The organism is Desulfogranum japonicum DSM 18378 (genome assembly GCF_000429945.1).
GTDB lineage: Bacteria > Desulfobacterota > Desulfobulbia > Desulfobulbales > Desulfobulbaceae > Desulfogranum > Desulfogranum japonicum.
Map to the genome: position 1 here is coordinate 79,815 of NZ_KE386996.1, position 53,033 is coordinate 132,847.

At 46.3% G+C, this 53,033-nt stretch carries 38 protein-coding genes, 1 tRNA gene and 1 pseudogene; 13 read left to right on the forward strand and 27 right to left on the reverse strand.

The features are described from left to right. The 7 genes from G493_RS33775 to G493_RS32805 form a co-directional block, all read right to left on the reverse strand. Positions 1–320 (reverse strand): hypothetical protein (locus G493_RS33775; RefSeq protein WP_035275961.1); only part of this gene is annotated, 320 nt, incomplete at its 3' end. 343 nt (positions 321–663) lie between these two features. Further along, complete coding sequence (locus G493_RS0125675; protein WP_028582638.1) at positions 664–1,296, reverse strand: response regulator; 633 nt, start codon at positions 1,294–1,296, stop codon at positions 664–666. Then, positions 1,274–2,614, reverse strand: a complete 1,341-nt coding sequence (locus tag G493_RS32800) for a PAS domain-containing sensor histidine kinase (protein WP_051309966.1) — start codon at positions 2,612–2,614, stop codon at positions 1,274–1,276. The genes G493_RS0125675 and G493_RS32800 overlap by 23 nt, the downstream gene beginning before the upstream one ends. A 157-nt stretch (positions 2,615–2,771) precedes the next feature. Beyond that, entirely contained in the window at positions 2,772–4,883 is a 2,112-nt protein-coding gene (locus G493_RS31395; protein WP_205623764.1) for an LssY C-terminal domain-containing protein, read from the reverse strand. Between the two features lie 68 nt (positions 4,884–4,951). Then, on the reverse strand, positions 4,952–7,168 hold the full coding sequence (locus G493_RS0125690) for a glycosyltransferase (protein ID WP_028582640.1): 2,217 nt from the start codon (positions 7,166–7,168) through the stop codon (positions 4,952–4,954). Then, on the reverse strand, positions 7,165–8,229 hold the full coding sequence (locus G493_RS31400) for a lysylphosphatidylglycerol synthase transmembrane domain-containing protein (RefSeq protein ID WP_051309968.1): 1,065 nt from the start codon (positions 8,227–8,229) through the stop codon (positions 7,165–7,167). Before G493_RS31400 ends, G493_RS0125690 begins: the two co-directional genes overlap by 4 nt. Before the next feature lie 384 nt (positions 8,230–8,613). Further along, entirely contained in the window at positions 8,614–9,495 is an 882-nt protein-coding gene (locus tag G493_RS32805; protein ID WP_051309970.1) for a phosphatase PAP2 family protein, read from the reverse strand. Between the two features lie 196 nt (positions 9,496–9,691). On the opposite strand from G493_RS32805, the gene G493_RS0125710 reads away from it, so the two are divergent. Beyond that, positions 9,692–10,372, forward strand: coding sequence for a response regulator transcription factor (locus G493_RS0125710; protein WP_028582642.1), 681 nt, complete (start codon positions 9,692–9,694; stop codon positions 10,370–10,372). Beyond that, complete coding sequence (locus tag G493_RS31410; protein WP_051309972.1) at positions 10,369–11,838, forward strand: sensor histidine kinase; 1,470 nt, start codon at positions 10,369–10,371, stop codon at positions 11,836–11,838. Before G493_RS0125710 ends, G493_RS31410 begins: the two co-directional genes overlap by 4 nt. Positions 11,839–12,393: 555 nt before the next feature. Here G493_RS31410 and G493_RS0125725 read toward each other — a convergent pair. The 7 genes from G493_RS0125725 to G493_RS0125755 all read right to left on the reverse strand — a co-directional run bounded on the left by G493_RS0125725 (position 12,394) and on the right by G493_RS0125755 (position 20,080). Continuing rightward, positions 12,394–12,807: a response regulator gene (locus tag G493_RS0125725; RefSeq protein WP_051309974.1), complete on the reverse strand. Its 414-nt coding sequence runs from the start codon at positions 12,805–12,807 to the stop codon at positions 12,394–12,396. Next, complete coding sequence (locus G493_RS0125730) at positions 12,785–15,331, reverse strand: PEP/pyruvate-binding domain-containing protein (protein WP_028582645.1); 2,547 nt, start codon at positions 15,329–15,331, stop codon at positions 12,785–12,787. The genes G493_RS0125725 and G493_RS0125730 overlap by 23 nt, the downstream gene beginning before the upstream one ends. 66 nt (positions 15,332–15,397) lie before the next feature. Further along, positions 15,398–16,099 carry a hypothetical protein gene (locus G493_RS0125735; protein WP_028582646.1) on the reverse strand — a complete coding sequence of 234 codons (702 nt, stop codon included), beginning with the start codon at positions 16,097–16,099 and terminating at the stop codon, positions 15,398–15,400. After that, a complete protein-coding gene (locus tag G493_RS0125740) occupies positions 16,078–17,394 on the reverse strand; it encodes a sulfite exporter TauE/SafE family protein (RefSeq protein WP_028582647.1) in 1,317 nt (438 codons plus the stop codon). The genes G493_RS0125735 and G493_RS0125740 overlap by 22 nt, the downstream gene beginning before the upstream one ends. A gap of 64 nt (positions 17,395–17,458) precedes the next feature. Continuing rightward, on the reverse strand, positions 17,459–17,887 hold the full coding sequence (locus G493_RS0125745; protein ID WP_028582648.1) for a response regulator: 429 nt from the start codon (positions 17,885–17,887) through the stop codon (positions 17,459–17,461). Then, positions 17,884–19,557, reverse strand: coding sequence for a sensor histidine kinase (locus tag G493_RS0125750; RefSeq protein WP_028582649.1), 1,674 nt, complete (start codon positions 19,555–19,557; stop codon positions 17,884–17,886). Before G493_RS0125750 ends, G493_RS0125745 begins: the two co-directional genes overlap by 4 nt. Then, complete coding sequence (locus G493_RS0125755) at positions 19,550–20,080, reverse strand: helix-turn-helix domain-containing protein (RefSeq protein WP_028582650.1); 531 nt, start codon at positions 20,078–20,080, stop codon at positions 19,550–19,552. Before G493_RS0125755 ends, G493_RS0125750 begins: the two co-directional genes overlap by 8 nt. Positions 20,081–20,449: 369 nt before the next feature. Here G493_RS0125755 and G493_RS0125760 point away from each other — a divergent pair, with 369 nt between their 5' ends. The 3 genes from G493_RS0125760 (at position 20,450) to G493_RS0125770 (ending at position 23,538) form a co-directional block, all read left to right on the forward strand. Then, positions 20,450–21,664, forward strand: a complete 1,215-nt coding sequence (locus tag G493_RS0125760) for a sensor histidine kinase (RefSeq protein ID WP_028582651.1) — start codon at positions 20,450–20,452, stop codon at positions 21,662–21,664. Continuing rightward, entirely contained in the window at positions 21,661–23,067 is a 1,407-nt protein-coding gene (locus G493_RS0125765) for a sigma-54-dependent transcriptional regulator (RefSeq protein ID WP_051309976.1), read from the forward strand. Before G493_RS0125760 ends, G493_RS0125765 begins: the two co-directional genes overlap by 4 nt. Positions 23,068–23,316: 249 nt before the next feature. Then, positions 23,317–23,538 carry a Nif11-like leader peptide family natural product precursor gene (locus G493_RS0125770; RefSeq protein ID WP_028582653.1) on the forward strand — a complete coding sequence of 74 codons (222 nt, stop codon included), beginning with the start codon at positions 23,317–23,319 and terminating at the stop codon, positions 23,536–23,538. A gap of 282 nt (positions 23,539–23,820) precedes the next feature. Here the strand turns inward: G493_RS0125770 and G493_RS32810 are convergent, their stop codons facing one another. The 3 genes from G493_RS32810 to G493_RS0125785 form a co-directional block, all read right to left on the reverse strand. After that, positions 23,821–25,191 (reverse strand): HD domain-containing phosphohydrolase, encoded by a 1,371-nt coding sequence (locus G493_RS32810; RefSeq protein WP_051309978.1) that lies wholly within the window; start codon positions 25,189–25,191, stop codon positions 23,821–23,823. Between the two features lie 1,363 nt (positions 25,192–26,554). Then, on the reverse strand, positions 26,555–28,246 hold the full coding sequence (locus tag G493_RS31420) for a methyl-accepting chemotaxis protein (protein ID WP_051309980.1): 1,692 nt from the start codon (positions 28,244–28,246) through the stop codon (positions 26,555–26,557). A gap of 77 nt (positions 28,247–28,323) precedes the next feature. Next, positions 28,324–28,878 carry a PDC sensor domain-containing protein gene (locus tag G493_RS0125785; RefSeq protein WP_028582655.1) on the reverse strand — a complete coding sequence of 185 codons (555 nt, stop codon included), beginning with the start codon at positions 28,876–28,878 and terminating at the stop codon, positions 28,324–28,326. 648 nt (positions 28,879–29,526) lie between these two features. Between G493_RS0125785 and G493_RS0125800 the strand changes: the two genes are divergently transcribed. Further along, positions 29,527–31,269 (forward strand): cache domain-containing protein, encoded by a 1,743-nt coding sequence (locus G493_RS0125800; RefSeq protein ID WP_028582656.1) that lies wholly within the window; start codon positions 29,527–29,529, stop codon positions 31,267–31,269. A gap of 43 nt (positions 31,270–31,312) precedes the next feature. On the opposite strand, the gene G493_RS0125805 is transcribed toward G493_RS0125800, so the two are convergent. Then, entirely contained in the window at positions 31,313–32,191 is an 879-nt protein-coding gene (locus tag G493_RS0125805; RefSeq protein ID WP_028582657.1) for a PhzF family phenazine biosynthesis protein, read from the reverse strand. 550 nt (positions 32,192–32,741) lie between these two features. Here G493_RS0125805 and G493_RS0125810 point away from each other — a divergent pair. The 3 genes from G493_RS0125810 to G493_RS32815 all read left to right on the forward strand — a co-directional run bounded on the left by G493_RS0125810 (position 32,742) and on the right by G493_RS32815 (position 35,915). Beyond that, positions 32,742–32,815, forward strand: a tRNA-Asp gene (locus tag G493_RS0125810). Between the two features lie 591 nt (positions 32,816–33,406). After that, positions 33,407–34,489 carry a slipin family protein gene (locus G493_RS0125820; RefSeq protein ID WP_205623765.1) on the forward strand — a complete coding sequence of 361 codons (1,083 nt, stop codon included), beginning with the start codon at positions 33,407–33,409 and terminating at the stop codon, positions 34,487–34,489. Between the two features lie 82 nt (positions 34,490–34,571). Beyond that, complete coding sequence (locus tag G493_RS32815) at positions 34,572–35,915, forward strand: CCA tRNA nucleotidyltransferase (protein WP_051309982.1); 1,344 nt, start codon at positions 34,572–34,574, stop codon at positions 35,913–35,915. 203 nt (positions 35,916–36,118) lie between these two features. On the opposite strand, the gene rtcR is transcribed toward G493_RS32815, so the two are convergent. Continuing rightward, positions 36,119–37,729 (reverse strand): RNA repair transcriptional activator RtcR, encoded by a 1,611-nt coding sequence (rtcR, locus tag G493_RS0125830; protein WP_028582659.1) that lies wholly within the window; start codon positions 37,727–37,729, stop codon positions 36,119–36,121. Positions 37,730–38,142: 413 nt separating this feature from the next. Here rtcR and G493_RS0125835 point away from each other — a divergent pair, with 413 nt between their 5' ends. Continuing rightward, positions 38,143–39,333: an RtcB family protein gene (locus G493_RS0125835; RefSeq protein ID WP_028582660.1), complete on the forward strand. Its 1,191-nt coding sequence runs from the start codon at positions 38,143–38,145 to the stop codon at positions 39,331–39,333. Positions 39,334–39,337: 4 nt separating this feature from the next. Continuing rightward, entirely contained in the window at positions 39,338–40,393 is a 1,056-nt protein-coding gene (rtcA, locus tag G493_RS0125840) for an RNA 3'-terminal phosphate cyclase (protein WP_028582661.1), read from the forward strand. Between the two features lie 96 nt (positions 40,394–40,489). Here rtcA and G493_RS0125845 read toward each other — a convergent pair whose 3' ends face one another. The 7 genes from G493_RS0125845 to G493_RS0125880 form a co-directional block, all read right to left on the reverse strand. Next, a complete protein-coding gene (locus G493_RS0125845; protein ID WP_028582662.1) occupies positions 40,490–41,068 on the reverse strand; it encodes a rhodanese-like domain-containing protein in 579 nt (192 codons plus the stop codon). A gap of 227 nt (positions 41,069–41,295) precedes the next feature. Next, positions 41,296–43,296 (reverse strand): methyl-accepting chemotaxis protein, encoded by a 2,001-nt coding sequence (locus tag G493_RS0125850; RefSeq protein WP_028582663.1) that lies wholly within the window; start codon positions 43,294–43,296, stop codon positions 41,296–41,298. A gap of 751 nt (positions 43,297–44,047) precedes the next feature. After that, the gene (gene trpB / locus G493_RS0125860; protein WP_028582664.1) at positions 44,048–45,280 is read right to left on the reverse strand and encodes a tryptophan synthase subunit beta; all 1,233 of its coding nucleotides are present in this window, start codon (positions 45,278–45,280) and stop codon (positions 44,048–44,050) included. A gap of 587 nt (positions 45,281–45,867) precedes the next feature. After that, positions 45,868–46,746 (reverse strand): flagellar hook-associated protein FlgL, encoded by an 879-nt coding sequence (gene flgL, locus G493_RS0125865; protein WP_028582665.1) that lies wholly within the window; start codon positions 46,744–46,746, stop codon positions 45,868–45,870. A 35-nt stretch (positions 46,747–46,781) separates the two neighbouring features. Continuing rightward, entirely contained in the window at positions 46,782–48,173 is a 1,392-nt protein-coding gene (gene flgK, locus G493_RS0125870) for a flagellar hook-associated protein FlgK (RefSeq protein WP_028582666.1), read from the reverse strand. 2 nt (positions 48,174–48,175) lie between these two features. Continuing rightward, entirely contained in the window at positions 48,176–48,526 is a 351-nt protein-coding gene (locus tag G493_RS0125875; protein ID WP_028582667.1) for a hypothetical protein, read from the reverse strand. 18 nt (positions 48,527–48,544) lie between these two features. Further along, the gene (locus G493_RS0125880; protein WP_028582668.1) at positions 48,545–49,810 is read right to left on the reverse strand and encodes a flagellar hook protein FlgE; all 1,266 of its coding nucleotides are present in this window, start codon (positions 49,808–49,810) and stop codon (positions 48,545–48,547) included. Positions 49,811–50,766: 956 nt separating this feature from the next. On the opposite strand from G493_RS0125880, the gene G493_RS0125885 reads away from it, so the two are divergent. After that, positions 50,767–51,549 (forward strand): RMD1 family protein, encoded by a 783-nt coding sequence (locus G493_RS0125885; protein WP_028582669.1) that lies wholly within the window; start codon positions 50,767–50,769, stop codon positions 51,547–51,549. Positions 51,550–51,949: 400 nt separating this feature from the next. Next, positions 51,950–52,492: a GNAT family N-acetyltransferase gene (locus G493_RS0125890; RefSeq protein WP_028582670.1), complete on the forward strand. Its 543-nt coding sequence runs from the start codon at positions 51,950–51,952 to the stop codon at positions 52,490–52,492. A gap of 385 nt (positions 52,493–52,877) precedes the next feature. Here G493_RS0125890 and G493_RS34555 read toward each other — a convergent pair. Then, a pseudogene (locus G493_RS34555) lies at positions 52,878–53,033 on the reverse strand (ISNCY family transposase); the annotation flags it as partial.

Below are 53,033 nucleotides of genomic sequence, written 5' to 3' on the forward strand. Positions count from 1 at the left end.
TCACCACTTCTGTTGCCGTTTTGGCCGGTAATAAGAGGTGCACTATCCATTTGAATACTATCGAGGCATGATCCGTCTCTGTCCCTATCTGGTCCCGAACCATCCCTGTCGCCACTTCTGTTGCCGTTTTGCCCTGTGAGCAGAGGGGACGTTGTCGTCTCCATCTGAATAAATCTCTGGCATGATCCATCTCTGGGCCTGTCCGGTCCCGATCCATCCTGGTTACCACGTCGCTTTCCATTTCCGGCAGCTAAGCATAAGCTGGGGATAAGGCAGGCTGCCAAAATTGCAATAGCTGTTTGTGTAAATCTCTTTTTCACTGCGACCTCCATTCATTCAATGTTGATGTTTGTATCGTGTAAAAGAACTCTTTACTTGACGCTATCAATATATCGGAATGATTCAGAAAATCGTATCGGTCAGACCCTGTATTTTTTGTGGGACTACCGTGCACCGGTTTGTCGGTCTTTGTCCTACAAGACAAATACCAACAGGTGTCTGTCCATGAATGAGGATTTACGTTCGAGAGCAGGTAAACGAAAACTCCGAGGCATTTTCAAAATATCACCGCAGGCATTTCGCTGATATCGGAGCCTACGCTTGCCTCCGAGAATAACATTTTCTAGGATAATGCAGCTTATCGGGGGAAAGATAGGGCAGGCACTAACTGACCAGTTTTTGTTTTATAGCGTAATAGGTAAATTCGGCATTGGTTTTCATGTTCATCTTATGTAATGCACGACGTCGGTTGGTACTGATTGTTTTTACACTGAGTGACAGCTCTTCAGCAATTTCTGATACGGTCATGCCGGAAGCTATCATGAGCATAACCTGATACTCACGGTCCGATAATGATTGATGAGGATGCTCTGTATATTCATTTTCCAAATAGCCAGCCAGCTTTTCCGCCAATGCCAGGGAGATGTATCGTCCGCCTTGTGCTACTTTGCGTACGGCAGAAATGAGTTCATCTGGAGCGCTTTCCTTGGTCAGGTATCCTTTTGCCCCTGCCTTGAGGGCTCTGATGGCGTACTGTTCTTCAGGATACATACTGAGTATGAGTACAATACTGTCTGGAGAATGCCGCATGATTTCCTTGAGAACATCCAGGCCATTCATATCCGGCATGGAGATATCTAACAGTACCACATCAAAATATTGGCGCGAAACCAGTTGGAGTGCATCGTGTCCGTTTGCAGCTTCTGCAGTAACTGTAATGTCATTGGTTTCTGTTAAAATCTGCTGCAATCCGGCTCGCACAACGGCATGGTCGTCAATGATCAGTATTTTTGTCACGTTGAGTCCTCATACAGTGCTGTGATGGAATGGAAAGATATATGGTGGTACCCCTTTTCGCATTTTGTTCAATGATCAGTGCTCCATGAAGCAGAGCGGCCCGTTCGCGCATTCCACATAGCCCCAGGGATTGTGGAGAGTGTATCTGTTCCCGGCTGATCCCTCTGCCATTGTCTCGAATGGTCAGGGTGACAACATCTTCCTCACGGATGAGAAGAATTTCGACCTGTGTTGCTTCTGCGTGGCGTACAATATTGGTCAGGGCTTCCTGGAAGATTCGATAGACGATGATACGGCAGGCGTTATCCAGCATGATCTCTTCGGGAATACTGAGTATATCAATGGCGATGCCAAGCCTATCCCGTATGGTACTGGCATGCCACTCCATGGCAGCAAAAAGCCCGAGATCGTCCAGCAGTCTGGGGCGTAGGTCTGCAGATATTCTTTGTACTATCTGGAGAAGTTGGCTCAGTTGCTGGTCCATGGAGGATAATTTTTCATGGAAGTCCCGGCGCTCTTGCTCTATATGTCTGGAAATCCAGGCAATATCCATTTGCATGCCTGTAAGTGCCTGGCCTAACTCATCGTGAAGTTCTCTGGCAAGCCCCTGACGTTCATGCTCCCGTACTTTTTCCAGGTGGCAGGTCAAAGAACGCAGCTGTTTGTGCGATTGCTGTAGTTGTTTTTCGTTGCGTTTTCTCTCTGAAATATCTTTAAAATTTTCCACAATACCTGCAAGAGTGCCGTTGGCATCATGGAAAGGCGTTGCTGTGACAATGCAAGGTGTAGCCCTGTTATTACGACTGATTTTATCTGAATCATATTCAACTCGTTCAGCTCCATTCAGAATCTTTTTCATGGGGCATGCATCGGTATGACAGTTTGCCCCCCTGAAAATATCATAGCATTTTGCATGGAGGACATCCTCTGCCCGCTCACCGGTGAGTTTGAGAAAGGTATCGTTGACGCGTACAATGGAGAATGTTGGGTCAATTACCCGCATGCCATCTGCAGAGGTGTTGAAGATCTGGGTGAGTTCCGTATTGATTTCCTTGACTTTTTTTTCAGCTTCCCGCAGGGCTTTTACCAGATATTGTGCATACAAGGCAAAGCTGAGAAAAAGGAAAACTATGGTGACCCGCATCCATAATTCATGGGCATCAGGAAAAAAGATATGGCTGACAAAGTTAAGTTTTTGTTCATAAAAAATCTGGGAGTGAACAAAGGATTCCACCAGCCAGGAGAGCACGCTTAACAGAACACCTAAGGAAATCAGTTTGTTTGATTCCGTGGGGATGATGATGTGCGAACGTTTCATGTGTCAGAGCTCCGAAGGGTGATGAAAGTACCCTGTAAAGGTAATTATAATAAGTGATTTCTCCTATATGCCATATCTTCGGACGACAGCTTTCTGTATAGGTAAGGGGTAACGGCAAACTTTGCCTGTCCAAATCTGATCCACCTGAGAGTAGGTATTATTGCAATTGAATGATATACGTATCTCCATCGGTAAAAAAATGATCGCCTAGAAAATTTTTTTCTATTTGGGGAGGAACCAGTTTTATTTTCTGAGAAGATTCAATTTTTCCTGTGGCTTGAAGATCTTGATATAGCGACTCTCGATCTGCGTTTAAATCCGGAGAAATTGTGGGAATAATACCCCACTTTAAACCGTCGTTGCTATTCACTAATCCCAGATAGATGGTGTTGCCATTTTTCAATGCAAAGTTTGTGCGCCATAATTTGAGATGGTGTGCATTACTCAGCCAATTTGTTCCAGACACTTTTGCAAAACTCATATCCTGTGTTCTGGCATTGCAAAAAGCAGGTGACAGCGGCGCATGTGGATATGGTTTTTGTAATAGTAAAGCCTTAACAGCTTTGGTGAATGCCGGAAGTGTTGCCTTGTCGGTAGCAACCCAACCTGCCTGCTGCAGGGCTGTAAGCAACAGTTGATCTTTTCGAGCAAAGAAAATAATGTTTATGGGCTCCTGCCTATCACCAAGAATCGTTTCGGTATACTTTACTTGTTCATTTGTAAATACATCTGTAATGTGCGAGACAACTACTGTCTCCTGTAGAGGGACCGTGGCCGGGGGAGGGGTGTACTGAGTTGAAAAGACGATATAAAACAGGAGTGCAAAGGAAATGCAAACGAAAGAGAGTGGACCGGCTCCACGAGCAGGAGCCACAGCCTGAATATCATTTTTTGTATGGCTGAGCCATTCTGAAAATGAGACAGCAATAATCAGCCACATACTGCCTACAAGATAGCCGCTCCATACATCGCTGATATAGTGTTCCCCAAGGTATACTCTACTGAAACCTATGGCTATGATTATACAAACAGTACCAAAAAAGACATTGATTTTCGCATTCCAGCTGCGGACAACACGCATGAGAAGGTAGCCCATAAAACCATAGAAAGCGACTGCAATGGTTGCGTGGCCGCTAGGAAAAGAAAACGATTTTTCAGCATATACGGCCAGGGCAGGGCGTGCGCGGTGAAATGCCAGTTTTCCTAAAGAGGTAAATGTCTCACTGCCGCAAACAGATATTAAAAGGGCTGCAATATAAGGCTTCTTCCTCCACAACCAGAGAAGAGCCATTGAGACGATAATAAAAGTTATAATCACCTGGCTTTTGCCAAGCAGAGTTATCCAGGTAAAAAAGGTCGTCAAAGTTTCTGTACGTAACGCAGCAGCAAGATTTGCAATACGGATATCAGCAGCGATAATCGAATCTGTTGTTATCAGATCTTCTACAATCCCGGCAAACAATGTCAAAACATAGATAAAAGCAAAGGTAAATAGAGAGAGGGGAAGGCCAGAAAATTTTTCTGTATTAAGCCGTGCTTGTAAAAAAGCGATACAACGAGGATGCTTTTTTATCCATAGAGCGACGTGTTCATTCTGCGTGATAGCCTTTTGAATTGAATACCACAGGGAATGAGTAATGATCCAAAATTGCGTACCCTTTTTTGTAATTAGCCATTTGCAGGTGTAGAGGAGGATGCCGATGATGACAAGAAACGCAAAAAACAATCCTGCCCGAGATAACCACACTTCGGCAAGATTAAGTGATTGTGCAAATATATAGCCGGCAAGAACCCACTCAATCCCCCAGCCGGCAGCACCAAGAAAATTCCAGAGCATGAATGTCCGTTTGTTCATTTCCACGCTGCCGGCAATGAACGGGACAATTTCTTTGACACTTGGAACGAAACGACCAAAAAACACGCTCTTTGCCCCATGAGCATCCATGAAACTTTGCGCTTTTTTTACATAATCAGACTTGAGAAACCAGAAACCTTTTCCAATCCATTTAGCCCCATATTTCTTCCCAAGGTAGTAATTTATGTTGTCACCCAAAAGGGCACCTGCAACAGCAAACCAGATGAGTCCGACTGTGTCGAGATAGCCCCGTGAAGAAAGAGCGCCGAGAAAAAGAATAATTGTCGAACCGGGCAAAAAAAGGCCTATACCTAGAGTCGTCTCAATAAGCGCTGCAAAAAAGGCAACCCAGTAACCCAGAAAATGAATATGTTCTATGGATGGTGATATGAAATTGATTAGTTCTTGCAGCATAGTTTGCCCTTGTGAGAAATTCGATTTGAAAGAGTTTCCTCAAAGGAGACGTCGTGCCATGATTCCTTTTAGAATGTTTCTGCTTTTCCTAGGACAATAACCCGCCGATAGAGCTTTATTACCTGTTCGGCGATTTTTTCTTCTGCATAATCTGATGCAAAGACCATGCTATTTTCAGATAATTGAGACAGTTTTTTGCTGTCCAGTACAAGCGTAGCAACAGCTTTTGACCAACTTTCCGTACTTTCAGCAACCATCAGACCATTGTAGTCATTTCGGACTACATCGTGGACTCCGCTGGCACGTACAGCCACTACTGGACAGCCGGCTGCCATAGCCTCGATCAAGACCATGCCCTGGGTTTCTGATGTGGAGGCAAAGATAAAAAGATCTGCGGCAAGGTAACACAGGGCGACATCCTGAGGTTGCATATTCCCTGTGAAAATAATCTGTTGATCCAGGCCAAGCATGGAAACTTTTTCCTCGAGCCGTTTCCTTTCCGGGCCTTCTCCCACCAGTAAGCACTTGAACGGCACAGGGATAAGCTTTTTTACTTTTTCCAGGCCATCAATCAGGAAATCGAGATTTTTTTCCTTTGCCATCCGTGAGACACTGATCAAAAGGATTTCGTCTGTTGTGGTGTATTGATTCCGCAAGGCCTGAATCTGCTGAGGTGTCCAGCGGTTGTAGATTTCCATATCGATACCGGTGGGAATCGTTTCAATCAGGGCGCTCACCCCCAGATTGCGCAGGTATTCCTCGGTTGACGGGGTGGGAGTGATGATGGCGTCGCAGTGGTTGGCAAATCGTTTTATCAGCAGGTGAGCGGCCAGGTTCTTCAGAACCGTACCGCGAAAAGGCAGATAGTGCGTGTATCGCTCCAACCTGGTGTGGTAGGTGAAAACCAGCGGAAGTTTGCGTTTTTTTGCAAGGCGCATCCCTTTTTTACCAAGCCAGAATGGGTGATGCACATGCACCAGGTCGCATTCAAAATCGGTAAATTCTGTTTTGATTTTCGGGGAAAAAAGATTGGTAACAGGAAATCCTGCCAGGCGCAGATTAAACAATGTGGAGCATCTGGTTATGTTTGCATCTTCAGACATACTCCACGGAGCCGGATAAAAGGGCGCAAAAATTTTCACCTTATTTCCTGCCTGGAGCAATCCCCGGTAAAGGCGGTCTATGGAAAGGGGTACCCCTCCTATGAAAGGCAGATAATTATTGGTAAACATGGCCACTCGAAGGGGCATGTGTGAAAATGAGGTTTCATCGACACTGAAATCCCGGTACAGCCTTTCCTGATGCAGAATGAGGGAATAAAGTTTCAGCGCTATGAGGCTGATAATGCTCAATACCAGTAACGCGTTGAACAGACTCATATAGAACAGGGAATGCAGATACAGTTTTAAAGTTTCCAGTTTTTCACGGAGTGTTCCCAACCGTTCTGTGGCTTCAACGTTTTTAATAGTCGTTTGATCCGGTCCCACGTCGACGTTGATAATCTGATAAGGTTCCTGTCGATCAAAGTGCAATCCCCCCCCACCACCGGAAATAATGTAACGAACCCCTTGTTCAACCCGTTCATGAAAGGTGGGGTAACCAGCTGAAAAGACGGTGGTCACGTGGTAATAGGAGAACAACTGCCGTAATTCCATGCTCAGGTTTGCATCCAGCACATAGTGTGTTTCCTTCGGGTTAAAATCTGGCAAAGCAACAAGCGAATGATTCAAAAAAACAAACCTGTATTTGAACTGGCTGGCAGCTGTCAATTCATTTCTGAGCCAACGCATTTGCCATTTCCATGACGTTTTTCCAGTGGAATCCAGAAAAATAAAATAGGTGTTTTCGTGATGGAAAGAGAAGAAGTAGGGGCCAAAATGTCGGTAAAATTTTCCAGTCCCAAAATCTTCAAGCTCATTATGACCAGCTGACAAGACATAGGGAATGTCGAGTTTCCTGAGACCGCGATAGAGTAGGCGGTACTTGCTTTCTGCACCGTCAAACACAGCATTGCCAACAGATATCATGAAATCTGCGTTATTGTCTTCTATCAGTGGGGTGATGCGTTTTTCAAAAATTCGCATGGAATTTCTGATGTTGCCGACAACAGCGAATCGATACTCGCTTCTTCCTCGAAGCTTTGCCTCGATTCGGTCCATATTTTCAGCATTGAGGGCCTGATAATCAGCCTCACGAACAAAGAGATAGATCCGGTAGCCGACCAACAGAGCCATGAGCAGCAGAGTGAGAACCAGATAGAGGGTAAGTCGTTTTTTTCGGTTCATTGCTGGATTGCCTTGCCGCGTTGGAAAAGTTCCCTGTACATAAGCACAATGCCGATCACCACACCGATATAAATGGTTAAAACACGCCAGGAAAGGGTCAGGAGAGCGATATCCTGTTTTTGTACCAACTGAGCAAAAAGGAGTCCGTAGCCTCCTTCTGCAACACCTGTTGCTCCTGGTGTTGGCGCAAAATACATGAAAAAGGTCACCACTACCTGGAAGCCCAGTACGGTTACAATCGATGACTGGTATCCCAATGCCCTGATCAGCACAATGGAAAATGAGAAAAGGAAAAGCAGGAACAGTACCGTAAACAGTACCGAAAGGATCGCCCATTGGGGGCTGTTTCTGAAATATCGCTTAAACCCATTGGAGAAGAGGTCCAGTTCCAGGGAAATTTTTAAAAACCATTTTCTGAAACGAGGCTGGGAGAGCATTTTTATGCTGTTGAGCAGATACAGACTCCGGTACATCCAGCGTTTGAGAATGCGAATCCTGCATAATATGATCCAAAAAAACGCAAGGTACATACAGGAAACTCCGGTAACAGCATAGAGAATGCTTGGATGGAAAAACATACGGAATTGATTTGGGCCGATCCAAATGATGAGAGGGGTGAGGGTGAACAGGATCAGTGCGGCAAGAATGGTGCGGATCGAGGTGGCTGCAGTTGCTTCGCCAAGCGGTATGCCTTGCTGTTTCATGAAATAGACCTGGATTACACCGCCGCCTGTCGCAAGAGGCGTAACATTGGATATAAAGATATTAATGAAAACCAGTTTCATGATGTAGACAAACGCGATCCGGAAACCCATCGCCCGGATTACGCAATACAGCCGCAATCCGTCTGCAAGGAAATAGAGAATCAGAATAATTGCAAGTATACTGAGTACACCGGGGGATAGCAGGCTGGAAGGTATCTGCAGTCTTCCGGCAGAAAAGTAGTGATGAATACTATATAACGTGACGAAGGATAAGGCGAAAAACAGGATTGCCAGCCCGAAATAGCCGGTTGTTTTTCGTAGGATATATAATGGAATCTGCTGCAATCCTTTTATCATTACACATGTACCGTTAAGGAAAGGTGCTCACTGGCATAGCCATGACCCTGCCTTACAATGATTACTGAAAGAATATGTAACTGCTTACATGATGCGTGAGGTTTTCACAATCAGGCTGGCGCAGCATATTGGCCCATACGTAAGCCTGGCTGATCGCGGAAAGATCCTGGGCTCTGTGAGCAGTTACAAGAATATTTGAAAATATGCCCATGGTGGACAGAAAATAAAAGATAACCTTCATATTCCATTTTCTGTATTATTTCAGCAGGAAAAATTGTAAATAATTGTGTAACTCTTTGAATTGTCTTTTTTTTGCGAACATCTCCGGGAAACGTACTGTTGCAGAGATGTTCAAAAGAGCTGTTCTGGCTGGCAAAAGGATGCTTAGGGTATCTGCCTTGTTACCGGATATTTACAGGTCAGTGCAGGTTCGGATAGTTCGCGACCGCTACATGTGTGCTGCCTCGCATCTACGGCAGGATATGTTCGTGAGAAAGTCGGGTTAAGAAATGATATATTGAAATCGTCGAGACAATACCAGGAGAGGACTTCTGCTACGATATACACAAGGCCCCCGGCCCACACAATATCGCTGAGAAAATGAGCACCTTGCATGATTCTCGCTGCTCCAACGAGAAAGCCAAACAGCAATCCGGTATTGAGGGAAAAGAGTGCAATAGTTCGTGATTTTTTTCGAAAAATGAACCATGGCGCCATCATATAAAAAGCAATGGAGGCATGACCGGATGGAAAAGAGCTGTTTTTCTTTCCAGGTCCAGGAGTCCAGAATTGGACAAATTGGTATTCTCCTCCAAAGGTTTTCAACTCTTGCGGCCTTGGTCTTCCTACATGGTCCTTAAGTATTACATTTGTGATCAACCCCGGTCCCACTATCAAGAGCAGCACCAGGAACACCGCAGGTTTCCGGAATTTTTTTAAACAAGAAATGAATGTGCCCAATACACCGCAGACAAGCGCTGTGCCTCCCAGAATAAGTCCAGGGAGCGGGCCAACCGTATATAACGTACTCCAGGGTGGCTTACCCTGTCCGGGCCACTGATGATTCGGATTGAAAATCAGGTGTTCCAAAGCTAAATCAGCACCGGTCATGAGGATAATCAAGCTGATGCTGATGAGTAGCAGCATGACGGTAAAAATATGGTTGAACCTTGCTTGTACTGGCGCACGCAGAGAATCTGATGGTATTGGTGTGTTTGTTCTACTGTCTACAGGCGGGTAGTCTGGCGGAAACAGTTTTTGCATCATCTATCGCATTGTAAAAATAATTGTGTACAGATTAGGAAGGCGGGAAAAGTATCTGCATCCCTCATTGAAAAACTCTATAGCAGAAGAAAATGAAGAAACGATGAAGGGTAATGGGGGCAAAAGACAGTATCTTCATTATTCCTCCATTCTCATGTGGTATTGTTTCTTGATAATATTGGTAGAAGGAGAGACCACCATGAGAATTCTTGTAGTAGATGATGAGCCCGAGCTGGTAGAGCAGGTTCGACAGGCTCTGGTGAAACAGCAGTACACCGTTGATACAGCCCTGGATGGCGAAGAGGCTATGGACAGGGTATATGTTGACCCGTACGATTTGATCCTGCTTGATATCATGCTTCCTAAAAAGGACGGATTCGATGTTTTGCGGGAACTCCGTGAGGAGAAAAAGAAGACACCTGTGCTTATGTTAACAGCCATGGGAGATGTGGGGGACCGTATAAAAGGACTGGACCTGGGAGCGGACGATTATCTTGCTAAACCGTTTGCAATGGAAGAATTATTAGCCAGGGTGCGAGCCTTACTGCGCCGGAGCAACGAATTGGTTTCACCCCGGATTGAAGTGGAGACTGTCAGTCTGAATACTGCTACCAGAGAGGTGCATCAGTGCGGTGAACCGGTGGAATTAACGCCCAAGGAGTTTTCAATTCTTGAGTTCCTGTTTTACAATCTCAACCGTGCCATATCCCGTTATACCCTGGCAGAACATGTCTGGGGAGATGAATTTGATCCGGTTACCATGTCAAACAGCATAGATGTGCATATTAAAAACCTGAGAAAAAAACTTGGTCCCCATGGGGCTCAGATTATTCATACCGTACGTGGTGTCGGGTATATGGTTCGAGACGAGAGAGCATGAAAATCAGACATTGGATAACTCTTTGGATCAGCGGAGCAGGTTTGCTGGCTGGTCTTATCTTTTCCCTTGTCATTTTTTACGAGCTGGTGGAGCAACCATATGACATTTTAGATGAGGAACTGGATAGTCAGGTATACACACTTCTGGCAGCCCTGCATCCGGTGAAAAACGACCATGTCTCTCTCCAGACCCGAGCCGTGCTGGATGCCTTGGGCAGGTTGTACTGGCTGAAGATTTATAGCGAGCAGGGACACCTTCTCCATGCTTCATCCATGACCCGGCTTGTAGACCTTTCTCTCAGGGAAAAGAGTACAAGGTACAATATTGATGCAACTGTTCCTGTGGATATTGCGAATTTTGATCAGGGCGATACCGGTAAAGTCAGTTTTCGGGTCCATGTCGTATCCGTAGTTTTTGGTGGAACACAATATTTCGTACAGATTGCCAGGCCAATGGAGAAGCTTCAGGACGAAATCAGCGAGCTGATTATATCTATAATCATTGGCTTACTCCTGTTTATGCTTGTTCTGGTATCATTTGGTTATTTTGTGGCTGGAAAAATATTGGAGCCAATTCGTACTATCAATGGCTTAGCCAGAGAAATCAATGAACGTACACTGGAAAAAAGAATTCCTCAGGGTAAGAACCGGGATGAATTACACGAGCTTGCCATGACGCTCAATCAGATGTTTGACCGGCTTCACTTCTCGTTCAGGCAGCAGAAGGAATTTATCGCCAACGCTTCCCATGAATTGAAAACCCCACTTGCCATACAGCGGCTCTTTTTTGACGAGGCAGCAAAGCGCGAGGATTTGCCAGAGGATTTGCAGCGGCAGATTTTATCACAGGCGCGGGTAACAAGGCGGATGGATCAACTGGTAAAAAATCTGCTTCACCTTTCTGCCCTTGAATTGAGGAAGACCTTTGATCCAAAATTGGTACATGTATCTAAACTTGTCGCATCGGTCCTGGAAGATTTTGAATACATAATCGAATATTCAGATATTCAGCTTATCAGAGATATTCAGGAAGGTGTTAGGTCTCTTGGCGATGAAGATATGATCAGGAGGGTATTAATAAACCTGATCGATAATGCCATTAAATATAACTCGGGAGATGCCAGGGAGATACGCGTTCGCCTTGAAAAAACCGCTGATACTGTCAAACTGCAGGTATACAATACCGGCAATGGCATTCCCCTTGAAGAACGCGAAAATGTTTTTCATCAGTTCTACAGGCTTGAGAAAAGCCGATCAGCAACATATGGTGGCTCGGGACTGGGGCTGACGATTGTGAAAAGGATAATTGATCTTCATGGTGGGGATATTCAGGTAGAGAGCGAAGTCGGTAGTTGGGTGCTCTTTACCATTTTGCTTCCTCTGGATGAGAACTCTCCCTGCTTTGTTGGCGGGAACGCTGTGGCGTCGTTTGGCACGTCCAAGCGGAGTGAAACGGAGCGTTGTTGAACGACGGGTTATGTGTTTGTGTCTTGTTTTTTGAATGTTTGACGTGGGTCAAGGTTCATACTTACAATGATGCTTGCTAAGCATTTAAAAATACCTGAAATGGCTTTCCCGATAATATTGAAAAGTATTATCAAGATGAGCAACAAAAAGATAAACTTGAAGGTCTCAGTATTTTCAACGACAAGTCTATTGTTATTTAGAGTAACTTGAAAAGGAATATGATCAGATTCCAAATTAAGAGTTGTTTTTATTAATGATATATTTTCCGTATTATGAATAAGTTGATCAATTATGTCTATGGACCATAAAACAACGTAGGTTCCAAGTGCGAAAATGCATATGGCAATTAAGATTTTGAAGTATAAAGCTGGAGATTTCAAATTTTCTGTATTGTCATTTTGGTGTCTATCTTGATACATAGCTACAATTTATTTAATTTTTGAAAGATAACATGTTGCTTTTATAGAGGAGAAATTCCTGAAATAAGAATTTTTCCTTTCATCGTTGGGGAAGACGCAGTGGGGTCGTGTGCGTCACGCATACATTTCGAATTTCTTATCTCTTTTGATTGGCAAGAAATTTCCTGGCTGCCAGTTCGATTTTTTCAACCAGTTCCTGTGTGTCAATGGGTTTGAGACAGTAATCAAAGGCCCCGCTCTGCATACCCTGAACTCCGGATTGTATGGAGGCATGGCCGGTAAGCATGATAACTTCACTCTTGGGCCAGTGTTTTTTGATTTTTTGCAGGCACTGGATGCCGTCGATACCCGGCATGCTCACATCCATGACAATGACCCCCCTGGGATCTGCCTCCATGGCCTTGATTGCTGTGCTGCAACCATCGGCAGTCGTAATCTGCAACCCCTTGCGGCTAAGGTGTTTATGCATGGTTTCCAGGAATTCCAACTCGTCATCCACCATCAGGAGGCTGACCTTTTGTGCTGCATCAAGGGAATCTGTGTCCGTCATGACTAAGCATCTCCTTAATATCTCTTGAAAATGTGTCTCTATAGCGTTGCTGTTGGCCGCTGTCTGCCATTACCATATCGATCTGACGGGTGTGAATGGAAAGGTATCCCAATACCTGAAGACGGGAGTAGAGAAATTCCAGGGAACGTTTCTCCACCCTTGCCGTCAGGGCATCACCGATTTGGTCGACCCTGAATTCAAACTCATTAAGCAGGTCTGTTAACAACGCAACCCGGGCAACGCGACGTTCTTCGTCGGCAGCTCCACCTTTAAAACGAAAGGTAACATACCGTTCCGTGCGGAGGCTACTGATATATGCTTCGATCATAGCATAATGATACCCGAGTCTGACACTTAAATTACAGTAATTACGCGAGACAAGGAAATAATTTTTTTGGATCATGGCCGAACGTACAGCCGGATCCAGTCCCGGATTGCGAGTGGATTGGAAGAGTATGGAACCCATTCCCCGAAAACTGACCTGTGGGGGGCCTTTCCAGGGAAAGGCATGCATACCGTTCCATATGGCCAGCATGGGGCTGGAGGCAATATCGCTTATATTGATGTATTTTTCCGATGCATTGAACCCTTCACTGAACCCGTCAGCAAGATTGATGACCCACCATTCCATCGGCATGTTGTCAACCAACCGTTTGGCAGCCCCCTTCACGTATCGGTAGCGTTCTCCAAAGCGAAACATTTCAGTGACAGATTTTTCATGGCAGAAACGGGTGATGTCGTGCAAGGTTGTACAGTATGACGACCTGAAAAAAGGTGAACCCGGATCGGTGAGGGTTAGCGGAGTGATATGGTGCAACACCTGCTTCATGGTTTGCTCCACCGGGCTTCCCTGCATGGGACTGGATTGGGATGTGGCTGGAGTGACGCATAATTCTTTGATGCATCCATCGTAGATAACGCGATGTGACGCGTCCACCGTGATGATCTGGTCGTTGTTCAGCACCTTGAGCGCATCTTTTACTGCAAGGAGCGTTGGCAGGCCAAATTCCCTGGCAATGGTAGCTAGGTGTCCGGCTGCACTGCCAGTAGTTGCGACAAGGGCAGAAGCACGTTTAAGCAGTGGTGCCCACTCGGGTAGAGGGTGCTCGACAACAAGAATTGCTTTCCGCGGAAAAGAAAGAAGATCAACGGTATTGCGAACCACCCGCACGGGTCCGCTGCCACCTCCAGGACAAGCTGTTACTCCGTCCTGGAGTAAAGGCTGAGCATCTGTATGGATTTGTTGAGCGGGTTCATCTTGTTCCAGAAAGAGGGTGGAGATAGGCCTGCTTTGCAGAATAAAGAGTTTGCCTGAGCTGTCAATGGACCATTCCACATCCTGGGGAGCACCAAAATGACGCTCCAGGTCCATGACTGTTGTCGCTATCAGAGTGCGTTGTGCATTGGTTAATGGACAGGCTTTTCTCTCGTTGTTTCGGTCACTATCCCGCTGGGTGAAGGGAGGTGTTCGGGAGACCTGGACAAGGAAAGTCTCTTTTGTCCCCTCGACTATTCCCCTGGCACTGCCAGGGGAACAGTATATGTCCAGATAGTGTGAATCACCGCCAGGCGAGCTGGAATAGCTGACACCGCTCATGGTTGCCTTGATCATGACCAGGCAACCAACCCCCATGAGCATATGTTCGTGTCGATATCCTTTGGCCAGTCGATAGGTCATGGCACGGGTGGAGTAGGTGGATGCAAGCACCGTTTTATATGCCTGTACCAGCTGTTCTCTGTCCACGTTGAGTTCTGTCTGGTACAGTCCTGCAAAGGAGGCATGGCCAAGATCCTCACCAAGAGCACTGGACCGGACAGCAATCTCAAGGGGGGCCCCGTATTTTGCTTCCAGCTGGTCAAAGTGTTTATACATCTCTTTTTCAAGTTCATCTGGCAGCGTGCATCGCTGGATAAGCTGTTGCACATCATGGCTGCGGCGGTGCATATCTTCCAGATTGTGAGAATCGGTTTGCTGAAAGATGCGGTTAATCTCTGTAAGGAGTCTGTTTTGCTGCAAGACCGCTTGAGCTGCGGCACTGCTAATCACGAAGCCTTCGGGTATGGAGACATTGTTCACATGCCCGGCTTCGCCCAGATTAGCCATTTTTTCACCACTCAAGGCAACAGAGGCGCGATTGACAGCATCAAGAGGCAGAACCCATGCACCGTCGACAGGTTCAGGCCCCTGGTCCAGCAGGGCGTCAATCTCACGCTGAATGGTTTCGTATGCAGGAACAAGGGCACTGTACTTACCGTCAGCCACATATCGCAGATTCTCTATCATTTTAAAGACATTGACAGCTACCACGGTTGATTTTGCCCTGATAAAGGCCATGGAAAAGTTTCGACCTTGCAGCAGGGCCTGTTCCATCTCTGCCATGGCTTCCAGGGCATTGTTGTTTGCTGTGAGAAGTTCTCTAAAATGACTGTAGTTGTCAAGAAAACGCTGTTGCAGTTCCTCGAGGGAATGAGAAGGTGCTGAGGGGAAGAACAGTTGTTGCAGCTTGGAGAGGAAAGTGCCCATAAATGTGTTGAAGTATAACCCCGCACCTGCCGGGAGAGGAGGCAGGCGCAGGGTGACCGTGGGAGGTCAGTGTTCGAGTTTAATGCCCATCCCTTCAAAGATAAAGAGCAATCCAAAACCATACCAGACCGTATAGGCCACATAAAAGACCAGGGCAAAGGCAAGAAGAACCATTTCTTCGCGCACTGGTTTTACTTCAACTTTGTAATAATTATATGATGGTTCCACTGCTTTGGTCATGCTGTTTTTAACAAATTTGGCCTGGCCGAAAGCCTGGGCCTTGTTCAGCTGTACGGCCATGGCGTCAAGCACCTGGTACCAGCCATAGAGAGCTTCCAGTTCATTTACTCCATACATCTCTGAAATGGCCTGACCATTGTTCTGGTACATGATATCCGCGTCATTGAGAATTGTGGTCATGATCTGGGAAAAATCTCCAGTAACCTTGACATATACGCCATCCATGCTGGTTGTAATCTGATGCTTTTTGAGCAGTGTGTCTGCCAGTGCCGCCTGCTGGGATGATTTCATTACCAGGGTATACTCAAAGGGAGTACCTGCATACTCCTTGGCAGCCTCAATCTGTTTATCGATATAATAGGCTGAACCCTTTGAGAGTTGGTTAAAGAAATTGTCCAAGTAGACCAACCCATTTACTTTTTTCCCTGTGGGGCCGGGAAATAAAGGCATAAAGATCGCTGCCAGTATTATAAAAAAGGAGATCAGCATCAGGGTGCCGCGGGTTTTTAATTGTGTTGCATTTCCCATGATTCTTGTACCTCCTCAGCACGTAATACATTCAGGTTAGTGAAAAAGCTCCAGAATACCCAGACCGCAAAGATGATAATGATACAGAAAAATCCGTAAGTGCCAATGGTATTGAGTACTTTGAGCACTTGGGGTGAAACATCCAGGTACCCCATTTTCACCAGTTTGGATGGGAGTGCGCAGGCACGGTTAAAAAAGCCGGCACTGACGGTAATAGCATAGAATGCACAGATGGTGGTTCCTGACACTACCTTGGTGACAATGGACCCGACCTGGATACCGATCAGTGAGCCCAACAGCATTCCCATGGCCAGGGTATAGAAAATGAAGCCGTAAATTGCATACTGGGTAATGGAACCGTAACCGGCAGTGAAAACGATCTGAAAAATATCTGTTCCAACTGTGGTCATGGAAGAAACGCCCAGGCCGTAGACAAAGATGGGGAAGGTGAGAAAACCACCACCAACACCCATGATGGCAGCTGCCAGGCCGACGATGAATCCGGCAATAATCAGAAAGAAAGCTGAAATCTTTCGGCCGCCAGGGGTGACGCCTTTGTCAAAGGTCAGCATTGGGGGCAAATTGATAGATTGTACCATCTTGCCAATTGGAGGCACTTCCTCGCCCTGTGTTGCTGGGCCTTCACCTTGTGAATTTGATTTTGCTGTCTTTCTGCGGGTGGTTTTGTACCAGTCAGCCAGGGCATAGAAGGCAAGGAAGCCAAGCATGAGCACATAGATGATGGTGATGAACATGTCGCTGAGCACAGGGTTTTTGTCATACAGTGCCCGGTTGATATATCCGCCGACGGTTGAGCCGCTGATGGCTCCTATGAGAAAGGTAACTGCAAGCGCGACAGAGATATTTCCCATTTTACGATGCAGCACAGATCCCATGATAGCCTTGGCAAAGATGTGAAACAGGTCAGTTCCGACCGCCAGAATACCCTTGACGCCAACGCTCATCAGGGCAGGCGCAATAATAAATCCACCGCCAGCACCAATACAACCGGTAATCAAGCCGGCACATAGCCCTACAAGAATGGAAGCGCCAAAAATCAGGTTGGTATAGTGGGAAGGACCATAGGCTGATTTCCCACCCAGAAATGATGGTAACGCTCCCCCCACGCTGTCGGCAAATGCTATGCCGCCGAGAAGAATGGGGATAAGTAGGAGACCAATGATGGCCAGCCGTTTTCGACTGCGCAGAATATTGTTGGACATCTCCAATTCCCAGTGGGCCTGCGCACGGGCGCCCACCATCATGAATTGGTGTAGATTACGGAAAAAATTCATAACTTCCTCCTTAGGGTTTGCGTTTCTATCCAGTTTCACGCGTCGTACAGCAATGCCTGGCTGATTATCCAGGCATGACCATATGCCGCTTGATTTGCGCCATTTCTATTTTTTCCTCCTGGACACGCTTTCTTTCATGGGCTGCGTCCAGTTTTTCCATGAGTCGCTCCATGTCCATAGGCTTCATCAGGTAGTCAAACGCACCGTATTTCATGCCATCGATACCCGATTCTACAGATGCATGACCGGTCAGCATGACAACCTCGGTCAATGGCGCGATTTTTTTCATTTCCTTGAGAATTTCTATGCCATCTCGACCAGGCATTTTTACGTCCAGTAGGACCACGTCATATTTACCGGGTTTGAACATCTGCAGGGCAACTTCACCGTCTTCCGCTGCATCGCATTGAAGATTTCGTTTTTGCAGTTTTTTGACCATGATGTCGCGAAAATCCTGTTCATCATCCACGACCAGTACGTTGTATCTTGTCATTGGGGCCTCCTTTCCTGATTGGGAAGTGTTGTCTGTCGAATGGGAATGGTCACCGTGAACACAGCTCCTCCCTCTGTTTTGTTGTCTGCGGTAATCGCTCCTCCCATGGTTCGAATAATATTCTGGCTTATGGACAGACCGAGACCTGTCCCTTTGCCTTGTTCTTTGGTTGTGAAAAACGGATCCCATATCTGCTGCATAACTTTGTGGTCAATGCCAGGGCCGTTGTCTTCTACTTTGATGGAAATATCGTCTTCCTGGACAGAGGTGGAAATTGTTACTGTCCCGTCCTGTCCCACTGCGTCCAGGGCGTTGTCGAAGAGATTGAGCAGGACCTGTTGAAGCCGATGGGCCTCGGTCATGGTGACTGGCAGATTGTTGTCCAGGTTAAGAGTAATGGTGATGTTATTGTGCTGGGCCTCTTTTTCCAGAAACGAGAGGGTTTCCAGTACCACATCGTTGCATTGTACCTGTTCCTGTTCTGCGCTGATCTTGCGGGCGAATCCCAGCAATCTGTGGGTTATGACCGCTGCCCGTTCCACATGGTGTTTGATTTTGGCTATGGTGGAGAGGTATTCCTGATGATTTTTCAGGCTGGCCGGATCTTCTTCGGGGAGCAGTTCTTCCAACCAGCCGACCTGGGCAAGTATCATCTGCAGGGGATTGTTGATTTCATGGGCAACACCTGCTGCCAGACGACCTATGTTTGCCATTTTTTCAATATGTGCCATCTGTTGATCCATGGCTGTTGATTCTCTGTCTGCCCTGGCAATGTGTGAAACAATGAAGTGGCTCAGGAAAAATGCTGTGATAAGAAACACCGAGGCAGTTATGACGATGATGACAATGGTTCTATGAAGGTGCTCCTGGTAACTGTCCAGCATGTCGGGAATATGTACTTTGAGCATCAGCAGCCAGTTCTGGGTATTGAGCCAGGTGGTGGCATAGAGTTGATCCTGAATGCGGGTTATTTGTGTTCCTGTATGATGGCGGAGAAGTTGGTGTTCCTGTGCGTTGAGCGATTCCAGATGTTGCAGGCTGGGTGTCTGCAATTCGCCGGATGTATTGACGATAAACGCATCGCCATGTGCGCCGATCTGGGCGCTGTGCAGTAATGAGTTGAATACGCTGGAATTAATGGTGGTGCGCAGTACATAACTTTTCAGTGGATCGGTAAGGGCGACTACGAAATGGGGGAGATTTCGGTAACCACTGAAAATATCACTCACGTATACACCGCGCACCAGCACCTCATTGAACCATTCCTGGTCATGGTAATTCTTCCCGATCACCTGCTCACGATAAGGGCCCACATAAGCCAGTTGTTCACCTGTGGCTGCGATGGTCTGCAGGTCAACAATGCTTCCAGACTGACTGATGGCCAGGAAAAGCTCATTAAGGGTTTCTACGGTATTGAAATGTTCCGCATCGTAAAGACTGATGAGAGTGCTCAACAGGTCGACCTGGTGTTTGAGAAAATTATTGATCACGTCATGCCTGTGGGTAATCACCTGGCTGGCTGTGACCTCAATATCCTGTATAGCCACCTGCCTTGAGTTGTAGATTGAGGTTGAGGCAATGATCAAAATGGGCAATATGCCGCAGAGAAAGAAAATCGCTGTGAGAAGTTTGCGTAATTTCTTATAGTAGCTTGATTTGTGGTCACCCATGACATCCTCCCAGACGATTGAGGACTGATTCAAAATCAGATGTCTCTGTCGGTGAAAAACTGTACAAGGGGATGGAGGTGGTCAGTACCTGCCGGATACTATCGGCCGTGTTTTTTACCTGTTCATCGCGGCCAAAAACAAGGATGGTATCTGGTGAAAAGGTGATGATTTTCAGTTCTGTATTGCTGTCATAGGCTATGCATTCGATGATGCAGGACGTTTTTTCCCTGAATCGATACAGAGCCCAGATAATTTTAGCGGTCACAGCTTTTGGCATGAGCAACTGTTGGAAGATGACCAGGATTTTTTTCAGGTGCCCTTGCAGGAGGCAATCGGGGACTGGAATATGATGTCTTACCAGATGATGAATCAGATCCTGGGAACTTATCAAGCGCTGTCCCTGTCTGGCAATCACCGGTATGAGTCCGGAATCGAGCCAGCGGGAAAATCGATCCACAGAAACGCAGCACACAGAGGCTGCCTGATCCGGGGTAAGATATTCGCTGTCATCGAAGTTGCGCATTGTGCTGTGCTCCAAGCTGGTTGATCTTTGACTTTTCTAACGCAAGCCTGGGGCCAGGAGAGCCTTGGTGTTATGTTTTTTGAAATTAGTATTGTATTCAGTATGTTGCGTTAATTTCGAGTGGTGGCTTTTTGTACGTAGTTTTTGCTGCGTGTGTAGATTAGGTGACATTCAAAGGTGTGATTTTTGCTAATATATTGAAATAAAAAGAAAAATTTGAATGTGTGGTGTGGGTGACATGCAAAAGCGCTACTTCGTTGAAAGTGTGTAGATTTGGTGACACGGATGAGCGTGGAAGGTAATATCTGTAACTGAAAACAGGCTGTCTGTATAACGTGTTACGAACTCTTCGGTACAGGAGGAAAGGTCGTGGTTGACGAAACCATAAAAATTCTTGAGCAACAGCGTGAGGATCTGGTTGTTCGTTTTCTCAGAAAGCACGAAGAGGCAGAAGCCAGCCGTTCGTTCACCGAGAGAGTGCTTTCTGGTATTGCAGAGCTTCTTCTTGTACTTGACCAGGATTTTAAGATCATTCAGGCCAACAAAGAGTTTTATGCGAAGACGTTGTTCCCAGAAGTCTCTCATGCTCCATTGTACCTGGGAGATATTTTTGACGAGGTAACTGCGGAAAAAGTTTGCACCGGTTTGAAATCTGTTGAATTTACAGAGTTTGAAGCCCCCCTTAATACCAGAGAGGGAACATTGCCGGTCAAGGTGCGTGCCTCAAAATATTGTAATCCTGATGGGGTAACTCTGTATTTGCTGATCTGTTCTGATTCTTCAGAATTTTATGATCTCATGCACAGGCTGCAGGAAGGACAGAAGCAACTTATCCATTCCAGTCGATTGGCCAATCTGGGTGAAATGACAGCTGGTATAGGCCATGAGCTCACCCAGCCTCTGAATGCAATTCTGCTCTTTGCCAGGAATGGCCTGAAAGCCCTGAATTCTCAGAATCCGGATCTGCAGATGTTGCAGAGCAACCTGGAGTTTATCGTAGACCGGGTGCATAAGGCGACTTCTATCATTAATACCATGCGTAGTTTTGGCCGTAAGGTGGAGGACGATCTTTACCCTGTTGATATCAACCCTCTTATTGATAAGATACTCCAGTTTCTGGAGGCGCAGTTGCGTATAGGAGAGGTAGAGGTGGAGGTGCATAATGCTGATTCAGGTTGTACGGTGCTTGGAGTGGACGTTCGACTTGAACAGGTTTTGCTTAATCTGATACAGAATGCGCTCCAGGCCATGGGAATGGTTGTCCGTCCCAGGTTGATTCTCAGAACCATGCTGGTTAAGAAAGTCAATCCCAAGACCATGCGTCGTCAGCCCTATGTTGTCATTTCCATTGAAGACAATGGCCATGGGATAAGTCCCGAAGAACAGAAAAAGATTTTTGATCCCTTTTATACATCCAGAGCAGCAGGAACAGGAATGGGGCTCGGCCTGTCCATAGTTGAACGAATTGTTCATAGCTTTTCGGGATGTATTGAGGTCAGCTCTTCTCCGGGACAAGGTTCTTGCTTCCAGGTTGCCATTCCACAGTATATGAAACCGCAAAAGCAGGAAGAGGACATCTCATGACAAGGCGCGATATCGATTCATTTGGCAAGGGACAGGAAGTTTTAGTCGTTGATGATGATCGGTTTCTTTTGTCCGCCATCAGTCAGACACTCTTGCTTAATGCCTATAATCCTACGATTACGACCAGTCCTGTAGAAGCCCTCCAACTGCTCAGGCAGCACGATTTTGCTGTTGTGCTTGCCGATATCCGTATGCCGGAGATGGATGGTATGGAGTTGCTTAAACACCTGCTCGAATTTGACCCGGAATTACCAGTCATTCTGATAACCGGGCATGGTGACATTAATCTGGCCGTGGAAGCCATGAAAAGCGGAGCATATCATTTTCTGCAAAAGCCTGTGGATGAAGATGTAATCCTGGCCACGCTGGAACGGGCTCTTGAGCGAAGGGAGTTGTTGTCAGCCAACAAAAAACTGCAGGAACAGCTTGAAGAGAAAAAAAGTTTTTCCAATCGGTTTCATGGCCTGATAGGCCAACACCCTTCAATGCAGAAGCTCTTTGCAATGATTGAGACCTATGCCGTGGAGCGGGATCCCGTCTTGATTGTAGGTGAAACAGGTACAGGTAAGGAACTGGTTGCCCGAGCTATCCATACCATTGGGCAGGGACCGGATACTCCTTACCTTGCCGTCAATATGGGGGCGCTGCCTGCAGAAATGATAGAGTCTGAGCTCTTTGGGCATGAAAAAGGTGCTTTTACCGGTGCGATACAACGCAAGGTCGGCAAATTCGAGTATGCAGGTACAGGAACTCTTTTTCTGGATGAAATTTGCTCCATGCCAGCACATCTTCAGTCAAAATTGTTGCGGGTTCTGGAAGAGCGAAGTTTTACCCGTCTGGGGGGGAATCACGCCATTTCCCTGGATGCCCGTATTATCGCTGCAACAAACCGGGACCTCCCCACAGAGATTCAGAAAGGTAATTTTCGCCAGGATCTCTATTTCCGGCTTAATGTTTTACCTCTCCATCTCCCCCCGTTGCGGGAGCGTAAAGAGGACATTCCCCTGTTGATAGAGCATTTCTCCCGGGAATATTGTGTCGGTAACACCGAACCACCTGATATTTCGCCAGATGTTATCCTGGAACTGAGTAATCGGATCTGGCCAGGTAACATACGGGAGTTACGTAATGTTGTACGTCGATATTGTGTTCTGGGAATGAGTGAAAATGAATCCGCAGGCCAGGAATATATCAAGGATGCAGAGGCCTTGAGCCATCCGGAAACATGTCCTACGTGGAAAGAGTTCATGACCACGCAGGAAAAAAAATATATCGAAGATGTGCTGCAGCGAACCAATGGCCAGGTGGTAAAGGCACATAAGCGGATGGGAATATCCAGAAAAAGCCTGTACGAGAAAATTAATAAATACAGCATTGATCTGGAGCAATTTCGGAGTGGTTGACCCTGGTACGTGACGTCCTTTCCATTTTGTATTATTTAGAACAACTTTGTAGGCTGGTGTTTGTTTGTTTACAAAAAAGTGGACAGACTCTGGTTGAAAAAAATGATTTTCCTTGAAAAGACAACATAAATGAAGTGAAAATTTCTTGGCACGCTTCCTGCTTATACATTTATGAAATTATTGATTGGATGTGATGACAGTACGATTTTTTTCAATATAGAAGATATTCGTGGAAGAAAGGAGGCTATTATGTCAAAAAAAGAAGTAGAAAGATTTCTCATTGCTGGTGGCGAAAACAAAGAAGTGCGTCTCAAGTATAACCAGATCGAGGCGATGTCCAGTTTCGTAGCAACCGCCGTTGCAGATGGCTATGATTTTACGGAAGAAGAACTGACCCTGGTATTGCGTGAGAATGGTGATAGTTTTGAATCCTATGGTAATCCGCGTATGCGTGATATCTGGTGGTATTAATGCGTGTGATCTCATTTCCTTTGTAGTTTATTTCTCTCAAGCAAAAGAACGGTCTGGCAAAGAGGTGTATTTGAACCTTACTGTCAGGCCGTTTCTTTTATCTGGTACCCAGAATATCTCTTCACAGCCTTTTGCGGGTGTGCCGTTACTGATTTTTCTGAATGCTCGAAATTGTTATATACTTTTTGAACTATCTATGCGGGAAACCGCGATCGTGCAAAGAGGTAAGCGACCATTGGGAAACTCCGTTGAGTATCTGTGATCAATCAGTTACGTACAATCTTATGCAGGGACAGTATCCCCTAATTCGCAGGATATCTTCTTGAACTCCTCTTCTATTGCAAGAAAGGCTTCAACCACGTCGGGATCAAAATGCTTATTGGTTTCCGAGACTATGATAGCTTTGGCTTCTTCATGGGACATAGCATCTTTGTATACCCGTTTTGAACGTAAAGCATCGTAAACATCTGCCAGGGCCATTATACGTCCCTCCAAAGGTATATGGGTGCCTTGCAGGCCCATGGGATAACCTGTGCTATCCCATTTCTCATGATGATACAGAATGATTTTTTCGGCAGCAAGAAGATAGGGAGTGCCTTGTACACCGATTTTATTTTTAACTTTTTCTATAACCCTGTTGCCAATAAGAGTGTGATCTTTCATCTGTTCAAATTCATCGGCGGTGAGCTTGCCTGGTTTTCGCAGAATATGGTCAGGTATACCAACCTTTCCTATATCGTGAAGGGGAGCAACCTGATGCAAAAGATCGATATAAGCATCTGAGAAGTCAGCCTTACCGGTTATTTTCAGATATTTTGCCAGCTTGAGCAAATAGGTTTGGGTTCGCAGAACATGTTTTCCGGTTTCGTTGTCTTTTAGATCAGACATTTCCATAAGGACATTGATGATGGCGGCGTGGGTATTTTTTAACTCTAATTCCTTTTTCTCCAGGGCTTCCTGCCTGATGACAGCCTCTGTGATGTCCTGTATGAGTCCGACGCTTTTGGTTGGAATATCTCCATCGTAAAAGGTTTTACAGATTTCCTTATAGTAGTGTATGCCACCATCAACAATAACCCGATGGGTAATATTATAGTCGGTACCATGTTTAACAGAATTACTGTATACCTTGTCTACCATTTCTCTGTCATTTGGGTGGACACAGTTTAAAAATGTAGCATAGGTTGGAGGTCCGTCTGCTCTGTCCAGATCAAGCATGTCATAGACTTCATCTGACCAGTACAGTTTATCGGTAATCAGATTCAGTTCCCAGTGCCCAATCTTTGCAAGAGACTTAGCCTCTCTCATTCGTTCCTGTTCAAGGCTCAGTTCATCTCTCAATGTTTCAAGCTCACTGATATTCTTTAAAGATATAATGATATATTCATCCTGCTCAAAATCCAGTTTGTTCAATTGATATTCGACTGAAAGATAAGACCCTAGTGAGGTTTTAAGCTTTCCCAAATTCTCTGCACTGAATTTGGACCATAAGCTTTGGATAGGCTTACCGATAATGTCCTTTCCATCGTATCCTGTCATATGAAAAAAAGATTCATTAGCATGCATCATAAGGCCCAATTCATCGGCAATAATCATGCCGTCTGAGGTCGTGTTCAACCACTTTAGGACTGTTTCGCTAAGGGGTTTATTCATCACAACATCCTCCAATTTCATAGGGCAACCGGGAATATGCAAGTGATGTCCTGTTTTTTAGTATGTGCCACTGTTACAGGACATCACCAAATACATAATAATCAATATGGCTGATAGTTGTTTATAGGTCATGAGTCTAACGGCTGAGTTCAGGGGGTGGTGAGTTGAGAGACAAGCAAGATTGGATAATTAATTTTTTCCGTGACCCTTGGATAGCGCCTGTCCATTAATGGTCTTTTCGGAATATCGTTCCTCGCTTACCTAACCTTGCACAAAAATTCTCATTTCTGGACAGGCACTAGATAACCAACTTCGATTAACCGATAGAGTAAAATTGAAAAACTCAGCTTCGAAAAATTGCCGAAACAGCCAGTCACTTGAAGCGTTTTGTTGCGTGCCGGGCACGGCACACGTTATTAAAGGTGTGTGTAACTAACTGTACATGATTACAAACGGTTAGGCAAGACCCAGACTCATCCTGATGGAGACGAAGGACGTAGCGCTATAGCGTGCCTATCCCTCGACAGGAGAAACCCGCATCATGATGGGAATAGTTGAGCGGGGAAATATAATGCGTTCTCTAAAGCAGGTTAAGGCTAAGTAAAGAGTTCACCCGGAGTGGGCCGGCAAGTAAGAAATATGATATCCTACCGGTTAACAAGCCGTTGGGATATTTAGAAAGTTTCAGGCTGAGGTAGATGTGTAGGCAGAGATTTCCCTGCAAACGAAGCAGTGAGTAATTCTGAGATGTATGCAAAAGGATTACGCCCCTGCATCCCAGCATACGGCATGTTCTGGTGTCAGGCCGTATGCGCCCGGTACAGCGTTCGCCTTTATCCGATTTGGAACAAAAATATATTTTTCTCCATTGCACAACAGGATGCAAGCGTCTTTCAGCGACATTGTTGGTTCTACGTTTTGGTGTTGGATGAATTAAAACGGGTGATTCCAAGTGCTGAGAAATCGTAGCACCCGAGTTTCTCCTTCGTCATCTTCACTGTTTTCACAGCCGCTGCACAATTCTTTTATTTTGTCACTGTTGGAAGAGAATCTCCGGGAGACGAACACTCCTTCCCTCGTCACTCTCCCCTGCTGTGTCCTGACGAGGATCTGCACAGAGACCTTCACGCCATAACACATTCGTCTGGTAAACCTTTTATCTGCCAGGAGTTAGGCCAACTTTGTTTATAACTGCAAGGTACTGATACGTGAGAAACTGTTAGCTTCTTGGGTGAGAATCTGCAGTGGCAACGTAAAAATGGATCAACTGAAAGGTTTCCACTTTTACGCTGCCAAATTGATCTTAGAAACAAGGTATTACAGAGAAACGACAACTATCATTACACCGAACAAGAAATACGTTTCAGATTTTGAAATTATTTACTAACCGGCTGAGTTCACGTGCCAATCTTTGCAGTTCTTCAGCGCTTGAGTTTAGAGTTTTACTACTTTCCGAAATGTCGGTTGAGGCTGAGTTTACCCCGGTGATATCCTGAGATATAGTAGCGGCCACCATGGTGCTCTGGTTAACATTCTCATTGACTTCACCCATTCCCTGTGAGGCCTGAGAAATATTACTGGCAATTTCCTCGGTTGCCGCTTGTTGTTCGGCTATTGATGTGGAAATAGTAGAAATTATTTCATTTACATTATTAATGACTTCAGTGATCTCTTGAATATCTTTGACAGTTGTTGAAGTCGTGGTTTGTACCTCATCGATCTGGCCTTTGATATTTAGAGTAGCGGCTGCAGTCTGTTTGGCTAGTTCTTTGATTTCATTGGCAACAACCGCAAATCCCTTGCCTGCCTCACCTGCTCGGGCTGCCTCAATGGTAGCATTGAGCGCGAGCAAATTGGTCTGCTCTGAAATTTCAGTAATTGTCTCTGTTACTTTGCCGATGGCCTGGGCTGCCATGCCAAGTGTATCCATTTTCGTGGAGGCATTTTCCGCTTTTTTGACAGCATCTTCTGAAATTGCGTGGGCTTTTTCCGAATTTATAGCGATCTCTTTGATAGTCGCTGTCATTTCTTCTGAGGCACTTGCAACCATTGAAGCATTGGTCGCCGATTCTTCCATTGCTGCGGCAACACTGTTGAGATTGGCCGTCATTTCTTCGGCAGCAACAGCAACATTATTGGCTCGTTTGGCTGTTTCAGTAGAGTTCGCAAAAAGATTCGAACTAATATTCGACAACGAAGTTGATGAATCATTCACCGATTTTGTGTTGGTAGCGACTTGGGTTATAATGCTCTGAAGTTTTTCAACAAATATATTAAACCATCTTGAAAGGTCACCGATTTCATCCTGAGAATCAGCTTTTAAACGCATTGTCAGGTCGCCTTCACCTTCTGCAATATCTTTCAGGCGATTAATTGCATTATTCAGTGGATGGGTGATACCTCTGGCAGTAAAAAACGCAATAAGGAAACCTAATATAACGCCAATAGCGACCATGATAATCGTAGCAACAATTGCTTTGTTAAACGTTGCAATTGAATTCTCCCGCTCTGATTTCGCATACTCTTGGGAAAGCTCGGTTAGCTTATCTATCTGGTTTCTCATGTTTTCGAACTTGCTGCTGGCATCTCCCATGGCCAGATCGAGAGCCAAACGCCTTCCTTCACGAGTGTCGGAAGATCTGCCGTCAACGATAGATTGCGATACCGGCATCCAGTCATTGTATGCTGCATCATATGCTCTGATCAGCTCTTGTTCCTCTGCGGTCAATCCTTCCAGTTCTTTGTATTTTTGCCATCGCTCTTCGGCTTGGTCGCGGTTTGTCTCATACTCTTTAATTAACGTCTTAAATGTCTCAGATTTCACGTTGGTGAAGATCATCGATCTTTCAGCAACAAGTAACTGCTGTAGATCTCGGTCAATTTCCAGCAACAAATTGATGGTAGGCATTCTGACGGCAAAGATAGTGTTCATGTTGCCATCAATGGTTTTGAGGCCGTTATAGTTGCTCGCGCCCAATACTAAAATAACAGCAATAACGAGTCCGAATCCCAAAAAGAGCTTTATCCGGATTTTTAAATTTTTGAGAAACATCATATACGCTACCTCTGATATGTCCTTTTGTTATTATGTTACTACGTCTTAAGGTATAGCATGGAACGCGTGAATGGGATTCATTCTACGGCATCAACATCAATACCAAAGGTAATGGAGCCAATTGCCTTGCCGTCATCTAATACAGGAACAGAAATTTGAACAAGGTAGGTTTGTGCACTGTCATCGAATTTCACCTCGTCCACAAAAACTGCACCGGAGCCGCCGGCAAAGCTCTTGGTAAATTTGGCTTCGTCGCCCTGCCAGTAGTCTGATGTTTTGTCAGTCATTGCAACATTAGCACCTTGATTGTCGGTAACGAAGATTTCCGAATAATAGGGCGCTGACTTCTGGATTTTCTGAAGATATTTCCCGCAATCGGACTCCATGAGGGCTTTCATGTAATCTGTGACACCTACGCTAGCCTGCCATTGAACGTCTTGAGCCTTGATCTGGTCGAGGGTTTTTCCTTTGGCATTTTCGGCTTTCACTGCCTCAACAATGACGGGATCACTGCCAAATGCTGCGAGAGTCGAGTTCCCAAGATCTACAATTTTTTGCGGTGCTTTCTCAGCATAGGCAACGCTGCAAAACATCATAGCGACGAGTGTTAAGACGATTGCGGTAATTTTCATAGTCGGCTCTCCTTGAGAAATTAAAAATTTGACAAAGTATGCAGCAGCAGCGGGTAAAAAGACCCGCGAAAAGAGAAATGTCTCTTTTATGGTTAGTATATGTCAGTTATTTTCTGGAGTCAAAATGTAGATGGACAGTTTATCACCTAGATAAGGGCTGCAGAAAAGTAAAACTGCCCAGAGATTGCGCAGGGTATCCGATGCCCAAAGAACACCCCTGTAGTTTCTCACCCTCTCTCCTCGAAGTGCAGTCTCAAGTTGCAGTAGCCTGACGCAACATCAGGGATAATCAGTGCGAACATATTTGCTAAGCACTCTGGTCTGCGGACGAAACTTTCGGGAGAAAAGAGGGAATGGATGGGAGGTCATCATTTGAGAAGATGATGAATATATTATACGATGAAATAGGGAATTCGAAGTTTTCACCGGAGATCAGTTATAGTGCGGAGGTGAGTGGAACCAGGAAAATAGAGACCCCGTGACTAAGTGAGTCTGTGCATAGATGATCTTTTCGGAGTCTACGCTTGCCTAAACTTGAGTAAAAATCCTCATTTATGGACAGACATGAGTTTACTGCTGCCTACTACTCTCATTTCTTGCAGGGGGAGGCGGCAAAGATTTTTTCGGTTATTATATTGTATCGATGCCATGCCACAAAAACGACTCCAACAACTTGTAACCAGTATCTCCTTTCGCATAGCGCTTCCCTCGCTCTTTACAATTCTTTTATTTATTGCTGCCATTTTCTATGTGCTGCTTCCTCAGCTTGAAGAGAGTTTTATCCACAGGAAGCAGGAAGCTATTAAGGAGTTGACGGAAACTGTCTGGAGTTTGCTGGAATCGTATTACGAACGGGAGCAGTCGGGGGAGTTAACCAGGCAAGATGCCCAGCAGCGGGCAACGGCCCGTATTCGTAATCTGCGCTATGGTCCTGAAAAGAAGGACTATTTCTGGATAAACGATATGCACCCCCGAATGATCATGCATCCATACCGAAAAGATCTCGAAGGTGAAGATATTTCAACATTTCAGGATGCGAACGGGATTTTTCCATTTATCGAGTTTGTCAGGATCGTCAAAGAACAGGAAAGCGGTTATGTCAATTATATGTGGCAGTGGAAAGACGATCCTGAGAAAATATCGGCAAAGTCCTCTTATGTAATGGCGTTCAAGCCCTGGGGATGGATTATTGGCACCGGTATGTATATAGATGATGTTGAAGCTGAGATTGCTCAAATACGTAATAAACTCAGCCTGATCTCTATTGGTATTCTCTGCATTGTTTCCATACTTGCCGCGTATTCAATTCGTCAGTCAATGGTGGCAGACAGGGAACGTCGGGCTATATTCATGAACAGGGAACAGCTTATGGAGTCCCTTGAGCAGAGTAATACACGATTTCGCAATCTGCTTGAGACTACCAGTGACTGGATTTGGGAGTCGGATCAGGATGGAAAATATACGTATTCCAGTTCGCGGGTAACTGACATGCTTGGTTTTGATCCTGAAGAAACCATTGGTAAAACATTGATGGATATTGCCTCTCCCAGGTCTGCGGCTCAGTTGGCCGATGCATTTGAGAAATTACTTCAGAGTAAGCAGAATATTGATGGGTTTGAGTGCACCTGTTTAGGCAAAAGCGGTCAGATCGTAGTTCTCGAAAATAATGCTGTGCCTGTTTTTTCTCACAACGGCGAACCTGAGCTGGTAGGTTACCGAGGAATTGCACGGGACATCACAGAGCGGAAGATAGCCATGGAGGCTTTGAAGAAAAGCCGCGATGATCTTCATGCCAGTCTCGAGGAAACCGTATCTTCGCTGGCTTCAACCGCTGAAAATCGAGACCCTTATACTGCGGGACACCAGCAACGGGTTGACCGGCTGGCCTGTGCCATTGCCAAGAATCTGGGACTGCCTCCCGAGCAGATCGAAGGGCTCCACATTGCAGCTCTGCTTCATGATATCGGCAAGATTACCCTGCCGTTTGAGTACCTGGCAAAGCCGACCAGTTTGAACAAAGATGAACGGGCGATCATCAGGCATCATCCTGAAGTCGGTTATAACATCCTGAAGACGATTCATTTTCCATGGCCGGTGGCGGAAATCGTATATCAGCATCATGAAGTCCTGGATGGTTCCGGCTATCCGCGTGGACTCACTGACCAGGATATTCTCCTTGAGGCGAAGATTCTTGCCGTGGCCGATGTTGTCGAGGCCATGTCATCCCATCGCCCCTACCGCCCATCTCTGGGAATTGAAAAGGCCATGGACGAGATTCGCAAAGGCCGGGGAGTACGGTATCATGCTCCAAGCGTAGACAGTTGCCTTTATCTGATCCAGGAGAAAAAAATTAACGGTAACGGCGATGACTGGTGTCCGGTGTTTTACTGATCTGCCAATAGACAGGCGTTAACTCATCATGGTGTATGTAATGTTAATCAAATATGCCTGTAGACACCATACTGACATTGCCGCTTACATAGATGGACTCAATATGCTCTGAGCTTGCCTGGACCTTTATGGAAATCTGACTTGGTCTGCCTGCAAATCTTCCCTGTTTCAGGAGCAATTCTTCATTCGTGTCGAGTTGGTTGTATTTGTGAAGATAAGCGCCAACTGGTCCGGCAGCACTACCGGTTGCAATATCTTCAAGGCGTCCGCTGTTATCCCAGGTTCTTCCCTCTCGTTGAGTAACATCCAGGACATACGCAAATTTAGCCCCTATGGATGCTAAAAGTGATTCAAATTCATCGGTGACTATTTTACTTTGTTCCAAGCCGCTGCTGACAGGGACGATAAGGTATGGCAAGCCAGTTGAGATGACTTCGAGTTCAAAATTTTCAGCCTGATCTTCAACTGAAAGATTCAGAGATTTCAAAAAGCGCTGAGCCGATGCAGGGGTGACGCAGTGTACAAATTCAGGCTTGCCTTGATTCATCGTTGCACGGTAACCGTCATGGAGCTGTTCAGAGCATACCTCAACATCCTTTGTATTCAGATGAAATTGCCATTTTTCCTTGTTATGCGTTCCGTATTGTTCGTGTAAAACAGCGGCAGCTCCTAAAATAGGATGACCGGCAAAATCTAATTCTTCCTCCTCTGTAAAGATTCTTGCGCGATAAGCTGATGATGCTTGTGCTTTGGTAAGAAAAATTGATTCAAATTGGCGCATTTCCTGGGTGATCAGCTGCATCATATGGCTGGATACATTCTCAGCCTCCCAAAACACTGTCAGGCCATTACCAGAGAGTGGTGATTTTGAAAAGACATCAACGTGCCTGTATTTGAGTCCGCTAAGGTTTTGTGATTGCATTGGTTTAGTTTTTTGTAGCCGTATGGGCGTATTTTTAGGGTCGCGGGAAATACGAAAATTCCAAAAATTGCGTAGGATATCGGTTTGGTAACGTCGTTGCGCCAATGGTTTCATACTGTCCGTTGAGCCATTGACACGACGACGTTACCGAGTTGAGAAACAAGCAAGATTGGATGATTCATTTTTTCCGTGTCCCTTAATCATCTGGCTGTATTCGTTGTACTTGGTGTCTGTCCATGTCGTATTTGGCCAGATGTCGTTGTTTTTGCCATGAGGTCCTTGTTGGTTTGTATATGATTTTCTATTTTTATAGAAAATATTCTATTAAATTGAGTGGGTGCTTGCCATCTTTTTTTCTTCTCTTCTGTTGGGTGTGATGCAAATGTGCATGATATCAGTATGTTATATCTGGATGAGTTTTTATGCATTCATTGGCACAACTCATGCTTTATTTATGGCACGATAACTATGATGAACCAGCGGCGTGTTAATCAGGCTTAAATGCTTTTGATTTTTCCTGTTCCGAACATGGGTTGTAATCATCACTTATCGACTGGTTAGCTCAGAGGGTAGAGCACCACCCAGTCACGGTGGCTGTCGCAGGTTCGATTCCTGCACCATTGGGAAAGTAAATCCCTTTACGGAATGTGAAGTATAACTTCACACAGATGAGTGAAGTAACCAGTGTTGTCTGATCCTGTTCTTCAATTTTCGAGGTTATGAAGGGTGAATTGCCAGGTTCAGCTGAGGAATATGTCATGCGGCAAACCGATAAGGCTGTTGAGGATTTGTGCTTCAATTGACGTAGTTTCAGGCGTGAATGCGGTACATTGAAATGGCAGCTTGGGTATTGTCCCACATATTTATTGCCGGGAAGCCTGGAAATGAGTGCTCCCACGGTTGCCGAAGTATCGACACTGGTTACCTCCTGATGGGGTTACTGAAAAAAGAAAAAAACAGTAACTGCTCACAGCGTACCTGGTCTTTCCGCGATTAGCCTGGCTTACGTATGACCCAATACGCTGCGCCGCCTGCTTGCGAAAACCTCAGGCACCCTGTAACCAGTTACACATATGGGAGATATTCAAGCTTTTCAGTCTCCCCTGTGCGTAGTTACGAAAAACGCTATGAAAAAGTAGTTGTTATAGAGAAGAGTTAACTCCGTTAGGCGTTGTAAAAAGATGAGAGGATGCGATGTATTTAGGAAGAGTAACTGTGCGATCCTATGAAAAAGGTTTGCTATTCAAGGATGGAGAGTTTGTGAAAATTCTCCCTGAAGGAAAACACTGGCTTTTTGACGTATCTGGAAAGAGTGTGGTGGATGTGGCTTCTACACGTACTCCCCAGTTGCTCCATAAGGATCTTGATCTCATCGTAGACTCAGGTTTGCTTGGCAGTGATGCGAAGGTCTTGGAATTATCCGATACGGAGCGTGGCCTGGTGTGGGTGGATAACCGGTTTGAAACTATACTGGGTCCCGGTCAGCACGTCATTTGGCAAGGGTTCAAAGATGTACGGATAGAGACCGTTGACACCTCAGATGTAAAGCTTTATCACCCGAAAATACGGGTCATCATAGAAACTGGATCTGCAATGGGTGAACTGACTCCTTACTGGGTCGATGAGGGGAGTGTTGGTATTCTCTTTGTTGATGGTGTCATCACTGATCTGCTTGAACCGGGCTGCCATGCGTTTTGGCAAAACTCTGGGCAGGTTAAAGTGATACCGGTTGATAAAGGGGAAACCACCCTTGATGTGAGCGGTCAGGAGATCCTCAGCCGAGACAAGGTAAGTCTCAGGCTCAATGCTTTGGTGACGTATAAGGTAACTGATCCGGTTAAAGCTATCCGAGATGTGGAGGACTACAAGCAGTCGCTGTATCGGGAAACCCAGCTCTCGTTGCGGGCCACCGTGGGCACCATGGATATTGATACACTGCTTGCTGACAGGGACGCTCTGGTTGATACGATTAAAGCAACCCTTTCAATCAGGGCAGCAGAGTTTGGTCTCACTGTTATCGGTTTTGGTATTCGTGATATCATTTTGCCGGGTGATATGAAAGAGCTCCTCAACAAGGTGGTTGAATCGAAAAAAATGGCTGAGGCAAACCTCATCACCAGACGGGAGGAGACCGCCGCAATGCGTAGTCAGGCGAACAGCGCGAAACTGCTGAACGATAACTCGGCTTTGATGAGATTGAAAGAACTTGAGCTGTTAGAGAAAATTGCTGCAAACTCGACCCTCAACATCCTGTGTGGAGAGGCTGGGCTGAAAGATTCTGTGATGAAACTCATTTAACCCACCTTGCTCAAGATGTATTTGGATACTTGGTATTGTGCCGGGATTTTGAGGTTTGATAACCAGCACGCCGGATAGGACTATGACAGTTGAAAATCACTTGGAAATAATCAAAAGACTCTGTGATCACAACCACGACACATATCTTGTAGGTGGTGGAATACGGGATATGTTGTCTGGCTGTGAACCAAAGGATTTTGACATCGTCACTGCGGCCACTCCGGAAATGATTATGGAGTTGTTTAAGGACTGCAACGTGATGATCATTGGCAAGTCATTCGGAGTTGTGCTGGTGGACGGGTATGAAGTCGCCACCTTCAGGCACGACAGACACCACGGTATCGGAGACAAAAACTGTACGGTTCACGTTGCTGACTCCATCAAGGAGGATCTCAGTCGCCGTGATTTCACTGTCAATGCCATGGCGTATTGTGAACTTACAGGTGAAATCGTTGATGAGCACAACGGGCGGAGTGATCTGAACAGGCGGATCATCCGCTTTGTGGGAGATCCACAGCAACGTATTCTGGAAGATCCCAACAGGATAATCAGGGCCTGTCGATTCCTGGCAAAGCTTCAAGGCGAATTTGACCTTGGAACGAGATTTGTTCTTGAGGAAAACGCCCATCTTGTCCGAGATGATGTCGCACCTGAGCGAATCCGGTTGGAGGTCCTGAAAGCAATGGAGCTTGAGCAGCCATCGCTCTTTTTCTCTGCGCTGCACTCGATAGATGCTTTAAAGTATATTTTCCCTGCAATGGATAGTTGCGTCGATCATCCACACGGTGAACATCATCTTGAAGATGTTTTTGTCCACCTGATGCTTGCGGGAGATGCTGCCGGCAGTGAAGACCCGATTTTACGGCTGGCTGCTTATCTCCATGATGTAGGGAAGCCAGCCGCCTATGCCAGAAGAGGGGACGGTAGCTTTGTTCACCACGATGCCATTGGGGTTGGCTTTATTACTGAGGAGCTGCAAGCTCTGAAATTTTCGCATGCGGAGATAAGCAGGATTACGAATCTTGTCTCTGTGCACATGGCCAATATCAGGGATATCTCAGATAAGGGCATGAGGAGATTGCTTAAAAAGCTTGTTGAACGGAATCTCACTTTTGAGGAGTTTCTGGGACTTCGTATTGCTGACAGAGCTGCCAACAGGAAAAAGCAGCCATACAATGATGATGAAATATCAGCTATGGTTGCTCATGTTGATACAATCCGAAACAGTAAGGTTCCGTTAACTGTTACTTCGCTCGCTGTTTCCGGTGGTGAACTGATAGAAGAGTTGCACCTTTCCCCTGGGCCAAATATCGGTGAGATCCAACGATATCTACTGGAGCAGGTCTTAGAGCAGAGTGAAACGATCAACTCCCGTGAAACTCTTCTGCATCTTGCAAGACAATATGTTGAAAACGGAGGTGAGTGATCACAGGCAAACCGTGGAGTTTCCCGCTGGTCTCTTACCTGCGTAAAATAGCGCTTGTATAAATATGAAGCGCCTGTGTTCAGTTACGTCGCTTTTGGTTGCTCAAACGACACTTCTGGCGCGGATCTGTACAGCTTTAGCATTCTTCCCAAGGATATCTCTTTCCATATCTGGCAGGGGGCTACAGCCGCATGGGTGAGTTTTCAATCTTTTGGCAGTATCCGCTGTATTTGCTGCCAGTCAAGGTCGTATTTGGCCAGATATTTTCTGAGTCTGTCTGTGTCGTTACTGGTTCGTTTGTGCATTCGGGAAACATTGAAAAGTCTGCGACCAGCCTCTGCAAGGGTCGAAGAATTTTGGCAGGTCTTCAGTACGTGGGTAAGGGTGGCTTTGTCAACGTCATCGATCTGCTCTGCCTTTTTTGTGCCCAGGATACGGATTACCAGGTCATTGGTGTCTTCATCGTCTCTGTTGTATGTCCATCCCTGTTGCAGAGTTTGTAGTTCCTCCTTGACCTGCTGAATCGTAATGCGCCCGCCCGGAGCCAAGGTAGCCATGCGGGTGACTGCACCGCCAAGATCCCTGAAATTTGCCTTCCATGCAGCAACCGGAGAAGTCGCAAATGAAAGAAATGTGGTTCTTGCCTCTGTATTGATGGTCACACGCCGTCCTGTCCTGCTGCTGAACTTGTCCAGTTCATAATCAAAATTTGGTTCAATATCTTCCTTTCGGTCACGTAATCCTGGCATGTGGAATGTCCACAGATTAATTCGGGCCAGCAGATCTTCACGAAATTTTCCCTGTGCGCATGCCTGTGGCAGATCTTTGTTGGTACCGCATATTAATTGGAAAGTGCTGGTAACTTCCTTGTCTGCCCCTACAGGAAGAAACTGTTTTTTCTCTATGGCACGGAGCAGCATGGCCTGCTCGTCAAGGCCAAGTTCTCCTATCTCATCTAAAAAGAGCATGCCCTGATCAGCAGTTTTGAGCAGGCCTGCCCGTGGTCCTGTGGCTCCTGTAAAGGCTCCTGAAGTGTGGCCGAACAGGGCTGCCATGGCGTTGTCACCCTGCAGAGTGGCACAGTTGATCTCTACCAGTGGGCCCTGGAGCCGTGTGCGTTGTTTTTTCAGCTGATATATGCGATCAGCTAACCGTGACTTGCCTGCTCCAGTGGGACCGGTAAGCAAGATAGGGTCCACAGAGCGAATGGCAACCCGCTCGATTCTGGCAATGAGTTGGTTGAAGGCTGTATTCCTTGTCTGGATGCCTGATTTGAGGAGTGATATGTCATCGTGTTGCAGTTTCTGGAAGCGGCCGGCTATGTGATCGTACTTGGACAGATCCAGATCGATAAGAGAAAACGTTCCGGGAGCAAGGCTGTTACGTCCACGTCCGGGGCCGCTCTGGATGAGGCGGGCCGGGAAATAGTGGGCCTCTGTGAGCAGAAACAGGCAGATCTGTGCCACGTGGCTGCCTGTGGAGATGTGAACAAGATAATTATTCTCCTGTTCAAAACAGTATTCCATGCTGAAATCGTGGAGAACGCTGAAGACTTCTTCAAAATCCCAGGGATTGTGCATGGTTATCTCATGGGGCACGATTTCGGTTTCCGGAGAGACGGTATGAATATCTTTAATGGTTCTGTTCAGTAGTGCCCTGAATTCTTTTTGATAGAGCAGGTCTAATCGATCTATAAGAAAATCTTCATGCTGACAGAGTGATACGGTGGGACGCCAGCGCTCCCAACGTTTGGAACCTTTTCCTGTATTATCCAGTGTGGAGCCCAGCAGGCCGATGACAATATTTTTACTCATAGGTGCGCCATATATGTATAGAAAATTTTCTAGATTATAGCGATAAATCTATCTGTTTGAAAGGTGAAGACTTCAAAAATTGAAGTGGCAGGATTGTTGTTGCTGTGTAAAGCTATGTTAAAACAGCATGTTACGTGCTTTTCTTCGATAATATTTTTTTCTGGCACATGATCTGCTGTATTGTACAATGAAAGTAACTCCCTATTTTAACTTACCTCTGACCTGTAACTGGTTACAGGGGCCTGAGAACACACAGGCTGACGCAGCGTTTTGGGTCATATGTAAGCCAGGCTGATCGTGGAAAGATCAGGTTCACTGTGAGCAGTTACCAATGAAAACTACAGCTGGATATATATTTTCAGTGAGCATGAATGGAAGGGCACAGGGTCCTTCTCGATAGAAAGGATAGAGATATGAAACAGGTTATCAGTACAGAGCAGAAACCCATAAAAATGTGGCTGGATGATATGGAACCCAGTGCTTTGGCACAGGCTAAAAATCTGGCCAACCTGCCCTTTACATTTAAACATGTGGCCATCATGCCCGATGCCCATTGCGGATATGGTATGCCCATAGGTGGCGTGCTGGCTACCCAGGGCGTGGTTATACCAAATGCTGTGGGGGTGGATATCGGGTGTGGAATGTGTGCAGTGAGGACATCCTTGACGGATATTTCCAGCGAGCAGCTCAAACAGGTTTTGGGATCAGAGAGGGAAAAGACAGGGATTCGCAGCCGGATACCGCTTGGGTTTAAGCACCATAAGAGGGCCAGGGAAGAAGCGTTGATGCCTGATCTTGCTCTTGTGGAAAAAGTAAAGAAATCCAAAGTGCTGGAGCAATATCAGGCGGCCCTGAAACAACTGGGAACCCTGGGTGGCGGGAACCATTTCATCGAGATCCAGAAAGGGGATGACAGCCACATCTGGCTGATGGTCCATTCAGGAAGCCGAAATCTCGGTCTGAAGGTTGCGACCATGTACAATAAGCTGGCAGTGAAACTCAATGAGCGGTGGCATAGCCAGATACCAAAGAAGTGGGAACTGGCTTTTCTTCCATTGGATACCGAGCATGCCTGGGATTATATATATGAGATGCGATACTGCGTTGAGTTTGCCCTGGCCAGCAGAACCCTGATGATGGAAAAAATAAAAGAATGCCTGACAGAGGTAATGGGCGCGGTGTCGTTCGATCCCATGATCAATATTGCCCATAACTATGCATCCCAGGAGCATCATTTTGGTGAGGACGTGATTGTACACCGGAAAGGGGCAACAAGTGCAAGGCAAGGGGAAATCGGTATTATCCCCGGTTCCCAGGGATCTACCAGCTATATTGTACAGGGGAAAGGAAATCCGGAAAGCTATTGTTCCTGCAGTCACGGGGCCGGGCGTCTCATGGGGAGAAAGCAGGCTCAGAAATTGTTGAATTTAGAGCAGGAAAAGAACAGGCTGGATCAGTTGGGCGTCATTCATGGATTGAGGTCAAAAAGAGACCTGGATGAGGCTGCCAGCGCATATAAAGATATTGATACGGTTATGGCAAACCAGACCGACCTGGTGGACATATTGGTCAGTCTGAAGCCGCTGGCTGTAATAAAAGGTTAGCAGTATGCAAAATGCATCCAATACGCAAGAGGTTGTAGAAATAGATGGTTCCCTGGGGGAAGGGGGAGGGCAGGTGTTACGGACCTGCCTTGGGCTTTCTCTGGTAACAGGGAAACCCTTTACCATAACAAATATACGGGCAGGGCGGCGTAAACCTGGCATCATGCGGCAACACCTGACCGCCATCCAGGCTGCAACACAAATAGGTGAGGCTGAGGTACGCGGAGCGAAAGTCGGCGGTCTTGAACTGGAGTTTTGCCCTTGTATAATTAAACCGGGAAACTACCATTTTTCCATAGGCACAGCGGGGAGTTGTACGCTTGTGCTGCAGGCGATTTTACCCGCCCTCATGGTAGCTGACGGAGCCTCAGAAGTTATCCTTGAAGGGGGTACGCATAATCCCATGGCGCCGCCCTATGATTATCTGGCCAACACCTTTCTACCGGTTTTGAGCAAAATGGGGGTGGAGGCGGGTGTGAAGCTTGATCGACCTGGCTTTTATCCGGCAGGCGGTGGGCGTATGTTGATACAGATACAACCACCCAAGCGATTACAGCCCATTGTCCTGGATCAACGTTCAGATGTTGAAATTTCAGCCAGGGGTGTTTGTGCGGAATTGCCAGGACATATTGCCAAACGGGAAATGGATGTTGTCCAGCGTCGTCTTGGCTTGGCAGAAGAGCAAGTGGAGCTGTGTCAGTTGGATAAGTACGGACCAGGCAATTATCTTGCCCTGTATGTACGATCTGAAGAGCTGACAGAGACTTTCTCCGGTTTTGGAGAGAAAAATATCAGTGCGGAAAAAGTTGCAGGCCGAGTGGTTAAAGAGGTGCAGCGCTATCTGGCTTCAGGAGCTCCTGTTGGCCCATATCTCGCTGACCAATTATTGATTCCCATGGCATTGGCAGGGGGAGACAGGTTTCGAACCAGTGGTTTAACAGCTCATGCTCTGACTAATATGGACGTGATCACAAAGTTTCTTCCCTGCAGGTTTGACGTGCAGGAGGTGGACGATAGGGTTTGGGAGGTTAGATTCATAGCATTTGTCGAGCATCCCTGAAAAACAGTCTGGTTTTCAGGGATGCTCAAAACGTTACGCTGGCGGGCGAGAAAATTTTACAGCATCTGCTTTTTATTTGGATTTTATAGACGTCCACTACAGCTGTTTTACGCCCTGGTCACTGAGATATTTTTTCGCTTTTCGTTTTAATTTAGGGGAATCCTTGACCGCTGATTGAAGGTCAGGATATCCGGCTCTGAACCAGATTATCTGTTCCGGTTTATAACCCCACTCTGTAACAGCAACGTAGGTCGCATTATAACTGCGATGACACTTTGGCCCCTGGCAGAAAAATGCTATGGTGGCGACATCCTTGTTCAACCCTGCTGCTGCCAGAGCTCCTTCCAGCGAGTCCTGGGTCAGGGTGTTTTCAGCCATGCCTGCTTTATTGTAGGTGAGCAGCACTGCTCCCCGTACAGTTCCCTTGGCCAGGAAGCTTTCAGGTCTGGTGTCGACCCAGAGAATATTTTCTCCTTTTTTAAGTTGCTGGATTGCCTGGTCCACATCCCATATCGGCGAACCCCAAGGAAGTTGCGTGTATTCTGATGCAAGCTGATCAACAGGTATTTTCCCTTTGTCTACTTCCTGGGCTATTGCGCAAAGAGTGCAGAAAAAGAGGCTCATAATGCAGAGGAAACAGCCTGATACAACGTGCCTTTGCCTGATGTGTTTCATAGATGCATCTCCTTGGATGAATGGAAAGGATTAAGGGGCGCGGAAAAAATACATTATCCAATCTTGCTTGTCTCTCAACTCGGTAACGTCGTCGCGTCAATGTCTCAATACGAGCAGTATGGAACCATTGAAGCGACAACGTTACCAAACGACAGCAAGAGTCTCTCTTCCAGAATCAGTTATATGCCAGAGATAAGAGCAATGAGAATTTGGCCTCAATACATACATTACAGCTTAAACCTTTCAATACTCTTTTGGAGGTCTTCAGCCATGCGGACCAGTTGGTCAGCTGATGCGTTCAGCGATGCGGTGGTGTTGTCTGTGACAGCAGCTACCTGGCCAAGCTCATCCATACTGCTGGAAAAACCGGTGATCAGGCCATGGGCATTGGTGATGTTTTCTGCAATGTCAACAGCCACAGCTGATTGCTCTTCCACCGCTGCCGCAATACCCTGAGCTGCCTGACTCGCCAGGGTAATGACCTCACCTATGGAATCTGTACTGGTTACCGCTTTGGTACTTATCTGCTCGATATTCGTGATATCTGCATTGATATTCTTAGCTGTTTCCAGGCTTCGATGGGCAAGCTCCTTTACTTCGGTAGCCACAACGGCAAAACCTTTGCCTGCATCTCCGGCACGGGCCGCCTCGATGGTAGCATTGAGTGCCAGCAGATTGGTTTGATCGGCAAAATCTGAGATAGCTTGATTTGCCTTGCTGATGTCGGCAACCACTTCGCTGAGTTTATGCATTATTGTGGAGGTTGATGAGGAAAATTCCATTGCCTCCAGGGTGGTTGCATTGCTTTCGTTGCTTGAGCGACTTATTTCCCGGATCGACGTGGACATCTCTTCCGTGGAATCCACAACAATGCCCAGGCTCTGCTCTATGCTCGCAAATGCATTTCCCATATTCTGGCTTTGTTTGTTAAGGGTATGGGTAGATTCCTGAAGTGCACCTGAAAGTTCGGTAACCTGTCCTGCTACGTTTACAAGACTCTTTGCGTTTTCTTGAATCTGTTCGATAACGTGCCCCAGATTTCGGGTGATCGCCTGCAGGGATTCCCCCAGTATATCGTTTTCTGAGGCCTGGGTTATATCAACTGTCAGGTTGCCTCCGGCAATTTCCCTGGCCTGATTGGCACGTTCACGGATATGCTGTGCCATGGTATTGAGTGCCGATGCCATGGCACCAATCTCTGCCTTTGCGTTGATGTTCAGGGTTGTGGATGCATCCCCGCGGGAAAGTGCTTCTGCAAAGGGAATAATCTGTTCAATGGGGCGGGAAATATTACGACTGACAAAAAGCAGCGCAAGCCCGAGAATAAGGACAACCACCACGGTAATCTGGCCAATGGCAAGGGCCCAGCGTTTTTGTTCTTTGGCTATAAATTCCGTTTCATCAGCAACGATAAACAGGTTGCCCACTGTATTGCCGTCAACACCATGCAGGGAAAGTTTGTTTGCCAGAAAATGGGAGTTCGAGGTTTGTATGGCAATAAAAGAATGTTGTTCCAGGTCCTTGGGAAGTTCTGCGATGAGTGTGTCAGAGAGTGCCTGGTCCTGAGCTATGCTTATGGTATGCGAAACAGGATCATACAGAAACAGCTTGTAGCCCGTTAATTCAGCAATGTTTTGTGTCCAGCGACTGGAGCGAATTGAAAGCTCAACGTAGCCAGCAAGTTCGTCGTCATCATTTGTTATACTGGATAACATGCAGTATTCGGTGGGGCCTGGTTGCATTCCCGCCTCTGTGCCGCGAAAATAGTGATGAAAAGCGAAATCAGCCGCACTTTGATTGAATACCTGATGCAGTTCTGGCGGGAGAATTTGAGGACGCCTGGGCAGGCCTTCAGACAGCTGCTCCAAAAGTAACCTTTTATCTGCGGAATAGACAGAAAAACGGGCTATCTCCTCTTCTGCCATGGAAAGATACAATCCTTCCAGAATCATGCGTGCTGTTTTGTTTTGCGGGTTCAGGGCAAAGCTGACCAGTTCGTCGGTTAGAAGTACGCTTGTCAGGGATTTATCCAGATGGATTTTTTGCTGATCTAGCACACTGTTCAGGGCAATGGTGTTGGCGACGCCCATTTCCCTGTTACGTTCATTTTTCAGCCGTTCTATGCCTGAGTGATACAAGGTTAAAAAGATGGGACAAAGAAGGATAACCGGCAGGATGCTCAGTCCAAGAATTTTGAATCGCAACGAAACACTGCTTGGTAACTGCATGCAACAACCTCCTGGCACACCTAGGATGGGGATATGGAAGACGATTGGGCAATTCGTAACAGCTGACCGGGGTTGAAAACAGGCCTCTCCCGATAACAGTAACCGTTTATCCTGTGCTCTAGGTACGTTCAAGCAGGTCTCTTCGCTATGGCTGGCTCTGCGATAAGGCCTGATAGGGACGGGGAGCTGGTGAAACGGTTACGGCAATTCTATATCAAGAGTATCACATGCTGAAGAAATGTGAAGAGCAACAAGCTGATATTGTGATATTTTTTCAGAGAAAAAGAATGATGTTTAGAAAATATTCATTCTTTTCATATAGTTTGCCGAACGCGTATTGCTCGGAAACAAAGCAAATGCTGTAACATGCGCTCACCCCAGTAGGGTGAGTTTTTTCAATCATGTTTGGTAAGCGTTATGATTTCAACTGGGTAGAAATATTTTTGAAAATGTGACTATCAACTATATCTAGCCATACTTCTTTATATGGTGCGTATAACGCACCCTACTTTTGAACTCCGGTAATGGCCAAGGGATGTACTGTATACGTTCTTCTGTTCCTGCCACAATCCAAAAAAAAAGAACCTGGCAACACCTTTCGCATGGACCCGGAGCGTAGGGTGCGTCACACGCACCATGAGAGCTGGTTACAAATGCTCAAGCAAATGCAGCTGAATTTCGTTGGTAATGACGTTCAAAAAAATCATGGCAAATGCGGGCAAGGCCGCAACGTGTACACATTTTCTGAAAATCATAGCCTGCTTCTGGCTTCTTTCATGTTGAATCCATAGGTTTGGGTCACAAAATCCAGGTCTTTATCCCCTCGGCCGCTTAAATTGACCAGAATGGAGCCATGTTTCATCTCGCGGGCAAGTTTCATGCTGTAAGCAACGGCATGTGCACTTTCAAGAGCTGGAATAATTCCCTCCACACGGCTTAATGTATAAAATCCGTCCAGGGTTTCCAGGTCGTTTATTATTTCATAGCTGATGCGGCCCTCATCTTTCAGAGCGCTGTGTTCCGGACCCACGCCTGGATAATCCAGACCACTGGCTATTGAATACACTGGAGCAGGATCACCCTTTTCGTCCTGGAGCAGGTAGCACTTGAATCCATGAATGAGTCCTGGTTTGCCGAAGGCTGCAGTGGCCGCATGGTCTCCCAGGTTTAAAGAACGGCCCCCTGGCTCTATACCAATGAGTTGTACCGGGTCATTGATAAAGCCAGAAAAAATACCCATGGCATTGCTGCCGCCACCGACACAGGCGCAAACCACATCAGGCAGGCTGCCGGTCATATCAAGAAATTGTTCTCTTGATTCAACACCAACGATATTCTGGAAATCACGCACCATCATTGGAAAAGGGTGTGGGCCTACAACTGAACCGATGCAGTAAATGGAGTTCACCGGATCTTTAAGATACGCTTCAAAGGCTGAGTCAACGGCTTCTTTGAGGGTTTTCAGGCCAAAAGAAACAGGAACCACTGTAGCACCAAGCAGCTTCATTCGGGTAACATTCGGTGCTTCCTTTGCAATATCCACTTCGCCCATGTGGATTTCGCATTCAAGGCCAAAGTAGGCTGCAGCGGTTGCCAGGGCAACGCCATGTTGTCCTGCTCCGGTTTCAGCGATTAATTTTTTCTTTCCCATATACTTGGCAAGCAGACCTTCACCCATGCAATGGTTGAGTTTATGTGCTCCGGTATGGTTAAGGTCTTCACGTTTGAGATAGATCTGGGCTCCACCACACATTTTTGATAAACGGCCTGCGTGAAATACAGGGGTAGGGCGTCCCTGGTAATGTTTTCGAATGGAGCGAAGCTCCTCGATAAAGCTATGTGTTTTACAGATAACGTGATAGGCATCTGTTATTTTATCCATCTCAACCTGAAGCTCAGGCGGGATATATGAACCCCCGTATTGGCCGAAATGGCCGGTTTGGTCAGGGTATTGTTTTGGATAGTGTGCGTAATCTTGGCTCATGACTGCGTCCTTTTTGTATGAGTAATTGAAAATAAAAGTAACTGCTCACAGGGCTCTCTTTCTCTCTACGATCAGTTTGGCTTATGCATGATTCTATACGCTGCGCCGGTATGTTCGCAGAGATATCAAGCATCCTGCAACCAGTTACAAATACAAGAGTTAATCGAGCTTGTCGCTTCGCCTCTGTGAGTAGATACAAATAAAAAAAGGCTGTCGGAATGATTTCCGACAGCCCTTAAGAAGACAGAACTGTCGGGACATTGCATGCCGACAGTTTTTGTAGTCCTTATATTAGGACATTATTCTGCTGGCACAGTTCAATTCATGCACCAACACCAATGTCTCTTGAGTTCGGGGTGTATTTTCATTTTCATGCAAAAAGGTATAATGCATTCGTTCTGTATCTGTCAAGCAGGTTGACAAAGTCCTTCCCTGTACAGTGTTTTTTATCCATGATGTGAAGGAGAATAGCAACCTGTGTGTTGTAAAAAGGGTTTGTTTCAAGGCGGCGAGGTGAGAGTGTTTGGCATACAAGACTGCGTGAGTATAAAAATCGTGGAAATACATGCAGTCAGTGGTTACTCGCCTTACAGGTAATCAAGGAGACTCAAGGTGCCCACACGTGCTGTGACCTGCATGGTTGCTTCAAGAGAGAGTTCCATTTTGGTGATTTCCGATAATACCTGGGTGAGATCCGCATCCTGATTTCTGGACAGGGTTTCTTCCAGTTGCACAGAGGCGCTTTCATGTAACGAGATCAGGTCATCCATACGTGCGCTGTTGTTTCCCAGCAGACTGGTCTGTATCCGAACCTGCTCAGCGGCTTCTTCCAGGGGGGTAAGCTGGTTGGAGATGGTAGTGCTGTCGTAGGTCAGCAGTGCAGTTTCCAGATCATCCAGGGTGGTGAAAAGATTGACCGGACTCATGAAGAGTTCTTCCCCTGTGACATTTTTCGCTGCAGTGGCATTTGGCCCAACAGCTATCATCTGGTGATCGCTTGTCCCGTTATAGACCACCGGATCGCCTGTAAAAGGCATGGTTTCGTCTTCATATCCGGCAAAAATATATTTTCCGTCAATCTGGGTATTTGCCAGATCACGGAGTTCCTGGTGCAGTTGGCTCACCTCCTCTGCCAGAGTATCACGGTCTGTATCTGAAAGACTGTCATTGGCGCCGTATATGGCAATTTCTTTGGCCCTGGTCATGATCTCTTCAACGGAATCCATATAGGTTTCCGCCATGGAAAGGCTGTCCTGCACCAATTCACAGTTGGAGACGTAACGGTCATTTTTCAGCAGTTCGCTGCGATCACTGACAATGGAACCTACCACTGAAGGGTTATCAGAAGCCTGAGCAACCTCAACGCCGGTGGAGGTTTTTACGTACAGTTCATTTAGCATCGTGGAGTTTTGGCTCAGATTGTACTGCAGGGTTCGGTACGCAGACGCGTTGCGGGTAATGATCATAATATACCTCGTTGCCGGATTATTGTTCCACTTTGTTACAGTTGCATCAGGACATCAAGCATATCCCGGATGGTGGCCAGGTATTTGGAGGCTGCCTGGTATCCTGCCTGGTACTGAATGAGCAGCACCATCTCTTCATCTGTGGATACACCGGAAATGGAGTCACGATTGTTGCTGATTTCATTCAGCCGCTCCTCACTGACTTCGAGCTTCTGCGCATTATCACTGACCAGCAGACCCACCTTGGAAGCAATGCGTGCATATTCTTCGGTGAAGGTCGAGCCGTTAACTAAAGATTGTTCCCGTAATTCAACCATTGTCAGGGTGAGACTGTTGTCTCCGGTCTGGCCGGTTGTTCCGGCAGCCAGCATGGTGCTGTCAGTGAATGCGACCTCGATGGATGCAGATGCCCCTTCCCATGCCGGGGCGAGCGGGTTTGTCGGAGCGACCACTGTGAAAAGATCTGTTCCTGCGTTTCCGTTCTGGTCCACACCTGTCGTGTGTACAGTGTTCACAGCGTTCACCAGCTCATAGGCCAGCTGGTCAATGGAGTCGGTAAGTTCAGGGATCACTGTATCCCGGACTTCCAGCAGGCCCTTGAGTGTGCCCCCCACATCATCACTGTCCAGGTAGCCACTGGATACCGGACTGCCCACTTCCACCTGCATAAGACCATCCACCTTGGATACGGTAAGGGTCGAGGCAACCGTCCCTGTGACCAGCGGTAAACCATTATTCAGTTGCAGGCAGACCATATCATTTTCATCCTGATAGGTTGTGGCACCGATGGTTTCACTGACCTGCTGAACCAGTAAGTCCCGTTCATCACGCAAGGTGTTGGCCGTGGTACCGCCCATCTCCGCCTGCATAATGGAACTGTTTAAATCTGCTATCTGTTGCAGCTGTTCATTGAGATCAGGAACCAGATACGCAACAGAGGTATTCAGGTCGTCTATCTCTTCGCTCAGGAGCTGGTTGATCTCCTGAAATCTGTCAGCCAGATTAACGGCTTCCTGTATTACCTGCTGTCGTTCCGAGGATCCGGATGGATTACTGCTCAACTGTTCCCAGGCATCGAAAAAACTGTCTATGTCGCTGGCCAGGCTGGAATCGCTGATGTCCAGAATCTCTTCCAGGTTGCTGAGCGGTGTAGAAGATGCTTCATACTCTCCATAGGTTGCGCTCTGGTCGACCAGTTGTTTGATGACAAAACTGTTTTCTGCCCGATCAATGGTATCCACCGAGCTACCGGTGCCATATTGAAGACCGCCATCTTCAAGGGGAGTGGCACTGGTGATATTTGCACTTTGTCTGGTGTAGCCGTCAGTGTTGACATTGGCGATATTATTGCCTGTAACCTGTACGGCAGTCTGACTGACAAAGATACCGCTGGCACCGGTATAAAGGGATGTGATCAGGTTTCCCATAATCAGGCGCTCCGTTCAAGAATCCTTGGTCCGTTGTCAATATGCAGTTTTTTCCCCTGGGCTGCATAGGTAAGGGCCAGTTTACGAAAGACATTCTTTTGCAAGCCTGCCAACAGAGCCAGACCTGATTTGAGCAGGGCCCTGTTACGTTCATTGTTCTTTTGAATTCGCTGAATCATTTTCTTGGTCTCCTCATCAACAGGCTGATCATATTCCTGCAACCTGTTCAGCAACTGAGCCTTCTTTTGCTGGAGACCATCAAGGGTTTGCATCTGCAGATGGGTTATGGCTGCCCGTTCGCGGACAAGCAGTTCATTCAATGTTGTCAGGTCTGTCTGTAAAGAGGTCTTCATATTCTTGTTATCTCCGTATTAACGTTTCAGATTGAGCAGTTCCTGCAACATTTCGTCTGTGGTGGTAATAACCCTGGAATTTGCGGTATACCCATTCTGGATGGTTATCAAGTCCACGAATTCAGTTGAAAGATCCACATTGGAGAGCTCCAGTGCCTGGGTTACAAGAGTTCCCTGGGAAGGGCCGGGGTATCCGATGGTGGCTGTGCCTGAATAACTTGTTTCACTGAAGAGGCTGCCACCTGCACTGTCCAGCCCGTCAGGGTTGGTAAAGGTTGCAAGGGAGAGCATTGCTACTTCAACAATTTCTCCGTTTGAGTAGACCGCGCTGACAACGCCATCGCTGGATACGTCCACAGAGCTTACCTCGCCGGAAGAGTAACCGTCCTGGATCTGGGAGAAGACCGCTGATTCACTGTCGAACTGCGTGGTTTCAAAGGTATAGGTCAGGGTCTGGGTCGGGTCGGCTCCGTTATTCCAGACAAGAGCATTGGACACTACCACGCCACCGGTGGCGAGATTACCATCCTGGTCAAAGGTAAGGACACCATTACCCACCAGTGTCAGGTCCTCCGCACCTGCCTGTGCCGGGTCCAGCTCGTCGCTGACCACGCATAGGTTATATTCCCATGTTTGGTTTGCAGTTTTCGTAAAATAGCAGGTGGCCTGATGTGCAGTACCCAGGGAATCGTAAATTGTGGTAGTCGCGGAATAGTTTGAAGTATCGTCAGGCGTGGCAATATCAAAGGGGCCAACAATATCGGAATTGGAATCCAGGTTGGTTTGCAGGGTCACGTTATCTGTCTGCTGTGCAGCGATCTGTGCAACCAGATCCAGCTGGATATCTGTGAGATTTCCTGCATTCAGGGTACCTTCAGCATTATACAGAGAACCCTGTACTCTAAATCCATCAGCGGTCACTAAATAGCCATCCTCATCAAAACTGAAATTACCATTTCTGGTATAGTATGCAGTATCGCTCAGAGGATCGCTGACAATGAAAAACCCACTGCCTTCTATGGCAATATCAGTTGAGCTTTCAGTGGATTCAAATCCACCCTGGCTGAAGTTTGTTTGTACTGTTTGTATCTGAGAACCTCTGCCGACCTGTGAATTGCCGCTGGAGCTCGCTATATTAGCTGAGAGCAGATCGGCAAAAACCGTATTGCTGCTTTTAAATCCAACGGTATTGCTGTTGGAAATGTTGTTACCTGTAACGGTCATGGCCTGGGAATTCGTCTGTAACCCACTGATGGCGGAATACAATGCACTTGTGATACCCATATATCCTCCTTGTTTTCCTGCCGGACATTTTGAAAAGGGGAACAGTTTCTTTCCATTGGGGCAGGGCCCTGAATGATCTGGTGCATCCGTGCTTTGTCTTTCCATCCTGGAAAAGAGCTGTGTATGCAAGATATTGGTAGAGGTATACGTAGAACTGGCAAATGATCTCAACATCCTGGCTAGGTCGCTCTTAGGGTCGCGGAAAATAATACATATCCAAAAATTGCGTAGAATATCGGTTTGGTAACGTCGTAGCGCCAATGTTTCCACACTGGCCGTATTGAGCCATTGGTGCGACGACGTTACCGAGTTGAGGGACAAGCAAGATTGATATGTATTTTTTCCGTGTTCCTTAGCAAGGGTATCGGTATGCGAGAGGTGTATTTTTTATTGTAATTACGTAAAGTTATTTGATGTGTTGTCTGCTTTTGGTATGTAAAGATATCTTGTGTAACCACAGGTTGTTGAAAGAGCCTGGCTGTTGACTTGAAGTAACAGGCCGTGAATACATGTAACCAGTGTTGATTTCTGGTTACAGAGATCGGGCATTGTGTAACTGGAGAAGTCATTTCCAGAGACAGGGGCGGCCGCAAAGATATTTTGCAGCAGATCCGGGACGCAAAATATCTCTTCGTATGTTTTGATGTGGGTGTGGTGTGTGTTTTTTAGACTAATAATAAGATAGAAATACTGTGATTCTGGATGCCATTGAAATGCCGTGTGTATTCAGGTTGAAATCAAGAGGTCTGTTGAAGGATGAGAAAATAAATAAGTACACAGCCGGCAATTGATTTTCAGTCGTATTTTAATGAACTAATTGCCAGGAGTAGTACAATGCCGGATCGTAGTTATTGTGTTTTTTTATGGAACTGCTCAGCAGCGTTGGATGCCTGTGAATGCTCAGCTTTAGCTTCAGTTTCTGTTCTCTTTTTGGTTTCACATACAGCAGATTAGATATGGACAGTGTTCAAGAATTTTCAGTGCGTGCAGTGCAGATTGCCCGGCGGATTCTTCTCCGTCAGTTTCCCGCCGACTCTGCCCTGGCTCGCAATCCAATTATTTTTCAGCAGGGTGACGGGCTGGTTGCCCTGTTTCGTTATGGGGTGGCTGTCTTTTTTAACCTTTCTCCATTAGAGCAGCAGCACCTTATAGATCAGACACTGTCTGGATTTTTACAGGATCCCATATCTGGTGGAGAGGAAGAACAGGCTGAGCTGCTGATTCGTTCTGGCCAGGAAGAGCGGGTTGTCGGTGGAAAAATAGCCCTCAGTGATGATTCCATGCCTCGTCTGCAAATATTAGCCGAGGTCATTGCACGCTCTGTTTTGCTAGCAAGTTATGAGAGCCGTATCAGAAGAAATTTTGATCAGGTTGAACCTTTAGCGGAAAAATTGGCAACCAATCGCAGCCCGAGAACAAATGGAAAAATTCTGCAGACCATCGGAAATGCCCTTGTGACCGAGCACGATATGGTTGGCAGGGCTGCTGTGACCGAAAAACCGGATCTTCTTTGGGATCATGGCGAGCTGGAAGGGTTGTACAGAATTCTGGAGGATGAATTTGAATTACAGGAGCGGGATAGTGCTCTGGCTCGCAAACTTGATCTTATCTCACGTACAGCCCAGACTTCGTTGGAATTGCTGCACGCCAAGCGAAGTCTCAGGGTGGAATGGTACATCGTGTTGCTCATAGTGGTGGAAATCGGGCTTACCCTGTTTGAGCTGTTTATCAAGGACTGAAGGTAAGGCTTCGCTTTTACTTAAATAAGTATTGCAGCTGGTTTCAAGTGCTTCATATTTGTGCAATCGCGATTACGCAAATATGGTGCCGCTGTGACCTCTTACCAGGCAACAGCTGCCGGGTTATGGAAAGGCATAACCCGGCAGCCAAAAGCCTTTATTTGTGCACCATATGGGTACAATCTGGCTGACGGATCATAGACTATCGTTCGACTGTTTAGTGCCTGTCCATAACCGGTCTTTTCGGAGTCTGGTTTCTCGCTTACCTCAACGTGAGCAAAAATCTTCATTTATGGACAGACACGAGAAAGACCGCATATATCAGCGGGAATTTGTACTTTGACCATAAAAATCGACTTTCTGCGATTCAACTCAACGGATACGTCCCCAAAAAGACACCATGTTTTTTCGAAAGCTCAATAATGAAATACAACTCAGCCTGTCTATACCGCAATATGCTGAGGAATTGTTTATTTTGACTGATAACAACAGACTATATCTTAAACAATGGCTTCCATGGCTTGACACCATTGTGAACCCTTCAGACACGCTTGTTTTTATTGAAACGCAACTGTTGCGGTTTCAAAAGGGTGAAGCGTTGCACGTGACGATTTTTTATCAAAACAAGATCGCTGGTGTCTTGGGCTATAACCTGATTGATCAGGTGAATGGTATTGGCTACGCCGGCTACTGGCTTGGCCAGGAATACAATGGCAACGGTATTATGACAGAGAGCCTCAAGGATTTGATACATCTGGGCTTTACATATTATTCACTTAACCGTATTGATATTCGTTGCGCAGTAGATAACCACAAAAGTCGTGCGATTCCAGAGCGTCTGGGTTTTCAGCAGGAGGGAATTATTCGGAAGGCCGAAAACGTTTATGGGAAGCATCTCGATCACGTTGTCTATGGCCTGCTAAAAGAAGAAGGCAGATATTGAAGCCTTTGTCAGGGCTGCCCGCTAGGAGTCTGTCGGAAAAACCTCTTTTTCCCCATCTTTGCGTTATTTACAGATAATCAATGCGCGAAATATCAACCATATGACTGTGCTTGATTTTCTGTAAATGCCTTAATCTGAGAAAAAATAGCAATTCTCCGACAGACTCCTAGTGAGTACTAAATTTAATATGAAGAGTAATATATCTAGTGACAGAACGAAAACCCCTTTTCAGCTCATTTAATTTCGGGAATTATTCCCACATGATATTGTTCCAACACTCTGATGGTCTCCGCAATGTTTGCTGGGGTTTAAATTAACCGTAATCAGCAAATTTTAGACGGATCTCTCCCGCTGCCATGAAGTAATCTTGCAAAAAATACAACAGTTATGCAGCTCTCTTGACCTTCTCCTGTCTTTTAATCAACGCCAGCTGTTTCTCTCGAACCCTTACTCCAAGCTGCTGGATATTTCGTGCCAGTACTGCCAGGGCAACATACCGTTTGAAGCCATTGAGCCCATGATCCGGGCATCGGTCAAGACC

Excerpts from the sequence above, each read along its gene's own strand:
- G493_RS32800 (WP_051309966.1), bottom strand. The coding sequence starts at position 2,614 with ATGAAACGTTCGCACATCATCATCCCCACGGAATCAAACAAACTGATT.
- G493_RS0125875 (WP_028582667.1), bottom strand. The coding sequence starts at position 48,526 with ATGAAGACCTCTTTACAGACAGACCTGACAACATTGAATGAACTGCTT.
- G493_RS32815 (WP_051309982.1), top strand. The coding sequence starts at position 34,572 with ATGACAGTTGAAAATCACTTGGAAATAATCAAAAGACTCTGTGATCAC.
- G493_RS0125845 (WP_028582662.1), bottom strand. The coding sequence starts at position 41,068 with ATGAAACACATCAGGCAAAGGCACGTTGTATCAGGCTGTTTCCTCTGC.
- G493_RS0125765 (WP_051309976.1), top strand. The coding sequence starts at position 21,661 with ATGACAAGGCGCGATATCGATTCATTTGGCAAGGGACAGGAAGTTTTA.
- G493_RS0125745 (WP_028582648.1), bottom strand. The coding sequence starts at position 17,887 with ATGACAAGATACAACGTACTGGTCGTGGATGATGAACAGGATTTTCGC.
- G493_RS0125770 (WP_028582653.1), top strand. The coding sequence starts at position 23,317 with ATGTCAAAAAAAGAAGTAGAAAGATTTCTCATTGCTGGTGGCGAAAAC.
- G493_RS0125725 (WP_051309974.1), bottom strand. The coding sequence starts at position 12,807 with ATGACGGACACAGATTCCCTTGATGCAGCACAAAAGGTCAGCCTCCTG.
- G493_RS0125805 (WP_028582657.1), bottom strand. The coding sequence starts at position 32,191 with ATGCAATCACAAAACCTTAGCGGACTCAAATACAGGCACGTTGATGTC.
- G493_RS0125785 (WP_028582655.1), bottom strand. The coding sequence starts at position 28,878 with ATGAAAATTACCGCAATCGTCTTAACACTCGTCGCTATGATGTTTTGC.
- trpB (WP_028582664.1), bottom strand. The coding sequence starts at position 45,280 with ATGAGCCAAGATTACGCACACTATCCAAAACAATACCCTGACCAAACC.
- G493_RS0125740 (WP_028582647.1), bottom strand. The coding sequence starts at position 17,394 with ATGAATTTTTTCCGTAATCTACACCAATTCATGATGGTGGGCGCCCGT.
- G493_RS31420 (WP_051309980.1), bottom strand. The coding sequence starts at position 28,246 with ATGATGTTTCTCAAAAATTTAAAAATCCGGATAAAGCTCTTTTTGGGA.
- G493_RS31395 (WP_205623764.1), bottom strand. The coding sequence starts at position 4,883 with ATGCTGCAAGAACTAATCAATTTCATATCACCATCCATAGAACATATT.
- G493_RS0125755 (WP_028582650.1), bottom strand. The coding sequence starts at position 20,080 with ATGCGCAACTTCGATGACAGCGAATATCTTACCCCGGATCAGGCAGCC.
- G493_RS0125730 (WP_028582645.1), bottom strand. The coding sequence starts at position 15,331 with ATGGGCACTTTCCTCTCCAAGCTGCAACAACTGTTCTTCCCCTCAGCA.
- G493_RS0125850 (WP_028582663.1), bottom strand. The coding sequence starts at position 43,296 with ATGCAGTTACCAAGCAGTGTTTCGTTGCGATTCAAAATTCTTGGACTG.
- rtcA (WP_028582661.1), top strand. The coding sequence starts at position 39,338 with ATGCAAAATGCATCCAATACGCAAGAGGTTGTAGAAATAGATGGTTCC.
- G493_RS0125800 (WP_028582656.1), top strand. The coding sequence starts at position 29,527 with ATGCCACAAAAACGACTCCAACAACTTGTAACCAGTATCTCCTTTCGC.
- flgK (WP_028582666.1), bottom strand. The coding sequence starts at position 48,173 with ATGGGAAACCTGATCACATCCCTTTATACCGGTGCCAGCGGTATCTTT.
- G493_RS32810 (WP_051309978.1), bottom strand. The coding sequence starts at position 25,191 with ATGAATAAACCCCTTAGCGAAACAGTCCTAAAGTGGTTGAACACGACC.
- G493_RS0125835 (WP_028582660.1), top strand. The coding sequence starts at position 38,143 with ATGAAACAGGTTATCAGTACAGAGCAGAAACCCATAAAAATGTGGCTG.
- G493_RS0125880 (WP_028582668.1), bottom strand. The coding sequence starts at position 49,810 with ATGGGTATCACAAGTGCATTGTATTCCGCCATCAGTGGGTTACAGACG.
- flgL (WP_028582665.1), bottom strand. The coding sequence starts at position 46,746 with ATGATCATTACCCGCAACGCGTCTGCGTACCGAACCCTGCAGTACAAT.
- G493_RS32805 (WP_051309970.1), bottom strand. The coding sequence starts at position 9,495 with ATGATGCAAAAACTGTTTCCGCCAGACTACCCGCCTGTAGACAGTAGA.
- G493_RS0125890 (WP_028582670.1), top strand. The coding sequence starts at position 51,950 with ATGTTTTTTCGAAAGCTCAATAATGAAATACAACTCAGCCTGTCTATA.
- rtcR (WP_028582659.1), bottom strand. The coding sequence starts at position 37,729 with ATGAGTAAAAATATTGTCATCGGCCTGCTGGGCTCCACACTGGATAAT.
- G493_RS31410 (WP_051309972.1), top strand. The coding sequence starts at position 10,369 with ATGAAAATCAGACATTGGATAACTCTTTGGATCAGCGGAGCAGGTTTG.
- G493_RS0125750 (WP_028582649.1), bottom strand. The coding sequence starts at position 19,557 with ATGGGTGACCACAAATCAAGCTACTATAAGAAATTACGCAAACTTCTC.
- G493_RS0125710 (WP_028582642.1), top strand. The coding sequence starts at position 9,692 with ATGAGAATTCTTGTAGTAGATGATGAGCCCGAGCTGGTAGAGCAGGTT.
- G493_RS0125690 (WP_028582640.1), bottom strand. The coding sequence starts at position 7,168 with ATGAACCGAAAAAAACGACTTACCCTCTATCTGGTTCTCACTCTGCTG.
- G493_RS0125885 (WP_028582669.1), top strand. The coding sequence starts at position 50,767 with ATGGACAGTGTTCAAGAATTTTCAGTGCGTGCAGTGCAGATTGCCCGG.
- G493_RS0125735 (WP_028582646.1), bottom strand. The coding sequence starts at position 16,099 with ATGGGAAATGCAACACAATTAAAAACCCGCGGCACCCTGATGCTGATC.
- G493_RS31400 (WP_051309968.1), bottom strand. The coding sequence starts at position 8,229 with ATGATAAAAGGATTGCAGCAGATTCCATTATATATCCTACGAAAAACA.